The sequence below is a fragment of the Enterobacter sp. Lyrl_3 genome (assembly GCF_051948675.1).
Classification (GTDB): Bacteria; Pseudomonadota; Gammaproteobacteria; order Enterobacterales; family Enterobacteriaceae; genus Enterobacter; species Enterobacter cloacae.
Genome location: NZ_JAYJLI010000017.1, coordinates 1 through 57,671 on the forward strand (window position 1 = coordinate 1; position 57,671 = coordinate 57,671).

54 protein-coding genes, 1 tRNA gene and 1 other RNA gene (1 of these 56 running past the window's edge) are annotated in these 57,671 nt (G+C 54.3%); 24 read left to right on the forward strand and 32 right to left on the reverse strand.

The features are described from left to right. Positions 1-23: 23 nt before the first annotated feature. Positions 24-917, reverse strand: a complete 894-nt coding sequence (gene argP, locus VF709_RS20930) for a DNA-binding transcriptional regulator ArgP (RefSeq protein WP_008499727.1) — start codon at positions 915-917, stop codon at positions 24-26. A gap of 127 nt (positions 918-1,044) precedes the next feature. On the opposite strand from argP, the gene rpiA reads away from it, so the two are divergent. Together rpiA and serA are read left to right on the forward strand one after the other, a co-directional pair. Further along, complete coding sequence (rpiA, locus tag VF709_RS20935; protein WP_013098630.1) at positions 1,045-1,704, forward strand: ribose-5-phosphate isomerase RpiA; 660 nt, start codon at positions 1,045-1,047, stop codon at positions 1,702-1,704. A 268-nt stretch (positions 1,705-1,972) separates the two neighbouring features. Next, positions 1,973-3,205: a phosphoglycerate dehydrogenase gene (gene serA, locus VF709_RS20940; RefSeq protein ID WP_013098629.1), complete on the forward strand. Its 1,233-nt coding sequence runs from the start codon at positions 1,973-1,975 to the stop codon at positions 3,203-3,205. Between the two features lie 66 nt (positions 3,206-3,271). Here serA and VF709_RS20945 read toward each other — a convergent pair whose 3' ends face one another. From VF709_RS20945 to zapA, 3 genes are all read right to left on the reverse strand, one after another. Next, a complete protein-coding gene (locus VF709_RS20945; RefSeq protein WP_045902715.1) occupies positions 3,272-3,868 on the reverse strand; it encodes a 5-formyltetrahydrofolate cyclo-ligase in 597 nt (198 codons plus the stop codon). Positions 3,869-3,891: 23 nt separating this feature from the next. Next, positions 3,892-4,075: non-coding RNA, 6S RNA (gene ssrS / locus VF709_RS20950), on the reverse strand. A gap of 41 nt (positions 4,076-4,116) precedes the next feature. Next, a complete protein-coding gene (gene zapA, locus VF709_RS20955) occupies positions 4,117-4,446 on the reverse strand; it encodes a cell division protein ZapA (RefSeq protein ID WP_006811891.1) in 330 nt (109 codons plus the stop codon). A gap of 168 nt (positions 4,447-4,614) precedes the next feature. Between zapA and VF709_RS20960 the strand changes: the two genes are divergently transcribed. The 8 genes from VF709_RS20960 (at position 4,615) to VF709_RS20995 (ending at position 14,645) form a co-directional block, all read left to right on the forward strand. Then, on the forward strand, positions 4,615-5,193 hold the full coding sequence (locus VF709_RS20960) for a YecA/YgfB family protein (RefSeq protein ID WP_013098627.1): 579 nt from the start codon (positions 4,615-4,617) through the stop codon (positions 5,191-5,193). A gap of 31 nt (positions 5,194-5,224) precedes the next feature. After that, the gene (gene pepP / locus VF709_RS20965; RefSeq protein ID WP_104668930.1) at positions 5,225-6,538 is read left to right on the forward strand and encodes a Xaa-Pro aminopeptidase; all 1,314 of its coding nucleotides are present in this window, start codon (positions 5,225-5,227) and stop codon (positions 6,536-6,538) included. Next, on the forward strand, positions 6,535-7,713 hold the full coding sequence (gene ubiH, locus VF709_RS20970) for a 2-octaprenyl-6-methoxyphenyl hydroxylase (protein ID WP_149896972.1): 1,179 nt from the start codon (positions 6,535-6,537) through the stop codon (positions 7,711-7,713). The genes pepP and ubiH overlap by 4 nt, the downstream gene beginning before the upstream one ends. A gap of 12 nt (positions 7,714-7,725) precedes the next feature. Beyond that, positions 7,726-8,928 carry an FAD-dependent 2-octaprenylphenol hydroxylase gene (ubiI, locus tag VF709_RS20975; RefSeq protein WP_013098624.1) on the forward strand — a complete coding sequence of 401 codons (1,203 nt, stop codon included), beginning with the start codon at positions 7,726-7,728 and terminating at the stop codon, positions 8,926-8,928. 397 nt (positions 8,929-9,325) lie between these two features. Continuing rightward, on the forward strand, positions 9,326-10,420 hold the full coding sequence (gene gcvT, locus VF709_RS20980) for a glycine cleavage system aminomethyltransferase GcvT (protein WP_028028158.1): 1,095 nt from the start codon (positions 9,326-9,328) through the stop codon (positions 10,418-10,420). A gap of 23 nt (positions 10,421-10,443) precedes the next feature. Further along, positions 10,444-10,833, forward strand: a complete 390-nt coding sequence (gene gcvH, locus VF709_RS20985) for a glycine cleavage system protein GcvH (RefSeq protein WP_013098622.1) — start codon at positions 10,444-10,446, stop codon at positions 10,831-10,833. Between the two features lie 122 nt (positions 10,834-10,955). After that, entirely contained in the window at positions 10,956-13,829 is a 2,874-nt protein-coding gene (gene gcvP / locus VF709_RS20990; protein ID WP_029883155.1) for an aminomethyl-transferring glycine dehydrogenase, read from the forward strand. A 72-nt stretch (positions 13,830-13,901) separates the two neighbouring features. Then, positions 13,902-14,645, forward strand: a complete 744-nt coding sequence (locus VF709_RS20995; RefSeq protein ID WP_013098620.1) for an SDR family oxidoreductase — start codon at positions 13,902-13,904, stop codon at positions 14,643-14,645. Positions 14,646-14,714: 69 nt separating this feature from the next. Here VF709_RS20995 and bglA read toward each other — a convergent pair whose 3' ends face one another. Further along, entirely contained in the window at positions 14,715-16,148 is a 1,434-nt protein-coding gene (gene bglA, locus VF709_RS21000) for a 6-phospho-beta-glucosidase BglA (protein ID WP_029883156.1), read from the reverse strand. A 116-nt stretch (positions 16,149-16,264) separates the two neighbouring features. Then, positions 16,265-16,996: a MurR/RpiR family transcriptional regulator gene (locus tag VF709_RS21005; protein ID WP_038420535.1), complete on the reverse strand. Its 732-nt coding sequence runs from the start codon at positions 16,994-16,996 to the stop codon at positions 16,265-16,267. Between the two features lie 265 nt (positions 16,997-17,261). Here VF709_RS21005 and trhA point away from each other — a divergent pair, with 265 nt between their 5' ends. Next, positions 17,262-17,921, forward strand: coding sequence for a PAQR family membrane homeostasis protein TrhA (gene trhA / locus VF709_RS21010; protein WP_003863433.1), 660 nt, complete (start codon positions 17,262-17,264; stop codon positions 17,919-17,921). Between the two features lie 109 nt (positions 17,922-18,030). On the opposite strand, the gene ygfZ is transcribed toward trhA, so the two are convergent. After that, entirely contained in the window at positions 18,031-19,011 is a 981-nt protein-coding gene (gene ygfZ, locus VF709_RS21015) for a tRNA-modifying protein YgfZ (protein WP_023620448.1), read from the reverse strand. Positions 19,012-19,305: 294 nt separating this feature from the next. Here ygfZ and sdhE point away from each other — a divergent pair, with 294 nt between their 5' ends. Both sdhE and VF709_RS21025 read left to right on the forward strand, forming a co-directional pair. Further along, entirely contained in the window at positions 19,306-19,572 is a 267-nt protein-coding gene (gene sdhE, locus VF709_RS21020) for an FAD assembly factor SdhE (protein WP_013098615.1), read from the forward strand. Next, complete coding sequence (locus tag VF709_RS21025; protein WP_023620447.1) at positions 19,553-19,966, forward strand: protein YgfX; 414 nt, start codon at positions 19,553-19,555, stop codon at positions 19,964-19,966. The genes sdhE and VF709_RS21025 overlap by 20 nt, the downstream gene beginning before the upstream one ends. Before the next feature lie 6 nt (positions 19,967-19,972). Here the strand turns inward: VF709_RS21025 and fldB are convergent, their stop codons facing one another. Continuing rightward, entirely contained in the window at positions 19,973-20,494 is a 522-nt protein-coding gene (gene fldB / locus VF709_RS21030; protein WP_013098613.1) for a flavodoxin FldB, read from the reverse strand. 101 nt (positions 20,495-20,595) lie between these two features. Here fldB and xerD point away from each other — a divergent pair, with 101 nt between their 5' ends. The 5 genes from xerD to lysS all read left to right on the forward strand — a co-directional run bounded on the left by xerD (position 20,596) and on the right by lysS (position 26,689). Then, positions 20,596-21,492, forward strand: coding sequence for a site-specific tyrosine recombinase XerD (gene xerD, locus VF709_RS21035; RefSeq protein WP_013098612.1), 897 nt, complete (start codon positions 20,596-20,598; stop codon positions 21,490-21,492). A 28-nt stretch (positions 21,493-21,520) separates the two neighbouring features. Next, a complete protein-coding gene (gene dsbC, locus VF709_RS21040) occupies positions 21,521-22,234 on the forward strand; it encodes a bifunctional protein-disulfide isomerase/oxidoreductase DsbC (RefSeq protein ID WP_013098611.1) in 714 nt (237 codons plus the stop codon). 5 nt (positions 22,235-22,239) lie between these two features. After that, positions 22,240-23,973 carry a single-stranded-DNA-specific exonuclease RecJ gene (gene recJ / locus VF709_RS21045; RefSeq protein ID WP_029883158.1) on the forward strand — a complete coding sequence of 578 codons (1,734 nt, stop codon included), beginning with the start codon at positions 22,240-22,242 and terminating at the stop codon, positions 23,971-23,973. 90 nt (positions 23,974-24,063) lie between these two features. Continuing rightward, a protein-coding gene (gene prfB, locus VF709_RS21050) for a peptide chain release factor 2 (RefSeq protein WP_095908218.1) occupies positions 24,064-25,162 on the forward strand; the annotation gives its coding sequence in 2 pieces (ribosomal slippage) (positions 24,064-24,138 and positions 24,140-25,162; 1,098 coding nt in all). 9 nt (positions 25,163-25,171) lie between these two features. Then, a complete protein-coding gene (gene lysS, locus VF709_RS21055) occupies positions 25,172-26,689 on the forward strand; it encodes a lysine--tRNA ligase (protein WP_187170904.1) in 1,518 nt (505 codons plus the stop codon). Between the two features lie 47 nt (positions 26,690-26,736). On the opposite strand, the gene idi is transcribed toward lysS, so the two are convergent. Continuing rightward, complete coding sequence (gene idi, locus VF709_RS21060; RefSeq protein WP_013098607.1) at positions 26,737-27,279, reverse strand: isopentenyl-diphosphate Delta-isomerase; 543 nt, start codon at positions 27,277-27,279, stop codon at positions 26,737-26,739. A 162-nt stretch (positions 27,280-27,441) separates the two neighbouring features. On the opposite strand from idi, the gene actS reads away from it, so the two are divergent. From actS to VF709_RS21090, 6 genes are all read left to right on the forward strand, one after another. Then, complete coding sequence (actS, locus tag VF709_RS21065) at positions 27,442-28,185, forward strand: amidase activator ActS (RefSeq protein ID WP_013098606.1); 744 nt, start codon at positions 27,442-27,444, stop codon at positions 28,183-28,185. Between the two features lie 80 nt (positions 28,186-28,265). Continuing rightward, positions 28,266-28,339, forward strand: a tRNA-Gly gene (locus VF709_RS21070). Positions 28,340-28,534: 195 nt separating this feature from the next. Next, complete coding sequence (locus VF709_RS21075) at positions 28,535-29,716, forward strand: tyrosine-type recombinase/integrase (RefSeq protein WP_440232252.1); 1,182 nt, start codon at positions 28,535-28,537, stop codon at positions 29,714-29,716. Positions 29,717-30,297: 581 nt separating this feature from the next. After that, the gene (ltrA, locus tag VF709_RS21080; protein ID WP_440232253.1) at positions 30,298-31,530 is read left to right on the forward strand and encodes a group II intron reverse transcriptase/maturase; all 1,233 of its coding nucleotides are present in this window, start codon (positions 30,298-30,300) and stop codon (positions 31,528-31,530) included. 443 nt (positions 31,531-31,973) lie between these two features. Beyond that, positions 31,974-32,930 (forward strand): plasmid segregation protein ParM domain-containing protein, encoded by a 957-nt coding sequence (parM, locus tag VF709_RS21085; RefSeq protein ID WP_440232254.1) that lies wholly within the window; start codon positions 31,974-31,976, stop codon positions 32,928-32,930. A 12-nt stretch (positions 32,931-32,942) separates the two neighbouring features. After that, positions 32,943-33,302, forward strand: a complete 360-nt coding sequence (locus VF709_RS21090; protein ID WP_440232255.1) for a plasmid partitioning/stability family protein — start codon at positions 32,943-32,945, stop codon at positions 33,300-33,302. Between the two features lie 248 nt (positions 33,303-33,550). Here VF709_RS21090 and VF709_RS21095 read toward each other — a convergent pair whose 3' ends face one another. The 23 genes from VF709_RS21095 to VF709_RS21205 all read right to left on the reverse strand — a co-directional run. Then, complete coding sequence (locus VF709_RS21095) at positions 33,551-34,180, reverse strand: hypothetical protein (RefSeq protein ID WP_440232256.1); 630 nt, start codon at positions 34,178-34,180, stop codon at positions 33,551-33,553. Positions 34,181-34,330: 150 nt separating this feature from the next. Then, positions 34,331-34,690, reverse strand: coding sequence for a DUF2913 family protein (locus tag VF709_RS21100; RefSeq protein WP_440232257.1), 360 nt, complete (start codon positions 34,688-34,690; stop codon positions 34,331-34,333). 291 nt (positions 34,691-34,981) lie between these two features. Then, a complete protein-coding gene (locus tag VF709_RS21105) occupies positions 34,982-35,923 on the reverse strand; it encodes a cation diffusion facilitator family transporter (protein ID WP_440232258.1) in 942 nt (313 codons plus the stop codon). A gap of 183 nt (positions 35,924-36,106) precedes the next feature. After that, the gene (locus tag VF709_RS21110) at positions 36,107-36,322 is read right to left on the reverse strand and encodes a hypothetical protein (protein ID WP_440232259.1); all 216 of its coding nucleotides are present in this window, start codon (positions 36,320-36,322) and stop codon (positions 36,107-36,109) included. Between the two features lie 98 nt (positions 36,323-36,420). Continuing rightward, complete coding sequence (locus VF709_RS21115) at positions 36,421-36,705, reverse strand: PerC family transcriptional regulator (RefSeq protein WP_440232260.1); 285 nt, start codon at positions 36,703-36,705, stop codon at positions 36,421-36,423. Further along, positions 36,695-37,390, reverse strand: coding sequence for a Crp/Fnr family transcriptional regulator (locus tag VF709_RS21120; protein ID WP_440232261.1), 696 nt, complete (start codon positions 37,388-37,390; stop codon positions 36,695-36,697). Before VF709_RS21120 ends, VF709_RS21115 begins: the two co-directional genes overlap by 11 nt. A gap of 17 nt (positions 37,391-37,407) precedes the next feature. Next, positions 37,408-37,728 (reverse strand): Dabb family protein, encoded by a 321-nt coding sequence (locus VF709_RS21125; RefSeq protein ID WP_440232262.1) that lies wholly within the window; start codon positions 37,726-37,728, stop codon positions 37,408-37,410. Beyond that, complete coding sequence (locus VF709_RS21130) at positions 37,694-38,500, reverse strand: hypothetical protein (protein WP_440232263.1); 807 nt, start codon at positions 38,498-38,500, stop codon at positions 37,694-37,696. The genes VF709_RS21125 and VF709_RS21130 overlap by 35 nt, the downstream gene beginning before the upstream one ends. Positions 38,501-38,734: 234 nt before the next feature. Beyond that, positions 38,735-39,565, reverse strand: coding sequence for a hypothetical protein (locus tag VF709_RS21135; protein WP_440232264.1), 831 nt, complete (start codon positions 39,563-39,565; stop codon positions 38,735-38,737). Between the two features lie 8 nt (positions 39,566-39,573). Then, on the reverse strand, positions 39,574-40,935 hold the full coding sequence (locus tag VF709_RS21140; protein WP_440232265.1) for a VasL domain-containing protein: 1,362 nt from the start codon (positions 40,933-40,935) through the stop codon (positions 39,574-39,576). Between the two features lie 17 nt (positions 40,936-40,952). Next, the gene (gene tssE, locus VF709_RS21145) at positions 40,953-41,384 is read right to left on the reverse strand and encodes a type VI secretion system baseplate subunit TssE (protein ID WP_440232266.1); all 432 of its coding nucleotides are present in this window, start codon (positions 41,382-41,384) and stop codon (positions 40,953-40,955) included. Between the two features lies 1 nt (position 41,385). Further along, on the reverse strand, positions 41,386-41,922 hold the full coding sequence (tssJ, locus tag VF709_RS21150; RefSeq protein ID WP_440232267.1) for a type VI secretion system lipoprotein TssJ: 537 nt from the start codon (positions 41,920-41,922) through the stop codon (positions 41,386-41,388). Continuing rightward, entirely contained in the window at positions 41,903-43,003 is a 1,101-nt protein-coding gene (gene tssG / locus VF709_RS21155) for a type VI secretion system baseplate subunit TssG (RefSeq protein ID WP_440232268.1), read from the reverse strand. The genes tssJ and tssG overlap by 20 nt, the downstream gene beginning before the upstream one ends. Continuing rightward, complete coding sequence (tssF, locus tag VF709_RS21160; protein WP_440232269.1) at positions 42,958-44,697, reverse strand: type VI secretion system baseplate subunit TssF; 1,740 nt, start codon at positions 44,695-44,697, stop codon at positions 42,958-42,960. Before tssF ends, tssG begins: the two co-directional genes overlap by 46 nt. A gap of 23 nt (positions 44,698-44,720) precedes the next feature. Continuing rightward, a complete protein-coding gene (gene tssA, locus VF709_RS21165) occupies positions 44,721-46,322 on the reverse strand; it encodes a type VI secretion system protein TssA (protein ID WP_440232270.1) in 1,602 nt (533 codons plus the stop codon). Further along, complete coding sequence (locus VF709_RS21170) at positions 46,322-49,693, reverse strand: ImcF-related family protein (protein ID WP_440232271.1); 3,372 nt, start codon at positions 49,691-49,693, stop codon at positions 46,322-46,324. Before VF709_RS21170 ends, tssA begins: the two co-directional genes overlap by 1 nt. Beyond that, positions 49,677-50,831, reverse strand: coding sequence for a type VI secretion protein (locus VF709_RS21175; protein ID WP_440232272.1), 1,155 nt, complete (start codon positions 50,829-50,831; stop codon positions 49,677-49,679). Before VF709_RS21175 ends, VF709_RS21170 begins: the two co-directional genes overlap by 17 nt. 3 nt (positions 50,832-50,834) lie before the next feature. Beyond that, positions 50,835-51,101, reverse strand: coding sequence for a PAAR domain-containing protein (locus VF709_RS21180; protein WP_440232273.1), 267 nt, complete (start codon positions 51,099-51,101; stop codon positions 50,835-50,837). A 270-nt stretch (positions 51,102-51,371) separates the two neighbouring features. Beyond that, on the reverse strand, positions 51,372-51,971 hold the full coding sequence (locus tag VF709_RS21185; RefSeq protein ID WP_440232274.1) for a hypothetical protein: 600 nt from the start codon (positions 51,969-51,971) through the stop codon (positions 51,372-51,374). A 266-nt stretch (positions 51,972-52,237) separates the two neighbouring features. Next, on the reverse strand, positions 52,238-52,906 hold the full coding sequence (locus tag VF709_RS21190; protein ID WP_440232275.1) for a hypothetical protein: 669 nt from the start codon (positions 52,904-52,906) through the stop codon (positions 52,238-52,240). Positions 52,907-53,059: 153 nt separating this feature from the next. Continuing rightward, positions 53,060-53,839, reverse strand: a complete 780-nt coding sequence (locus VF709_RS21195; protein WP_440232276.1) for a hypothetical protein — start codon at positions 53,837-53,839, stop codon at positions 53,060-53,062. Further along, a complete protein-coding gene (locus tag VF709_RS21200) occupies positions 53,839-55,788 on the reverse strand; it encodes a lipase family protein (protein WP_440232277.1) in 1,950 nt (649 codons plus the stop codon). Before VF709_RS21200 ends, VF709_RS21195 begins: the two co-directional genes overlap by 1 nt. Positions 55,789-55,793: 5 nt before the next feature. Beyond that, positions 55,794-57,671: the 3' portion of a type VI secretion system Vgr family protein gene (locus VF709_RS21205; RefSeq protein ID WP_440232278.1), read on the reverse strand. 624 nt of this gene lie beyond the right edge of the window; 1,878 of the gene's 2,502 nt are visible here — the last part of the coding sequence; the start codon falls outside the window, past its right edge — the gene reads right to left on this strand; its stop codon occupies positions 55,794-55,796.

The following is a 57,671-nucleotide window of genomic DNA, read 5'->3' on the forward strand; positions in this document are numbered from 1 at the left end:
TGTGGGAGAGGGAATTCAAGCGATTAATCCTGTCTCAACACCTTGTGCCCGTATGCCAGCAGCGCGTCGGTGACGTTGCGCATCATGCGGCTTTCCGGCGCAAAACGGTGCCAGTAAAGCATCCGGCGCTGATACAGCCCCGGCGTCAAATCAATCAGCTCACCGCTTTTCAACTCCTTTTCAATCTGCAGGTGCGGGATCATGCAGCAGGTGGTTCCCTGACGCGCAAGCTGCACGAAGGCCTCAGACGAGTTCACGATGTGGCAAGGCACGCTGCCCGGTGGCAGGTCAAAGTTTTGTTGCAGGAAAGCCTGATGCATATCGTCCAGATGGTCGAACGCCACGGCAGGTGCCTTAAGCAGCGCGGCGCGGGTGACGCCATTGGGGAAGTAGCGCTCCGCAAAGGCTTTTGAACCGACAAACAGGTAATCCAGCGCGCCCAGTTGATCGACCAGGCAGCTTGGCAGTGCCTGAGGCTGAATACTGACCGCCCCGACCACTTCACCGCGACGCAGGCGTTCCTGGGTGCGGGTTTCATCTTCAACCTGAAGATTCAGACGGATAGGGGAATCGGCCAGAACCGGGGCGAGGGCGGGCAGCAGCCAGGTTGCCAGACTGTCGGCGTTCACCGCCAGCGACAGCAGCAACGGCGTAGAACCCGTTTGTTCATCACCCAGCCATTCGTCTTCCAGCAGTTCAACCTGACGGAGCAGGGCGAGGAGCTTTTGTCCTTGCTCTGTTGGACGCGGTGGCACGGTACGCACCAGCAGTGGCTGCCCGAACATGTTTTCAAGCTGTTTGATACGCTGCGATACGGCGGACTGAGTAATACACAGCTTTTGCGCTGCGCGCTCAAAACCGCGTTCACGAATAACTGCATCAAGTGCCTGTAGTGTTCTGTAGTCCGGACGTTTCATTGCTCTGGCTTACTCCTTAATTTTGCTTAATCTGCACTATGACACAATTTTCCCTTTGTGGCAGACGAATTCCACCTCACGTGTTCTATAATGCGCCCTAAGTTTTCATACCACAGGCAAAACGATCATGACGCAGGATGAACTGAAAAAAGCAGTAGGATGGGCCGCGCTCCAGTACGTGCAACCGGGTACTATCGTCGGTGTGGGTACGGGGTCGACGGCGGCACACTTTATCGATGCGCTGGGCACGATGAAGGGGCAAATCGAGGGCGCGGTTTCGAGCTCCGATGCTTCCACGGAAAAGCTGAAAAGCCTCGGCATTACCGTTTTCGATCTGAACGAAGTGGACCGTCTGGGGATCTACGTTGATGGCGCGGATGAAATCAACGGGCATATGCAGATGATCAAAGGCGGCGGCGCAGCGCTGACGCGTGAAAAGATCATCGCCTCCGTGGCCGATAAATTCATCTGTATCGCGGATGCATCCAAGCAGGTTGATATTCTGGGTAAATTCCCGTTGCCGGTTGAAGTGATCCCAATGGCGCGCAGCGCCGTGGCACGTGAGCTGGTAAAACTCGGCGGACGTCCTGAATACCGTCAGGGTGTGGTCACCGATAACGGCAACGTGATCCTCGACGTTCATGGCCTGGAAATTCTCGACGCGATCGCGCTCGAAAACGCCATCAACGGCATTCCGGGCGTGGTAACAGTAGGGTTATTCGCCAACCGTGGCGCGGATGTTGCGCTGATCGGCACGGCTGATGGCGTGAAAACCATCGTAAAATGATCTGACGGGGGGAGTCCTCCCCCCGCTAAAAAAATTTTGAAAAGCTAAATTCGGTGACTTGTGTCACGTTTTTTGCCCCTCTCTTGCTGAACCTTCCGCATTCACAAATATTTACAGCATTTTACTCTGCTATTTTGCGCTGTATGACTTTTCTTCAGAGTGCCGACGCAAACGTTCATATTGCTGCAATAGTTTTTTTTGATATGTTGGCTAAGCGGATTTCAATCCAGCACAACATCAGTTCAGACAAAAAAACAGGGTCGGGTAAATGGCAAAGGTATCACTGGAGAAAGACAAGATTAAATTCCTGCTAGTAGAAGGCGTGCATCAAAAAGCACTTGATAGCCTTCGCGCGGCAGGTTACACCAACATCGAATTTCACAAAGGCGCGCTGGATACTGAAGAGCTGAAAGCGTCCATCCGTGATGCCCACTTCATCGGCCTGCGATCCCGTACTCACCTGACTGAAGATGTTATTGCTGCGGCGGAAAAGCTGGTCGCTATCGGCTGTTTCTGCATCGGTACCAACCAGGTTGACCTGAATGCTGCCGCAAAACGCGGTATCCCGGTCTTCAACGCCCCGTTCTCCAACACCCGTTCCGTGGCGGAGCTGGTGATTGGCGAACTGCTGCTGCTGCTGCGCGGTATTCCGGAAGCCAACGCCAAAGCCCACCGCGGCGTGTGGAACAAACTGGCCGCGGGCTCTTATGAAGCGCGCGGTAAAAAACTGGGTATCATCGGTTACGGCCACATTGGTACCCAACTGGGTATCCTGGCTGAATCCCTGGGCATGCATGTTTACTTCTACGACATTGAAAGCAAACTGCCGCTGGGGAACGCTACTCAGGTTCAACATCTTTCAGACCTGCTGAACATGAGCGACGTGGTGAGCCTGCATGTGCCGGAAAACGCCTCCACCAAAAATATGATGGGCGCGGAAGAGCTGGCGCTGATGAAGCCAGGTTCCCTGCTGATCAACGCCGCACGCGGTACGGTTGTCGACATTCCCGCGCTGTGCGATGCCCTGAAGCGTAAGCATCTGGCGGGGGCGGCTATCGACGTCTTCCCGACGGAGCCTGCAACCAACAGCGATCCATTTAACTCTCCGCTGTGCGAGTTCGACAACGTGATCCTGACGCCACACATCGGTGGCTCTACTCAGGAAGCGCAGGAGAATATCGGTCTGGAAGTGGCGGGTAAACTGAGCAAATACTCCGATAACGGTTCAACGCTCTCTGCCGTTAACTTCCCGGAAGTGTCGCTGCCGCTGCACGGTGGCCGTCGTCTGCTGCACATTCACGAAAACCGTCCGGGCGTGCTGACCGCCATCAACCAGATCTTTGCCGAGCAGAGCGTCAACATTGCCGCGCAGTATCTGCAAACCAACTCGCAGATGGGCTATGTGGTTATTGATATCGAAGCAGATGAAGATGTGGCCGAGAAAGCGCTGCAGAGCATGAAGGCCATTCCGGGGACGATTCGCGCGCGTCTGCTGTACTAAGGGTGAGGTTTGTAGTGTCGGGTGGCGGCTACGCCTTACCCGACCTACGTCGACTGCACGCCTGTTTCACCATTCCCACAACTTCGATGGCGTCACCACCGCCGGCAACGGCACATCCCACTTCTCGACCGGCAAGGCTTCTACCGCCTGACAATCATGCGCATAACCCACCGGCTGCAACCCGTACTGCTGCCAGTTTTGCAACGTTCTGTCATAGAACCCCCCGCCCATTCCTAAACGCTGGCCCTGTTCATCAAACGCCACCAGCGGCGTAATCAGCACGTCCAGCTGTGACAGCGGCAGCACGTCGCGCACATCCAGCTTCGGCTCGGTGATTTTCAGACGATTCACAACCAGTTCGCTGTGTGGGTGGTAGTGCAGAAACAGCAGGTTCCCTGCGCTAAACGGATGCAGCACCGGCAAATAGACCCGCTTTCCGGCTCGCCAGAGTTGTTCGATGAGTGGCTGCGTATCCAGCTCACCATCAAAAGAGAGAAACAGCGCGACGGTATGCGCCATTACTACAGGCGGATACGCCATCATGCGTGCCGCGGCCTGCTGGGCAAAATGCGCTTGCTGTTCAGGGGTTAACGCCCGGCGACGTTGTCGAATGAGTTGACGAATATCCTGGCGTGAGGCACAAACTTCAGGGAATTGAGTCATGGTAGTGGTAGAAGAAGAGTGAGGGAATCTCCGAGATGCCGCCGCAGGCTGTAACCCTTGAACCCTTGGTTCAAGGTGAATGTGTCGTCATAGTTTTAAGGCTTCTCGGGCGAACCGAGCATGCTCACCAACCATGGAGCGCCACATTCTTGTGGTATGAAATATCGGCTCAGGGGACTGGCCCGCTTGCGAACATCTCAGAGAAATTTTGTCTTCACAGTTACTCTACCATAGTCAACTGAGAAGTGTTATTCAAACTTTGGTCCCGGTCTTTCGGGATTGCGACCTTGATCAAGCAACGCCTGTTCTATGGTCTGCTGGAGCATTTTAATGCGCTGCTCCATGCTTGCCGCGTAGTCGCGGGTCTTCGCTTTTTCCTGAGTCAGTTCATAGCTGATGTTCAACGCGGCGATAAAAACCAGCTGCTCAGTATTTGTGACTCTAGTGCGTTCTTTGAGATCTTGCAACCGCTGATTCAAATCGTCCGCAGCCTGATTCAAAGCATCCCTTTGTTCAGGAGGACAATTCACTCGCAGTGAACGGCCAAAAATCTGGAGATCGACGGGTTGTGCAGACATGCCACCTTCCTGCTGATTGACTGCGCTGCCTTCGCTTACTGCCCCGGGGGCTGCGAAGGGGCGACACTATAGCTACCCTGATGTGAAGATACAAGCCCTTTTCTGGTATCACCAGGGTCCAAAGTGGTAGCATATCATGAATATTCCTCCCTTTGATGACGAAAGCTCATGTCTATACAGAACGAAATGCCTGGTTACAACGATTTAAACCAGTTACTGAACCAGCAGGGTGTGGGTTTAACCCCTGCCGAAATGCACGGTCTGATCAGTGGCATGCTATGCGGCGGAAACAGCGACAGCTCATGGCAGCCGCTGATCCACGACCTGACGAACGAAGGGCTGGCGTTTGGTCATGAACTGGCGGAAGCGCTGCGAAAAATGCACTCGGCAATCAGCGATTCGCTGGAGGACGATGGCTTCCTTTTTCAGCTTTATCTGCCTGAAGGCGACGATGTCAGCGTGTTCGATCGCGCCGATGCGCTGGCCGGTTGGGTAAACCACTATCTGTTGGGGCTGGGCGTAACGCAGCCTAAGCTTGATAAAGTGACCGGCGAAGCGGGTGAAGCGATCGACGATCTGCGTAACATCGCGCAATTGGGTTACGACGAAGAAGAAGATCAGGAAGAGCTGGAGATGTCTCTCGAAGAGATTATCGAGTACGTTCGCGTGGCGGCACTGCTGTGCCACGATAACTTCACCCGCTCGCAGCCAACCGCACCGGAAGTTCGTAAGCCAACCTTACATTAAGAAAAATAACGCACAGGAGGGTGTCATGGTTATCTCGAATCAAGAGTATTCCCGTCGTCGTCAGGCGCTGCTGGCAAAAATGCAGCCCGGAAGCGCTGCGCTGATTTTTGCCGCGCCCGAAGTGACGCGCAGTGCCGACAGTGAATACCCCTATCGCCAGAACAGCGATTTCTGGTACTTCACCGGGTTCAATGAACCGGAGGCGGTACTGGTGCTGATCAAGAGCAATGACACCCACAACCACAGCGTGATTTTCAACCGCGTACGGGATCTCACCGCGGAGATCTGGTTTGGTCGCCGCCTGGGGCAAGAGGCCGCGCCCGCGAAACTGGGTGTGGACCGTGCGCTGGCGTTCAGCGAAATCAACCAGCAGCTCTATCAGTTGCTGAACGGGCTGGATGTGCTTTACCACGCGCAGGGTGAGTATGCGTACGCCGATGAGATAGTCTTCACCGCGCTGGATAAGCTGCGTAAAGGCTCCCGGCAGAATCTCTCCGCCCCGGCCACGCTGACGGACTGGCGCCCGGTGGTCCACGAGATGCGCCTGTTTAAATCGCAGGAAGAGCTGGACGTGATGCGTCGTGCAGGCGAAATCAGCGCGCTGGCTCACACAAGGGCGATGGAAAAGTGCCATCCCGGCCTGTTTGAATATCAGCTGGAAGGCGAGATTCACCACGAGTTCAACCGCCACGGCGCGCGTTATCCCTCTTACAACACCATTGTCGGCGGCGGTGAAAACGGCTGCATTCTGCACTACACCGAAAATGAAAGTGAACTGCGTGACGGCGATCTGGTGCTGATTGATGCAGGCTGTGAATATCAGGGCTATGCGGGCGACATCACCCGTACGTTCCCGGTGAACGGTAAGTTCACTCCCGCGCAGCGCGAAATTTATGACATCGTTCTTGAATCTCTTGAAACCGCGCTGAAGCTCTATCGCCCCGGCACCTCCATCCAGGAAGTGACCGGCGAAGTGGTGCGCATCATGATTACCGGCCTCGTAAGGCTCGGGATTCTGAATGGTGATGTGGATACCCTGATTGCTGAAAATGCGCATCGCCCCTACTTTATGCACGGCCTGAGCCACTGGCTGGGGCTGGATGTGCATGATGTGGGTGCGTATGGTTCAGAACGTTCTCGCGTGCTGGAGCCGGGTATGGTGCTGACCGTTGAACCGGGGCTCTACATTGCGCCGGATGCCGACGTGCCGGAAGCGTACCGTGGAATTGGTATTCGCATCGAAGATGACATTGTCATCACCGAAACCGGTAACGAAAACCTGACCGCGGGCGTGGTGAAAAACGCCGATGACATTGAGGCGCTGATGGCAGCGGCACGCCCATGAGCGTGATTATCGTTGGTGGGGGGATGACGGGAGCTACGCTGGCGCTGGCCATCTCGCATTTGACGAAAGGGCAACTTCCGGTCCATCTGGTGGAGGCCGTGGCGCCAGAGGCGTCCGACCATCCCGGTTTTGATGCCCGCGCCATTGCCCTGGCTCAGGGGACCTGCCAGCAGCTCGCTCGAATTGGCATCTGGCAGGCGATTGCGGATTGTGCGACGGCAATCAACACCGTGCACGTCAGCGATCGTGGCCATGCCGGGTTTGTGACGCTGGACGCGCAGGATTACCGCATTGATGCCTTAGGTCGGGTGGTTGAACTTCACGACGTCGGGCTGCGTCTGTTCCGTTTATTGCAGGATGCCCCGGGTGTGACGCTCCATTGCCCGGCACGCGTCGCCAGCTTCAGCCGCAGCGAAGCGGCGGTCAGCGTGACGCTGGAAAACGGCACGGTTCTGGATGGCCGGCTTCTGGTCGCCGCCGATGGTTCACGTTCTGCGCTTGGCACCCAGTGCGGCGTGGAATGGCGCGCCCAGTCTTACGGACAGGTCGCCGTTATTGCTAACGTTTCTACGGCGGGAGAACACAACGGCAGGGCGTTTGAACGTTTCACTCAGCACGGCCCGCTGGCCATGCTGCCGATGTCAAACGGACGCTGCTCGCTGGTGTGGTGCCATCCTCAGGATAAAGCGGCTGACGTTGAGGCCTGGTCCGACGACCGTTTTTGTACCGAGCTGCAAAAAGCCTTTGGCTGGCGGCTGGGGCGTATTACCCATGCGGGAAAACGCGCTGTTTACCCGCTGTCGCTGACCACGGCATCTCAGTCCATCTCCCATCGCGTGGCGCTGGTCGGCAATGCCGCGCAGACGTTGCACCCAATCGCCGGGCAAGGCTTCAACCTTGGGCTACGCGACGTGATGAGCCTGGCAGAGACTCTGTCCCAGGCGTGGCATGAGCAAAAAGATTGCGGCGCGTATCCGGTGCTCAGCCATTATCAGAAGCGACGCCGGGCCGATAAAGAAGCGACTATCGGCGTCACCGATGGCCTGGTGCATCTGTTTGCCAATCGCTGGGCACCGCTGGTTGCAGGCCGCAACCTTGGGCTGATGGCGATGGAATTATTCATTCCGGCACGTGACGTGCTGGCGCAGCGGACCCTTGGTTGGGTCGCGCGTTAAGGAGTTATCATCGTGCAAAATGTTGATGTCGCCATTGTAGGCGGCGGAATGGTAGGGCTGGCGCTGGCCTGTGGTTTACAGGGCAGTGGTCTGCGCGTGGCCGTGCTGGAGCAAAATCTGCCTCAGCCCGTTGCGCACGATGCGCCGCCGGAACTGCGCGTCTCGGCAATCAATGCCGCCAGCGAAAAACTACTGACGCGCCTTGGCGTCTGGTCAGATATCGTGGCGCAGCGTGCCAGCTGCTATCACGGAATGGAAGTGTGGGACAAAGACAGCTTTGGCCATATCGCGTTTGATGATGAAAGTATGGGCTATAGCCATCTGGGTCATATCATCGAAAATGCCGTCATTCACCATGCGTTATGGCAAAAAGCGCAATCCTGCAGCGACATCAACCTGATGGCGCCCGCGCAAATCCAGCAGGTGGCATGGGGCGAAAACGAAGCGTTTCTCACCCTGCAGAGCGGCGACATGCTCACCGCGCGGCTGGTGGTGGGCGCGGATGGCGCAAACTCGTGGCTGCGTAACAAGGCGGATATTCCCCTGACCTTCTGGGATTATCGTCATCATGCGCTGGTAGCAACCATCCGTACTGAAGAGCCGCACGGCGGCGTTGCGCGCCAGATTTTCCATAACGACGGTATTCTGGCATTTCTGCCGCTGAGCGATCCGCACCTGTGCTCGATCGTCTGGTCTCTGGTGCCAGAAAAAGCACAGCTGATGCGCGAGGCGACGCCAGAGGCGTTTAATCAGGCGCTGTGCATGGCGTTTGATAACCGTCTTGGTCTGTGCACTCTTGAGAGCGAACGCCTGGTATTCCCGTTGACCGGCCGCTACGCGCGCCAGTTTGCGGCGCACCGTCTCGCGCTGGTGGGTGACGCGGCGCATACCATTCATCCGCTGGCCGGACAGGGGGTTAACCTTGGCTTTATGGATGCGGCAGAGCTGGTGAATGAGCTGCGCCGTCTGCACCGCGAAGGTAAAGACATCGGCCAGCATCTCTACCTGCGTCGCTACGAACGCAGCCGCAAGCACAGCGCGGCGGTGATGCTGGCAGGTATGCAGGGCTTCCGCGAGCTGTTTGCCGGGGCAAATCCGGCGAAAAAACTGCTGCGCGACATCGGCCTGAAACTGGCCGACACCCTTCCGGGCGTAAAACCTCAACTCCTTCGTCAGGCGATGGGTCTTAACGATCTTCCCGACTGGTTACGTTAATCTCGATCCCCGTCACACTTTATTTACCCGGCCTCTGCGCCGGGTAAATATCCTCGTTTGAAATAATCTAATTTCACGCCATTTTTCGCATTAGATAATCTAATCTGGCTATTTTTACGTTACGGAAATTTGGCCCGTTTTTCCGCATGAAATATCACCATGTGCTAAATATTGTTAGATCGTTGTTAATTTTGTGCGGGTTGAATCGCATTTTACCAGTGAATAACTCTGTAGGCTTTTCAGCGTTTTTTGGTCATAAGCTAATGTGATGACCTGTTTTACCTTATGGTTAACCGTCGGTTTCGGTGGTAAGTTCAGGTAAAAGAGAACGTTTGCGTCGGTGCCGAATGACGGGGCCGATACCGGGATTCACGGTGAATTTTTCAACGAGGAAAAGATGGCTCAACAGACTCCTTTGTACGAACAACACGTGTTATGCGGTGCACGTATGGTGGACTTTCATGGCTGGATGATGCCGCTGCATTACGGCTCCCAGATTGATGAACACCACGCAGTGCGTACCGATGCCGGTATGTTCGACGTCTCCCACATGACAATTGTCGACCTGCGCGGTAGCCGCACCCGGGAGTTTTTGCGTTATCTGCTGGCAAACGACGTCGCAAAACTGAAGACGCCAGGTAAAGCGCTCTATACCGGCATGCTAAATGCCTCTGGCGGCGTGATTGACGACCTTATCGTCTACTACTTCACTGAAGATTTCTTCCGCCTCGTTGTAAACTCCGCCACCCGCGAAAAAGACCTCTCCTGGATTACCCAACACGCTGAACCATATGCCATCGACATCACCGTCCGTGATGATCTGTCGCTGATCGCCGTGCAGGGGCCGAACGCGCAGGCGAAAGCCGCCACGCTGTTCAACAACGAGCAGCGTGAAGCCACCGCTGGCATGAAGCCGTTCTTCGGCGTGCAGGCGGGCGATCTGTTTATCGCCACCACCGGCTATACCGGTGAAGCGGGCTATGAAATTGCCATGCCGAATGAAAAAGCCGCCGACTTCTGGCGTGCGCTGGTGGAAGCGGGCGTCAAGCCAGCAGGACTGGGCGCGCGCGATACGCTGCGTCTGGAAGCGGGCATGAACCTTTATGGCCAGGAGATGGACGAAAGCGTCTCTCCACTGGCCGCTAACATGGGCTGGACCATCGCGTGGGAACCGGCTGACCGCGAATTTATTGGCCGTGAAGCGCTGGAGATGCAGCGCGAAAAGGGCACTGAACAGCTGGTTGGCCTGGTGATGAAGGAAAAAGGCGTGCTGCGCGGCGAACTGCCGGTACGTTTTACCGATGCAGACGGCAATCCGCGTGAAGGCGTGATCACCAGCGGTACCTTCTCCCCGACGCTGGGCTACAGTATTGCACTGGCACGCGTGCCGGCCGGCATTGGCGAAACGGCGGTGGTACAGATCCGCAACCGCGAAATGCCGGTCCACGTGACCAAACCGATTTTTGTTCGCGCCGGTAAGCCGGTCGCCTAATCATTTTTATCAGGAGAACTTCAATGAGCAATGTGCCAGCAGAACTGAAATACAGCAAAGAACACGAGTGGCTACGCAAAGAGGCGGACGGCTCTTATACCGTTGGGATCACCGAGCACGCGCAAGAGCTGCTGGGCGACATGGTGTTTGTTGACCTGCCGGAAGTGGGCGCGACCGTTAGCGCGGGCGATGACTGCGCTGTCGCGGAATCTGTTAAGGCGGCATCCGATATCTATGCACCGGTGAGCGGCGAAATCATTGCCGTCAACGACGCGCTGAGCGACTCCCCGGAACTGGTCAACAGCGAACCGTATGAAGGCGGCTGGATCTTCAAGATCAAAGCCAGCGACGAATCACAGGTTGCTGCGCTGCTGGATGCCACCGCATACGAAGCCCTGTTAGAAGACGAGTAAGCCATTATCCCTCTCCCTTCGGGAGAGGACAGGGGTGAGGGTGCCCATCTTCCCCTTACCCTAACCCTCTCCCACAGGGAGAGGGAACTTATATTCACTGCACGTTTCAGGAACCATCGCTCATGACACAGACTTTAAGCCAGCTTGAAAACCGTGGCGCCTTCATTGAACGTCACATAGGGCCGGATGCTCAGCAACAGCAGGAGATGCTGAAGACAGTTGGCGCGGATTCATTAGACGCACTGATCGGCCAGATCGTGCCAAAAGACATCCAGCTTGCCACGCCACCACAGGTGGGCGAGGCGACGACTGAATTTGCTGCGCTGGCAGAATTAAAGGCCATTGCAGCCCTTAACAAGCGCTATAAGTCTTACATTGGCATGGGTTATACCAACGTGCAGTTACCGCCGGTGATCCTGCGCAACATGCTGGAAAACCCGGGCTGGTATACCGCGTATACCCCCTATCAGCCGGAAGTGTCCCAGGGCCGTCTGGAAGCGCTGTTGAACTTCCAGCAGGTGACCCTGGATCTGACCGGTCTCGACATCGCCTCTGCGTCTCTGCTGGATGAAGCGACCGCCGCGGCAGAAGCCATGGCAATGGCGAAACGCGTGAGCAAGCTGAAAAACGCCAACCGCTTCTTCGTGGCGGCGGATGTTCATCCGCAGACGCTGGACGTGGTACGCACTCGTGCGGAAACCTTTGGCTTCGACGTGATTGTCGATGATGCCGACAAAGTACTGGATCACCAGGATGTCTTTGGCGTGCTGCTACAGCAGGTGGGCACCACCGGCGAAGTGCATGACTACAGCGCGCTGATGACCGAACTCAAATCCCGCAAAGTCGTTGTCAGCGTCGCCGCTGATTTTATGGCACTGGTACTGTTGACGGCGCCTGGCAAACAGGGTGCGGATATCGTCTTCGGCTCTGCGCAGCGCTTCGGCGTGCCGATGGGTTACGGCGGCCCGCACGCGGCATTCTTTGCGGCAAAAGATGAATTCAAACGCTCCATGCCTGGCCGTATTATCGGTGTGTCAAAAGACGCTGCCGGTAACACTGCGCTGCGCATGGCGATGCAGACGCGTGAGCAGCATATCCGCCGCGAGAAAGCGAACTCCAACATTTGTACCTCGCAGGTTCTGCTGGCTAACATTGCCAGCCTGTATGCGGTGTTCCATGGTCCGGTTGGCCTGAAACGCATCGCCAGCCGCATTCACCGTCTGGCCGATATTCTGGCCTGCGGTCTGCAGCAGAAAGGCCTCAAACTGCGTCACGCTCACTACTTCGACACCCTGTGCGTTGAAGTGGCGGACAAAGCGGCGGTGCTGGCGCGTGCTGATGCGGCGCAAATCAACCTGCGCAGCGACATCCATAACGCGGTCGGCATCACCCTCGATGAATCCACCACCCGTGTAGATATCGTCAACCTGTTTAACGTGTTGCTGGGCGACGCGCACGGTCTGGATATTGATACGCTGGACAAAGAGGTCGCGCTCGACAGCCGCTCAATTCAGGAAAGCATGCTGCGTAACGATGCGATCCTGACGCACCCGGTCTTTAACCGCTACCACAGCGAAACCGAGATGATGCGTTACATGCATTCTCTGGAGCGCAAGGATCTGGCGCTGAACCAGGCGATGATCCCGCTGGGTTCCTGCACCATGAAGCTGAACGCGGCGGCGGAGATGATCCCTATCACCTGGCCTGAGTTTGCCGAGCTGCACCCGTTCTGCCCTGCCGAACAGGCGGAAGGGTATCACCTGATGATCAACCAGCTCTCCGACTGGCTGGTGAAACTGACGGGTTACGATGCGCTCTGCATGCAGCCAAACTCTGGCGCGCAGGGTGAGTACGCCGGTCTGCTGGCGATCCGCCACTATCACGAGAGCCGTAACGAAGGCCACCGTGATATCTGCCTGATCCCAAGCTCTGCCCACGGCACCAACCCGGCCTCCGCCCAGATGGCGGGGATGGAAGTGGTCGTGGTGGCGTGCGATAAGAACGGCAACATTGACCTCGCTGACCTGCGTGCGAAAGCCGAACAGGCGGGCGATAAGCTCTCCTGCATCATGGTGACCTATCCGTCGACTCACGGCGTGTACGAAGAGACCATACGTGAAGTGTGTGAAGTGGTGCATCAGTTTGGCGGCCAGGTCTATCTCGACGGTGCGAACATGAATGCGCAGGTGGGCATCACCTCGCCGGGCTTCATCGGCGCGGACGTTTCGCACCTGAACCTGCATAAAACCTTCTGCATTCCGCACGGCGGTGGCGGCCCGGGTATGGGGCCAATCGGCGTGAAAGCACACCTGGCACCGTTTGTTCCAGGCCATAGCGTGGTGCAGATCGAAGGGATGCTGACCCGTCAGGGCGCGGTGTCAGCGGCACCGTTTGGTAGCGCCTCTATCCTGCCAATCAGCTGGATGTACATCCGCATGATGGGCGCGGAAGGGCTGAAAAAGGCAAGCCAGGTGGCGATCCTGAACGCTAACTACATCGCGACCCGCCTCAAGTCAGCCTATCCGGTGCTCTACACCGGTCGTGATGGCCGCGTGGCGCACGAGTGCATTCTGGATATTCGTCCGCTGAAAGAGCAGACCGGCATTAGCGAGCTGGATATTGCCAAACGTCTTATCGACTATGGATTCCATGCGCCAACCATGTCGTTCCCGGTTGCGGGTACGCTGATGGTGGAGCCAACGGAGTCCGAGAGCAAAGCCGAGCTGGACCGCTTTATTGATGCGATGCTGGCCATCCGCATGGAGATCGACCGCGTGCAGGACGGCGAATGGACGCTGGAAGACAACCCGCTGGTCAATGCGCCGCACACGCAGCATGAAATGGTGGCGGAGTGGAATCACGGTTACAGCCGTGAACTGGCGGTCTTCCCGGCCGGTGTGGCAAACAAATACTGGCCAACCGTGAAACGTCTTGATGACGTCTACGGTGACCGTAATCTGTTCTGCTCCTGCGTACCAATGAGCGAATACCAGTAATCGTGTTGATGTAGTAACGTAGGCCGGGTATGGCGAAGCCGCCATACCCGGCTTTTTTATTGGGAGAAAAGAATGGGTATTGCACTTGTAACAGGCGCAAGCCGCGGTATCGGTAAAGCCACCGCGCTGCAGCTGGCAAACGAAGGCTACACCGTGGCGGTGAATTATCACCACAATATCAAGGCTGCGACGGACGTTATCAACCAGATCGTCGGGGCGGGCGGTAAAGCCTTTGCCCTGCGCGCAGATATTAGCGATGAAGCGCAGGTACTGGCGATGTTCGACAGTCTTGACCGAGAAGCTGAGCCGCTAACCGCGCTGGTGAATAACGCCGGGATCCTGTTTGAGCAATCCACCATCGAAAATCTTTCGGCTGAACGCATTAATCGCGTGCTGGCAACTAACGTCACGGGGTATTTCCTTTGCTGCCGTGAAGCGGTAAAGCGTATGTCGCACAAACATGGCGGCAAGGGTGGGGCGATTGTGAATGTCTCCTCCGCGGCGTCACGACTGGGCGCACCGGGTGAGTATGTGGATTACGCGGCGTCCAAAGGGGCGGTGGATTCACTGACAACCGGGTTAGCGCTGGAAGTGGCGGCGCAAGGTATCCGCGTTAACTGCGTGCGTCCTGGGCTTATCTATACCGACATCCATGCCGACGGTGGAGAGCCGGGACGTGTGGATCGCGTTAAGTCGTTGCTGCCGATGCAGCGCGGCGGCCAGCCTGAAGAGGTAGCCCAGGCGATTGTCTGGCTGCTGAGCGAGAAAGCGTCGTACGTGACGGGCAGTTTTATTGAGTTAGCGGGCGGGAAGTAAACCCCTTACCCTAACCCTCTCCCCAAAAGGGAGAGGGGATCAAGCGTAGCGCCGCCCGGCGTTACAGAGTTAAAGCGTCTCACCGTTACTGGCAATCACACCTTTATACCACTCGAAGCTTTTCTTACGGGAGCGCGACATGTCGCCCGTGCCGTCGTCGTGCTTGTTCACGTAGATAAAACCATAGCGCTTGCTGTACTGGCCGGTGGTGAACGACACGCAGTCGATACAGCCCCACGGCGTATAACCCATCAGGTCCACGCCATCGTGCGTCACGGCTTTGATCATCTCTTCCACGTGAGCGCGCAGATAGTCGATGCGGTAGTCGTCGTTAATGCTGCCATCTTCTTCCACTTTATCGTAGGCGCCAAAACCGTTCTCGACGATAAACAGCGGTTTCTGATAACGCTCGTATAGCTCACACAGAGAGTAGCGCAGACCCACAGGGTCAATCTGCCAGCCCCAGTCAGAGGCTTTCACATGCGGGTTGGGCACGCTGCCTTCAAAGCCTGAAATTGCATCGCCGGTACCGCCTTCTGCTTTGACGGCGTTAGTCATGTAATAGCTGAAACCTAAGTAGTCGCAGGTACCTTCACGCAGGATCTGCTCATCACCCGGCTCCATGTTAATGTTGAAACCACGGCGCTCCCACTCATTCAGTACATAAGACGGGTAATAACCGCGCAGCTGAACGTCGGTAAAGACATAGCGTTCACGCATGGATTCCTGGGCAAACATCACGTCCTCCGGTTTACAGGAGAACGGATAGAGCGCCACCATCGCCAACATACAGCCGACCTTCATTTCCGGGTTAATACGACGCGCAGCTTTCACTGCCAGGGCGCTTGCCACAAACTGATGATGCAGCACCTGGTACATGGTCTCTTCCGGGTTGTCGTGCTCGGTATAGACCACACCGGAGCAGCAGTAACCGAACAGCGGGGCACGCCAGTTACGCTGGTTGTTGATTTCGTTGAAGGTCATCCAGTATTTGACCTTGTTTTTGTAACGCTCGAAGACCACTTCCGCGAAACGGACAAAGAAATCGACCACTTTACGGTTGGTCCAGGCGCCATATTCCTGCACCAGGTGCAGCGGCATTTCGAAGTGGGAGAGGGTGATCACCGGCTCGATGTTGTACTTTAGCAACTCATCGAACAGATCGTCGTAAAACTTCAGCCCTTCTTCATTGGGCTGCGTTTCGTCACCTTTCGGGAAGATGCGCGTCCAGGCGATAGAGGTGCGGAAACATTTGAAGCCCATCTCGGCAAACAACTTGATGTCTTCTTTGTAGTGGCCGTGAAAGTCGATGGCCTCGTGGTTTGGGTAGTATTTACCCGGTACCACTTCCTGGGTGATTTCACGGGGAACGCCATGCGCGCCACCGGTCAGCACGTCACAGATGCTCGGCCCTTTGCCGCCTTTGTTCCAGCCGCCTTCCACCTGGTGAGCAGCAACCGCGCCGCCCCATAAAAAATCTTTTGGTAAGGTTAATTTTTTCATCGTTGCTATTCTCAATTCATGACTTATTGGAATCGAGTCTAGCAAAGCGACATTAAATGTCACGATATAACAATTTGCCTGAATTGTAATTTGTTACATGCAAAAAACAGGATGTTTTATTCTGTTAATTTCTTCGCCAGTTTACGCCCGAGCGACTCCAGAATATAAATAACGGGGATTTGGGTGGTGATATCATACACGCCTGCAATACGCGTCTGGGGAACATGCCAGGAGAGATTAAAATCGGCTAGTTTTGCCAGCCGCGAGTGCTCATGGCTGGTAATGGAGAGTACCTTGCAGTGATGCAGGCTGAACTGGCTGGCGAAGCGCAGGATCTCTTCCGTTTCACCGGATACCGACAGTACAATCGCCAGCGCATTTTTGGCCATATCATTGGTCACCGGGAAATAAGGATCGTCGATATGGTTGCTGAATTTACCGATATTAGAAAAGAAGCGTGCACCATATTTTGCCAGCGAGCCTGAGGTCCCTGCGCCGACAAAGATAATTCGCTCGGACGATAATATTACCTCCACCGCTTCATCTAATAATGTATCGAACTCTTCATTATTAACGCTTTTAAAGAAGCTGATAATTTCACTGGCACCAAAATTTATCTGCTGAGGCTCATTTTGCTCCAGATAGAGCCTAAAGCGTACGCGAAATTCAGAGTAGCCTTCGCAGTTGAGTTTGCGGCAAAAGCGCAGGATAGTGGTGGTGGAGACACCTGCCGCGTCCGCCAGTTCGCGGATAGTCATGTACATCACTTTGTCACGATTTTTGATGACATAGTTGTAGACCATCATCTCCAGATTATTGAGACTGGCAATGGCGGCGTGGGTGAACATACTCACAGTGGCATAACTCTCATTCAGACCTCATTGACCCATCATAACATGCAGCCAGAGGGCAGGATCCATTTTTATACCTTTGATTCATAATGATTAAATTTTAATGTGAACAAATGTAAGGTGAAACTGTTTTTTATATATATGATTTTTATATATAAATTATGGATTGAAATTATTTTAGCTAACAGGTGTTCACTGGAATCATTCTCAGTTAGCATAGTCATGCGATGAATAATCATCTTTCGTTTTCCCGGAGTTTTGTATGGTGAGCAGACCATTAATCGCACAGGGATATTCACTGGCTGAGGAAGTAGCCAACAGCATCAGCCACGGCATTGGCCTGGTGTTTGGGATTGTCGGTTTAGTGTTATTACTGGTGCAGGCGGTGGACACCAACGCCAGTGCCATGGCCATTACCAGCTACAGCCTGTATGGCGGGAGTATGATCCTGCTGTTTCTGGCGTCGACGCTGTATCACGCCATTCCGCATCAGCGGGCAAAGATATGGCTCAAAAAATTTGACCACTGCGCTATCTATCTTCTTATTGCAGGCACCTACACGCCATTCCTGCTGGTGGGGTTGAACTCACCGCTGTCGCGTGGCCTGATGATTGTGATCTGGAGCCTGGCGCTGCTGGGGATCCTCTTTAAGCTGACCATTGCGCACCGGTTTAAGGTGCTGTCGCTGGTGACCTACCTGACGATGGGCTGGCTGTCGCTGATAGTGGTTTATCAGCTGGCGATTAAGCTGGCGGTAGGGGGCGTGACCTTGCTTGCCGTAGGCGGCGTGGTCTACTCGTTGGGCGTCATTTTCTATGTCTGCAAGCGCATCCCTTATAACCATGCCATCTGGCACGGCTTTGTACTTGGGGGCAGCGTGTGTCACTTCCTGGCCATTTATTTGTATGTGGGGCAGGTGTAGTTTTTACATCTTGCGGCCTGTTGCCCTCACCCTAACCCTCTTCCACAGGGAGAGGGAGAACACCAAAACCGTAGGCCCGGTAAGCGTAGCGCTACCGGGCGATACAGCATCACTCTTCCAGTGAATACGGCAGCGGCTCAATACTCAAGGTATTGGCATCATCACGCACGCGGAACACGCTGTCGGCTTCCATGTCGTTGTTCATCACCGCCTGCACCAGCAGACGGCCATCATCCAGTTGAACGGCGGCTAGCACGGTGCCGGTACGGCGCCAGTTTTCACCCATCTTCAGTTCTAAATCTTCACCTGCTTCCGGTACACGGCTGGCGTGACCCGCCAGTGTCCACAGCGCGCGCTTATTCGCGCCGCGGAATTTTGCCCGCGCGACCATCTCCTGGCCGGTGTAACAGCCTTTTTTAAAGCTGATGCCGCCCAGCGCCTGCAGGTTGGTCGCCTGCGGAATAAACTGCGCGCTGTTGGCCGCGTCAATCACCGGCAGACCCGCTTCAATGTTCAGTGCCAGCCACTGTTGGCTGTTATTGAACTGGGCTTCACCGCGCAGGGCCTCAGTTACGCGCTCGGCGGTCGCGGCGTCGGTCACCAGCAGGAAACGCTCTGCAGGATGTTCAAACCACAGGATGGAGGTCTCACCTTCGCTAACCAGCTGTTTTTCTGCATCCGGCAGTTCGTTGAACAGGTTTTTCAGCGCGGCACGCGCCTGAAAACCGGCCACGCCCAGCAGCACGTGCTCGTCATCTGGCGCAATGGTGACTTTAGAAAAGACCGCGTATTTCTTCAGCTCTTTGAGCTGGTCATCACGCAGGCTGCGGCGCTCAATAAAGGCAAAGCCATCCTGACGGCGGAACAGACGCAGGTTGCTCCACATTTTGCCTTTTGGATCGCAATGCGCAGCCAGCAGGTGCTGATGTTCGGTCATCTGGCTCACGTCTGCCGTGACCTGGCCCTGAAGGTATTTTTCGGCGTCGGCACCAACGAGTGTGGCAAGTGCCCAGTCATCAAGAGAAATAAGCGTCAGCGGCAGACGCGCAGAGGCGGCGGGCTGGCGAGGAGAAAATGGTGTAAATGCCATAACGGTATCCTGAATTGCTTAACGCTTTGATAATGCCTAATGGTAAAAGAGACTACAGCCATTGCAAGCGCTTTCAGCAGGCCATTCGTGCCATAACGCAGCAATGCGTAGCGCCACGCAAAATAGTGTAATCCGCTGTCTTTATAGGGGTTATTCTGGAAGCCCACTTCAGCTTCGCAATATTCCAGTAAAGAAACGGTCAAAAACACGTTACACTAGCGAGTGTCCCCGCAGAGAAATAAAGAAGACTGAACGGGGTACCGACTGTGCCAAACGTAATGCAGGAAACAGAACATGGATATTAACAACAAGGCCCGTATTCACTGGGCATGCCGACGCGGCATGCGTGAACTTGATATCTCCATCATGCCTTTCTTCGAATATGAGTATGACAGCTTAAGCGATGAGGATAAGCGTCTGTTTGTTCGCCTGCTTGAGTCTGACGATCCCGATTTATTCAACTGGCTGATGAACCACGGCAAGCCCGCCGACACCGAGTTGCAACGGATGGTGCAATTAATTCAAACACGGAATCGGGAACGTGGTCCTGTGGCAATCTGATCTTCGCGTCTCGTGGCGCTCGCAGTGGATGTCGTTATTGCTCCACGGCCTGGTCGCGGCATTTGTTTTACTGATGCCGTGGCCGCTTAGCTATACGCCGCTGTGGCTGTTGTTGCTGTCGTTCGTCGTTTTTGACAGCGTGCGCAGCCAGCGCCGGATCAATGCCCGCCAGGGTGAGATCAAATTACTGATGGACTCCCGCCTGCGCTGGCAGGGTAAAGAGTGGGATATCCTCGGTATGCCCTGGATGCTCAGTTCCGGCATGATGCTACGGTTACGCCAGGTGGGCGGCGGTAAGTGCCAGCATCTGTGGCTGGCCGCCGACAGTATGGATATTGCGGAGTGGCGGGAACTGCGCCGGATGCTACTGCAGCAGCAACCGACGCAGGAATAATACGCGTTAACTGAACTTCTCGGCCATTTCGCCCAGAATCTGCTCGCACCAGGTTTGCAGACGCTCGTCGCTCAGATCGTACTGGTTGGTTTCATCCAGCGCGAGCCCGACAAACAGTTGGCCGTCTGCGATAATCGGTTTTTTACTGGTAAATTCGTAACCTTCCGTTGGCCAGTAGCCGATAAACGTGACGCCCTTCGGTGCCAGCTTATCGTGCAGCATGCCGAGTGCATCCAGGAACCATTCCCCGTAACCGAACTGGTCGCCCATACCGTACATGGCAATGATTTTGCCGTCGAGGTTGAGCGTATCGAGCTGATCCCAGATGGCTTCCCAGTCTTCCTGTATCTCACCGAAATCCCAGGTCGGGATGCCGAGGATCAATACGTCGTACTGCTCCATCAGCGTGAGCGCATCGTCCTTCAGGTTATGCAACGTCACCAGTTCCGGGCCAATGATGTCGCGAATTTTCTCTGCCGCCATTTCGGTGTAGCAGGTGCTGGAACCATAAAACAGACCAATATTCATCGCGTATCTATCTCAATTCTTGCTATGACTTTGCGCGTAGTGTACCAGAAACCGCTCGCAATCAGGCATAATGCCCGGATTGCAGAATCAAAGGGGCTGATGTGGAAAAGGATCTCGCACTCATCGAACAGTTTCTCGACGCGCTGTGGCTGGAGAAAAACCTGGCCCAAAATACGCTGAGCGCCTATCGGCGGGACCTCACCATGCTGGTGGAGTGGCTGGCACACCGGGGACTGTCGCTGGAGAGCGCACAAAGCGACGACCTGCAGGCGCTGCTGGGCGAGCGTATGGAGGGGGGCTACAAAGCCACCAGTTCCGCGCGTCTGCTCAGTGCAATGCGTCGACTGTTCCAGCATCTCTACCGTGAGAAAATTCGCGCGGACGATCCCAGCGCCCTCCTGGCATCGCCTAAACTCCCGCAGCGGCTACCGAAAGATCTCAGCGAAGCACAAGTTGAGAGATTATTACAATCACCGGCTGTTGACCTGCCGCTGGAGTTACGCGATAAAGCCATGCTTGAGCTATTGTATGCTACCGGCTTGCGCGTTTCGGAACTGGTTGGCCTGACGATGAGCGACATCAGCTTGCGTCAGGGCGTGGTTCGTGTGATCGGTAAAGGGAACAAGGAACGGCTGGTCCCGCTGGGAGAAGAGGCGGTGTACTGGCTGGAAACGTATCTGGAGCACGGTCGTCCGTGGTTGCTGAACGGCGTTTCTATCGATGTCTTGTTCCCCAGCCAGCGTGCGCAGCAGATGACGCGGCAAACGTTCTGGCATCGCATCAAGCATTACGCCACACTGGCGGGCATTGACAGTGAAAAGCTGTCGCCGCACGTGTTGCGGCATGCCTTTGCGACACATCTGCTGAACCACGGCGCCGATCTGCGCGTGGTGCAGATGCTGCTGGGACACAGCGATCTTTCCACGACGCAAATTTACACCCATGTCGCGACGGAACGCCTGCGGCAGCTACACCAACAGCACCACCCTCGCGCGTGAGTGCCGACGAATTGTTACAGGATCTTATATGAAAAAGTCTTTTGCGCTGTTCACCCTGCTGGCAGCCTCTTTTACCGGTTTTGCCCATGCGGATGACGCCGCTATCAAACAGTCGCTGACGAAACTCGGCGTAACCAGCAGCGATATTCAGCCTGCGCCGGTGGCGGGGATGAAAACCGTTTTAACCAACAGCGGCGTGCTGTACGTGACCGAAGACGGCAAACACATTATTCAGGGGCCGATGTACGACGTAAGCGGCGCGCAGCCGGTGAACGTGACCAACCAGCTGCTGATGAAAAACCTGAATGCGCTTGAAAAAGAGATGATCGTTTATAAGGCGGCGCAGGAAAAACACGTTATAACCGTCTTTACCGACATCACCTGTGGCTACTGCCACAAGCTGCATGAAGAGATGAAAGATTACAACGCGCTGGGCATTACCGTGCGTTATCTGGCTTTCCCTCGCGCGGGTGTGCAGAGCCAGCCTGAGCAGGACATGAAGGCCATCTGGTGTGCAAAAGATCGTAACAAAGCGTTTGATGACGCGATGAACGGTAAGGGTGTGCAGCCGGCTTCCTGTGATATTGATATTGCCAACCACTACGCGCTGGGCGTGCAGTTTGGCGTGACCGGTACGCCAGCCATTGTCTTAAGCAACGGCTACGTTGTCCCGGGCTATCAGGGGCCAAAAGAGATGAAAGAGTTCCTCGACGCGCACCAGAAACAGTTTGGTGGTAAATAATCCGCGTGAAAGCCCCAATAAAATTGCGCCGCCGCGACGCGGTTGAACAGGTTGATTTGCCAGCCGATCTTCCGCCGCTGTTAAAGCGGCTCTACGCCAGCCGCGGCGTGCGGAGTGCAGGCGATCTTGAGCGCAGCGTCAAAGGGATGCTGCCCTGGCAGCAGCTGAACGGCATCGAAAAAGCCACTGAAATGCTCTACAACGCGCTTCGTGAAGGCACGCGCATTGTGGTGGTGGGGGATTTCGATGCCGACGGCGCCACCAGCACCGCGCTGAGCGTGCTCAGCCTGCGCGCGCTGGGCTGCGAAAACGTCACCTATCTGGTGCCTAACCGCTTTGAAGATGGTTATGGCCTTAGCCCGGAAGTGGTCGATCAGGCACATGCCCGTGGCGCGCAGATGATCCTGACCGTAGATAACGGGATCTCCTCCCATGCGGGGGTCGATCACGCGCATCAGTTGGGGATCCCGGTGCTGGTTACCGATCACCACCTGCCGGGTGAAACGCTGCCGGCCGCTGAAGCCATTATTAACCCGAACCTGCGCGACTGCGATTTCCCGTCGAAATCACTGGCGGGCGTGGGCGTGGCGTTTTATCTGATGCTGGCGCTGCGCACCCTGCTGCGGGATAAAGGCTGGTTCGAGTCCCGCGGGATCGCCGTGCCCAATCTGGCCGAGTATCTCGATCTTGTTGCGCTCGGCACCGTGGCGGACGTGGTACCGCTCGATACCAATAACCGTATCCTCACCTGGCAAGGGTTAAGCCGCATTCGTGCGGGCAAGTGTCGTCCGGGTATTAAGGCGCTGCTGGAGATTGCGAACCGCGATCCGCTCAAGCTCGCCGCCAGCGATTTGGGCTTTGCCCTCGGCCCGCGCCTGAATGCGGCTGGCAGGCTGGACGATATGTCCGTCGGCGTCGCGCTGCTGCTGTGCGACAACATTGGTGAAGCACGCGTGCTGGCGAATGAACTGGATGCGCTGAACCAGACCCGCAAAGAGATCGAACAGGGAATGCAGGCTGAAGCACTAACCCTGTGTGAAAAGCTTGAACGCAGCGGTGAAACATTGCCGGGCGGGCTGGCGATGTACCACCCTGAATGGCATCAGGGGGTGGTGGGCATTCTGGCGTCGCGCATTAAAGAACGTTTCCACCGTCCGGTGATTGCATTTGCGCCCGCAGGCGATGGCACGCTGAAGGGCTCCGGTCGTTCGATTCAGGGGCTGCACATGCGCGATGCGCTGGAGCGTCTGGATACGCTCTACCCGGGCCTGATGCTCAAATTCGGTGGTCACGCGATGGCGGCAGGCTTGTCGCTGGAAGAGGCGAAATTCGACGAGTTCCAGCGTCTGTTTGGCGAACTGGTGACTGACTGGATCGACCCTGCTCTGCTGCAGGGTGAAGTGATTTCCGACGGTGAGCTCGCACCGATGGAGATGACCATGGAAGTGGCGCAAATGCTACGCGATGCAGGCCCGTGGGGACAGATGTTCCCGGAGCCACTGTTCGATGGCCGCTTCCGTCTGCTGCAACAGCGCATCGTGGGCGAACGTCACTTGAAAGTGATGGTGGAACCGGTGGGCGGCGGCCCGCTGTTGGATGGTATTGCCTTTAACGTCGATACCGCTGTCTGGCCGGACAATGGCGTACGCGAGGTCGAACTGGCCTACAAACTGGATATCAACGAGTTTCGCGGTAACCGCTCCCTTCAAATCATCATCGACAATATCTGGCCAATTTAGCGGCAGTAATCTCTATAAAAAAGGGCGTGGATTCGGTACAATCCCGCTCTTATCACCGCATTTTGACAAGTCCATAAAAGAAAACAGACCATGTTTGAAATTAATCCGGTAAAAAACCGTATTCAGGACCTCACGGAGCGCTCTGACGTTCTTAGGGGGTATCTTTGACTACGATGCCAAGAAAGAGCGTCTTGAAGAAGTAAACGCCGAGCTGGAACAGCCGGACGTCTGGAACGAGCCTGAACGCGCGCAGGCGCTGGGTAAAGAGCGTTCCTCTCTCGAAGCTATCGTAGATACGCTGGATCAAATGGCTCAGGGGCTGGAAGACGTTTCCGGTTTGCTGGAGCTGGCTGTAGAAGCCGACGACGAAGAAACCTTTAACGAAGCCGTGGCAGAGCTCGACGTGCTGGAAGAGAAGCTGGCGCAGCTTGAGTTCCGTCGTATGTTCTCCGGCGAATACGATAGCGCTGACTGCTATCTCGATATCCAGGCAGGTTCTGGCGGTACTGAAGCGCAGGACTGGGCCAGCATGCTGATGCGCATGTATCTGCGCTGGGCTGAAGCGCGTGGCTTCAAAACCGAGATTATCGAAGAGTCTGAAGGCGAAGTGGCTGGCATTAAGTCCGTCACCATCAAGATCATTGGTGACTACGCCTACGGCTGGCTGCGTACCGAAACCGGCGTTCACCGCCTGGTACGTAAGAGCCCGTTCGACTCCGGTGGTCGTCGTCATACCTCATTCAGCTCCGCGTTTGTTTACCCCGAAGTTGACGAAGATATCGATATCGAAATCAACCCGGCAGATCTGCGTATCGACGTTTACCGCGCATCTGGCGCGGGTGGACAGCACGTTAACCGTACGGAATCAGCGGTACGTATTACCCACATTCCAACCGGGCTGGTAACACAGTGCCAGAACGACCGTTCCCAGCATAAGAACAAAGACCAGGCCATGAAGCAGATGAAAGCGAAGCTTTATGAGCTGGAGATGCAGAAGAAAAATGCTGAGAAACAGGCGATGGAAGACAACAAGTCTGATATCGGCTGGGGCAGCCAGATCCGTTCTTACGTCCTTGATGACTCCCGCATCAAAGACCTGCGTACCGGGGTTGAAACCCGTAACACGCAGGCGGTGCTGGACGGCAGCCTGGACCAATTTATCGAAGCAAGTTTGAAAGCAGGGTTATGAGGAACCAACATGTCTGAACAACAAGCACAGGGCGCTGACGCGGTAGTCGATCTTAACAACGAACTGAAAACCCGCCGCGAGAAGCTGGCAGCGCTGCGCGAGCAGGGCGTGCCGTTCCCGAACGATTTTCGTCGTGACCACACCTCAGACCAACTGCACTCTGACTTCGACGCTAAAGAAAACGAAGAGCTGGAAGCGCTGAACATCGAAGTGGCCGTTGCGGGCCGTATGATGACCCGTCGTATCATGGGTAAAGCCTCTTTCGTTACCCTGCAGGACGTGGGCGGCCGCATTCAGCTGTACGTTTCCCGTGACGATCTGCCAGAAGGCATCTACAACGAGCAGTTCAAGAAGTGGGACCTGGGCGATATCCTGGGCGCGAAAGGTAAACTGTTCAAAACCAAGACCGGTGAACTGTCTATCCACTGCACCGAACTGCGTCTGTTGACCAAAGCCCTGCGCCCGCTGCCGGACAAATTCCACGGCCTGCAGGATCAGGAAGCGCGCTACCGCCAGCGTTATCTGGACCTCATCTCTAACGATGAGTCCCGCAAGACTTTCAAAATTCGCTCCCAGATCATGGCCGGTATCCGCCAGTTCATGGTTAACCGCGACTTTATGGAAGTGGAAACCCCAATGATGCAGGTGATCCCAGGCGGTGCTTCCGCACGTCCGTTCATCACCCATCACAACGCCCTGGACCTGGACATGTACCTGCGTATTGCGCCGGAACTGTACCTGAAGCGTCTGGTGGTGGGTGGGTTCGATCGCGTGTTCGAAATCAACCGTAACTTCCGTAACGAAGGCATCTCCGTGCGTCATAATCCAGAGTTCACCATGATGGAACTCTATATGGCGTATGCAGATTACAAAGATCTGATCGAGCTGACCGAATCCCTGTTCCGCACCCTGGCGCAGGACATTCTGGGCACCACGCAGGTACCTTACGGTGAAGAAGTGTTCGACTTCGGCAAGCCGTTCGAAAAACTGACCATGCGCGAAGCCATCAAGAAATACCGCCCGGAAACCAACATGGCGGATCTGGATAACTTCGATTCTGCAAAAGCGATCGCTGAAAGCATCGGTATTAAAGTGGAGAAGAGCTGGGGTCTGGGCCGTATCGTGACCGAGATCTTCGAAGAAGTGGCAGAAGCGCACCTGATTCAGCCGACCTTCATCACTGAATACCCGGCTGAAGTGTCCCCGCTGGCGCGTCGTAATGACGAGAACCCGGAGATCACTGACCGCTTTGAATTCTTCATCGGTGGCCGTGAAATCGGCAACGGCTTTAGCGAGCTGAACGATGCAGAAGATCAGGCGCAGCGCTTCCAGGATCAGGTTGACGCAAAAGCGGCAGGCGACGACGAAGCGATGTTCTTCGACGAAGACTACGTGACGGCGCTGGAGCACGGCCTGCCACCAACGGCGGGTCTGGGTATTGGTATCGACCGTATGGTAATGCTGTTCACCAACAGCCACACCATCCGCGACGTGATCCTGTTCCCGGCGATGCGTCCGGTTAAATAACGTCTGCAGATCGTAAAAAGCCCCGTGCGATAGTCGCCGGGGCTTTTTTATTTGGCGGCGAAGGCCCGCAGTTTTTCGCGTGCCGCCGTCGCCTCCATCACCATCCAGGGGCTAAAGGCCCACGGTGTGGCATCCAGAGCCTGGAACAACGCGTCCAGATCAACCCATTCGTATGCCATCACTTCATCACTGTTGATCGTCAGCGCATTCGTGATCCTGGCGGCAAAGACCGGGCAAATCTCATTTTCGACGATCCCGGAAGGATCGGTTTCACAGTAGCGAAACTCAGCGGCGACAGGGGTGATCCCGGTAATTTCGGCTCCCACTTCATAGCGGCAGCGGCGCACAATGGCCTGATCAATCGCTTCACCAGATTGCGGATGGCCGCAGACTGAGTTCGTCCAGACGCCCGGCCAGGCTTTTTTGCTTAATGCGCGACGGGTGATAAGACACTCCCCTTTGGCATTAAAGAGCCAGGAAGAGAACGCCAGATGGAGTGGGGTATGGGAGGTATGTGCAGCGTATTTTTCCTGAGTGCCAATCACCATTCCCTGGTCATTTACCAAAATAACGTGTTCTTGAATACTCATTGATGCTCCAGTGCTAACCATGCGGATGGTTCAGCACCACCAGCGATGTCATTATACTGCATTCCGGTACGAACGGTTTGTTCCACAGAGCGGAAAAGGGCTGACCCATATCTGTTTGGGCTGGTATTATAGGGCGCCATTCACGCTGACCGAGGATCTGTTTTGTTTGCAGGAAGCCTGACGAGAAACCCCATCACTGCCGTGTTCTGCCTGATGCTGACGCTATTGCTGGCAGGCTGTTCAGGGAGTAAATCTTCGGATATGGGCAGCTATTCCGGTGCGGTCTATACCGTGAAGCGCGGGGATACGCTGTACCGGATTTCGCGCGCGACGGGGACCAGCGTAAAGGAGCTGGCGCGTCTGAATAATATCTCTCCGCCATATACCATCGAAGTGGGGCAGAAGCTTAAGGTTAATGGCGGTTCATCCTCGGGCAAAAAATCGTCGTCGAAAGGCAAAACCGCCAAAGTGACGCCATCCTATGCGGTGCCGCAATCCTCCTGGCCGCCTGTCGGACAGCGCTGCTGGATTTGGCCGGCCAGCGGCAAAGTTGTGTTGCCGTACTCCTTATCTGAAGGCGGCAATAAGGGAATCGATATTGCAGCCGCGCGCGGTACGCCGGTTTATGCCTCCGGGGCAGGGAAGGTCGTGTACGTGGGCAATCAGCTGCGCGGTTACGGTAATCTGATCATGATTAAGCATGGTGAAGACTACATCACGGCTTATGCGCATAACGACACAATGCTGGTTAATAACGGCCAGAACGTGAAGGCGGGGCAGAAGATCGCCACCATGGGCAGCACGGGCACGGATACGGTGAAGCTGCACTTCCAGATCCGTTATAAGGCCACCGCCATCGACCCGCAGCGTTATCTTCCGGCACAGGGCAGCAAGCCGAAGTGCTAAGTGATTATTTTATCGCCATTTAGTTGCGAAGAGGCTTGTATGAAGAGGCGTAAGGTCTATAATGCTTTACGCACCTCAAAGCGGGCGTAGTTCAATGGTAGAACGAGAGCTTCCCAAGCTCTATACGAGGGTTCGATTCCCTTCGCCCGCTCCATTTTCAACTCTCCTGAACTCCACTCAATTCAACTACTCGCTGATTTTACTGGCTTTTTCATCATTTTTCCGTCAACCCAATTCAACCAGAGTTACCCCAAATCAAGAACCGATGTTGTATAGAAATGTGTATAGCTTCTCCTATACACTCTGAAACTATACACACAGGATGATTTCTGAGGAGAAAACTATACATATGCCTCTCACAGACCTTGAGATACGCCGCGCCAAGCCCGCAGAGAAAACGTATACCAAAGCAGATGGCAACGGATTATCGTTACAGATTGAACCTAATGGCTCGAAGGGCTGGCGGTTTCGTTACCGATATGAAGGTAAGGCTAAGATGTTGTCCCTAGGAACTTACCCAAAAGTTTCTTTATCCGAAGCTCGTAGCAAACGCGACGAGGCGCAGGAGCTATTAGCTGCGGGTATCAACCCGAGTGATACCCGTAAAGAGAAGAAACTGTCCCAGCAGGATAAGCTCGGCAACACTTTTGAATCTATTACTAGGGAATGGTATCAACGGCGTTATGATCTTTGGGCCGAGTCTTACCGGACAGAAATGATCGCAACTTTTGAGAAAGACGTTTTCCCTTATATAGGTCATCGCCCCATTGACTCTATTACACCGATGGAATTGATGGGGGTGTTATCCCGTCTTGAAAAAAGGGGGGCTACAGAGAAGATGCGAAAGGTTCGTCAGCGCTGTGGTGAAGTCTGGAAGTATGCAATAGCGACAGGACGTGCTTTATCTAATCCAGCTCCAGATCTCGCAAGTGTGATGATGCCGCATAAAAAGGCGAATTACCCGCATTTGCAAGCAACAGAGTTGCCTGACTTTCTTACTCTTCTTCAGGCGTATACCGGAAATATTCTTGTTAAGCTTGCTATGAAGCTACTGATCTTAACTGGTACTCGCCCCGGAGAACTGCGTAAGGCTGAGTGGTCAGAGTTCGATTTTGAAAATAATATCTGGAGTGTTCCAAAAGAACGAATGAAAATGCGTCGCCCCCATGTTGTACCTTTGTCCCGACAAGCTTTGGCTATTCTGACGGAACTCAAAACAATGACTACTGGTTATCAGTATGTTTTCCCCGGGAGGCTTGAGAAAGTTAAACCAATCAGCGATATGTCGTTGAATGTATTGATTCGGCGTATTGGTTATGGTGGTAGGGCTACTGGTCATGGATTCCGCCACACAATGAGTACAATCCTGCATGAGCAGGGGTTTAATTCTGCTTGGATAGAGCTACAACTCGCGCATGTGGACAAAAACAGCATTCGCGGCACCTACAACCATGCGCAGTATTTGGATGGTCGGCGCGAGATGATGCAGTGGTATGCTGACCATATCGATTGTCTGAGTCGTGGCAAATAAAACGGCATAATCCCTGGACGCTCAACCTTCATGGTTGGGCGTTTTTCTTTGTGCGCCCAGCATGGGCGCACTCCTGTGGGTGAAAGTCCCGCCTTAAGCTGGTCACAGCGAAAGAAGTGAAGCGCAACTGCATGAGGGCGACCGAATGTGGGGAGGAAGCGTGGAGCATAAATCATGAGCCGATGAACAAAAATCGCATAGGAGGCGCTGTCGAGCAGGGCGAGCGGGCAAGGAACCGCGAAACTCTTGTGACCAAAGCAAAACGGCGTAGATGCGGCGGTTGTGTGATGAAGGAGTGCGTTCTTACCTGGGGAGATCTCGCCTTATGCCTGAAAGGGCAACGGTCATTAACCGGAGCGAGAAGTCAGCAGAGGTCGTAGTAGTCTGAATGAAGAAAAAAAATCTTCAGAAGGCAAAGGACCAAACGAGAAGGAGTACCCAGCGATATGTCGATACAAAAGTCCATGCGTCAGATGTCCACAAGAGTGGAGCGGAGAGAGGGACAATATGGTGAAGCCAGACGAGAATCCTCCCGTGACGAAGCCCAATGTCCGCGATATACATCCGGGGGTACAGGGTTGATGCTGCTAGAGGCTGCATTGACGAAGGAGAACCTGAGACATGCTTTCAGGCGAGTACGAGCTAACAAGGGTAGCGCTGGCGTCGATGGTTTAGATGTCGATCAAACAGCGCTTCATCTGGTGACTGTGTGGCCAGCGATCCGCGAGCAACTACTGTCAGGAACATACAAACCCAGCCCGGTCAGGAGAGTAACAATACCTAAACCGGACGGGGGAGAGCGTGAGCTTGGTATACCGACAGTAACAGACCGACTGATCCAGCAGGCACTTCTGCAAGTGCTACAGCCACTTCTTGACCCTACTTTCAGCGAATTCAGCTATGGTTTCCGCCCCGGAAGGTGTGCGCATGATGCAGTGCGTACCGCACGGAAATTCGTGCAGTCCGGGCGCAGGTTTGTAGTCGATGTTGATCTGGACAAATTCTTTGACCGGGTAAACCACGATATCCTGATCTCACGCCTGAAGAAACGAATTGGTGATGACCGTATCATAAGGCTGATCCGTGCGTATCTTAATAGTGGCATCATGGATACTGGCATGATCCATCAACGGGTTCAGGGCACACCGCAAGGTGGACCACTATCCCCTTTGTTGGCTAATGTGCTGTTAGATGAAGTAGATAAAGAGCTCGAAAAGCGTGGTCATTGTTTTGCTCGCTACGCTGATGACGCAAATGTATATGTATGCTCACGGCGGGCAGGTGAGCGAGTGATGGCGCTGCTGAAACAGCTGTATGGGAAATTGCGATTAAAACTCAATGAAAGTAAGAGTGCTGTTTCAAGTGTGTTTGGCCGTAAATTCCTGGGATACAGCCTATGGGCAGCAAAAGGCTCTGAGATCAAACTCAAAGTTGCAGACAAACCCCTGCGTACATTCAGACAGCGTATTCGCCGTCTGACCAGACGTAGTGGTGGTCGCAGTATGAAGGAAGTAGTGGAACGGTTGACTGTGTATATAAATGGATGGAAATCGTACTACCGTCTGGCACAAACACCCAAAATCTGGCAACGGCTGGATAAATGGGTTCGCCACCGGCTACGGGCTATCCAGCTAAAACACTGGAGACACGGAACCACTATCTATCGTGAACTGCGAGCTCTTGGTGCATCTGAGAATGTTGCATGCCGGGTGGCGGCTAATAGTCGTTCATGGTGGCGTAACAGTGATCGCCTGCTTAAGAGCGTAATGACCATCGCATATTTTGACCGACTGGGTGTTCCTCGACTTTCCTGACCTCAACTTCTCGAACCGCCCGGTGCGGAGCCGCATGCCGGGTGGTGTGGCAGGGGTACGATCTTGAGTCGTCCCCTATGCCGATCATAGCCGTTACTTCAAGTCTCCACTAAAAAGCGCACTGTTTCATTTTAAATAAACTATTATTTTATTTAATCTGATGTGAGCAGTTCTCAATGTAAAACCCCGCTGTAAATCCTTTAGGTCTGTCTCCTGAATCTTATATGACAATTCGCATTTTACTCCCCCATACAGGAAACTGACCCAATGAAAAGATTTCTCATGTTTATCTTACTGGCAGCACTGCCTTTTCTCATTGAGCGCTTGCTGGCGCTGATTCATCTCGCTTTGCCCTCAATTTTAACGCAATAACCGCTCTTCACGCCTCCGGTGACGCCGGGCGGCTCAATCCCAATACATATTTAACTCAACTCAGGTGCAATATGCGCATTTATATCGACGATGGTTCGACTCACATCAAAATGCTGTGGGAGCAGCACGGCAAAACGTTTACCCACCTCAGCCCCAACAGCTTTAAACGCGGATGGTCAGCCACGTTTGGCAGCGGTAAGCCGTTTAACTACACCGCAGGCAAGGAGAAATACTCCTTTGACCTCATTTCTCCCGATACCCTCACCACCAGCAATATCGAATGGCAGTACAGCCCGCTCAACGCCGTAGCTGTGCAGCATGCGCTACAGACCAGCGGCCTTACGCCACAGTGCGTGGATGTTGTGGTGACGCTGCCGCTGGCGGAGTTCTACGACGAAGACGCTCAGTACCGGCTTGATAACATCGAGCGCAAGAAACAGAGCCTGCTGCAACCTGTGGTACTGAATAACGGTCACGTCTTTACTATCACCCGCGTTACTGTACGCCCGGAGTCCATACCCGCCGGGATTGCACTGTGCGACCAACTCTCGGCTTCCAACTCGGTGCTGATTGTTGATCTTGGCGGAACAACGCTGGACATCTCACAGGTGGCGGGCCAGATGTCTTCAGTATCGTGTATCTATGGCGATCCGGCGTTGGGTGTATCGCTGGTGACCGATGAGGTGCGGCAGGCACTACGCAAAGCCAATATGGCGCTATCCCGCTACAACGTGGATCGGCTGATTATCAAACGGTTTGACGATACCTACCTGGCGAACAATATCAACGACCTGCGTGCTGTCGATTCCATAAAGCAGGCAATCCACAGCGGCATTGCGCGTTACCGTGCGCGTGTGCTGGAAGCGATTGATCGCTTCAAAGGCTATACCCATGTTGCAGTTGTTGGCGGTGGAGCCTGCCTGCTGGCTGATGATATTCGTACTCATGTTAACCTGCGTGACGATCGTTTCTTTGTGGCTCAGGATCCTCAATTTGCGTTGGTATATGGTCTGAAAGCACTGGGTTAATAAGGATGTATAATGAACCGCAGAAAAGTACTGATTTACCTTCGCCCTGCCACACATGCAAGCGAACGTTTTGCGGATGCGCGAATTGAGGCGCATCACCGGGGCGATCGCGGTGAGTTATCACGAACGGCATTACTGGCCGGTATCGCGCTGGGAGAAATTGACCGCAGGTTGCCGTCGGTACTGGCCGCGCTGCTGGCTGACAACACCAGCCCGGAAACACTGCGTACCATGCTGTCATCGTTTCTGAATATTCATCCGGGTTCAGCTCCATCTGTAACTGTGGCGGCTACTGAATCGCCACCTACAGTAGCAGAGCAACCCACCAGCAGTGTTTCGGCAAAGAATCTGGCGGGTTCTCTGCCGGAATAACTTTATTATTGATGTTATATCGTTACATCACCAAAGATAAAAAACAGGACGCTCAGCCTTCATGGCCGGGCGTCCTTTTCTCGTCATGTTCTTTTTTATTTTCTGCTCACTCTGTAAGACCTGCCGTCTTCCTTAAACATCTGATTGCATAAGGGGAGAGCAAATCACTCTATGTGCTCACCAAGAATCGACAGTGCCATATCAAGCATATTACTACTCCCAGTTGATGTGTCCTGGGAAACAAATATTTAGCCAATATTTATCGACGCTGAATTTATCTCCTGGAAACGAATAGCACCTCGAGCCCATTTATCCCCTGTTCTCGCAGCATTATTCAGAGCAGTTGGATTAGATAGTAGCCAGGTACCAAGTCGCTTATTCGCCACATTTGAATAGTATCTTTTTTTACATAAATCAATAAAATCCTGCATCCGAATTGCAATTTCATCTGGGAAACGAAATTTTACATCCTCCGAATATCTGATTTTTTCTACATAGTGTAGACAGTTCGGTAGTGGAATATTTTTTGACCATGCGACCATTGGCATGGCTACTCCTTGTAGTCGTGACCTTTTAGGCAAATAAGACACATTTATGTCAAAGATTATTCCATTTGCTTCAACCCAATAGTGGCTCGGATGAGTTTCATCTCCTCCACCAAACCCCTCTATTAATGCTTTATTCCCGGTAATGGAAAGGGTTAATGCTCCTAAATCTCCACCAATAATTGAGGATTTGATTCCCTGGTTTACAAAGATTGAGTGAATTGCACATGCACTGTATAAGCATCTGGCATCATAATCATCAGGAAAAGATTTTTTCATACACCAATCTATAATGGCAAATACTTCCTCAATTTTTAAGCTACCAATTCGCATAAGCAAGTATCCTCTTCATGTTGTCACCAATACTCTCTTCAGGTCTGTACGTTTACAGAAGATTACAGCAATTGGCCTGCTGATACTTATAGTACCCACCTCATGCACATGACAGACTGTCGAAAAATGTTAAATTGAACCTGAGCCTCTTCAAATACCACTGTCTGAAAGTAAACGTAACACCGAAAAACCATCATCATCAGGCAACCGTTCAGCGTGCAGATTACATTGTGCAAGAAGCGCAGGAATGCCGCTGATATCGCCGGTAAGTCGTAGCTCCATCGGCCTGATGAGTTCGCCCCTGTCGGTGAACACCTGATGCAGTTCGTCTTTTGGCGTGTAGATCGCGCAGACGTTACCCGCTAATTTAGCTTTGTCTTCCCACTCTTTTGCCGACACCAGCCAGTCTACCCAGCCCATTGTCCGAAGCGTGTCTATCATGTACGTGAAGCGAAACAGCGTGCTCTGCTGCGTAAGTTCGCCAGAACTGGCGAGCCAGATGTATTCCACTTTGCTGTAAAGCCGCGCTGATGCCCGTAACGCTTACCCTGCTCCTGCAGCCAGATGATGATGTCCGATGCTAATGTTCGGGGAAACAGTTTACGCTTCTGCGCCGTCAGCAGCCATTGCATGATGAAAATATGCGTCTGCAGGGCAGAAAGCGCTCTGCCTTCCTGTCTGGCAAGGCCAACTGCCACCATGATACACCAGGCCTAGTGGGCGAGATCTTCGGTCGGGCGTTTTGGAAGGGTTACTGTCAAACGGCACTCCAGATTATGGCATTAATGAACGTCAGGCAGATTATCGCATCGGTTTGTTATAAGCAGCTACCTGGCTTACACCTGGTTCATGTGGATCGATATGAATCATTACGTTGAGAACATTTTGGTCTGCCATCACCCGGTTATGCGCATCGACGGCAATATCGTGCCCGGCGATAACCGACAGTTCGCCAGGCACCTCAATATGGACATCAACCAATATGAGATCGCCAGACTTTCGGGTTTTCAGGTCATGGAGACCAGCAACACCCGGTGTGGAGAGAAGGGTCTCTCTGATTGCCTGCTCTGCAACGGGATCTATAGAGCGATCCATCAAATCATGCAGGGCATTAAACGCGAACGAATACCCCATCCGGGCCACCAGCACGCCAACAATCAGCGCCGCAATCGTATCGCAGTACGGATGCCCCATGAGATTCCCGACAATACCCACCGCCACCACCAGTGATGACACCGCGTCTGAACGGGCATGCCAGGCATTCGCAATCAACAACGAAGACTTGATCCGCGTTGCGACGGCCAGCATATACCGGAACAACAGCTCTTTTGCCGTCAGTGCACCCAGGGCCACCCAGAGGGCGACGATATGAACAACCGGAATAGTCTCAGGGTGCAGTATTTTCCCGACAGCCGACCAGAGCATGCCAACACCCACACAAAACAATATCGCGCCCAGTATCATCGAAGCACCATTCTCATAGCGCCAGTGCCCGTAGTGGTGATCGCTGTCTGACGGCTGACGACTTTTGAGGTTAGCAATCAGCACGACAAAATCGGCCACTAAATCCGAAAGCGAATGAATGCCATCGGCAATCAGCCCCTGTGAGCCTGAAAATATTCCCACCACTACCTGCATAAGCGACAGCAAAATGTTCACGATAACACTGACCAGCGTACTTTTTCTGGCCGCCCGTGAGCGTGTATTAAATTCATCAGCATTAAGGGGTTCAGGATTCTGCATGATAATTACGTTCCAAAATAAAGATGGTAATACTAAATTATTCAGAATGGATGATGACTTATTTTTAAAAGTGGAGTATTACAAGTAATGCTGAATATCAACAATCTCTGGTAACATATTTTACAACGATACTCCTTATTAAAGGGCGGTTCTCTGTAAAAGAAAACCGCCCTGATTCATGACTTATTTAACCAGCATGCTGACCGCTTTTTTCTTCGCCTTTCGCACTGCTTTCTTTTTAGCATGTTTTTTGGTGGCCTTTTTGACTTCAGACTTCACCGTGGTACTCTGCGCATGCTGAATGGTCTGACTCAATGGTGATACTGGCTCTGAAGCAAAAGAACCCGCAGCGAAAAGGGACAGCGTAGCCCCCAGCAAAACAACCGATAACTTTGACATGGCAACCTCTCCGGTATTTTCAGGAAATATCACCGCTGAAAATGTGACCGGGAGACCCACAGAGTCAATACAGGTAACTGTCACCGGTTCGCCAGGAATTATTTAGCCCTGTTTTTCTGTGGCTTGATTCTGAATGCTGCACCACCGGGCTGACTGATACCCATTTTTGCCTGCGCAGCCGTGGCGGCCTTGCTAAGGGCGCTGATATTCAGTTGCTCTGAAACCGGTAGCGCAATGTTTGAATAACACGCCCGCCGCTTCTGGCTGACCCATTGCCGCTGCGCATCGGTATCGCACAGGTCCATCACCGCCAGCCATCGGGCTGCTGCGCGTCGCCATAACCCGGCTTTCTCCAGTTTCTCAGCGACTACATCACTGACCATATCCTGCTCTCCGTATTTCTGTTAATGATTGTTCGTCGTTCTGGTTGGGCAGCGAGCCCCCCGCCAGTTGTTGCAGCACTGAGGGGCGCAGTTCTGAGATAGTCCGGCCGCTGAACCAGAATGCGCCAGCATCGACCAGCTTTATTATTTCCCTGGTCACTGTTTCCGGCGTGACGCCGATGTAGTTTGCGATATCGCAGCGTAGCATCGGCAGACGAAAATCACGCACGATGCATCCCTGAAAACCATAACGAACAGCAAGGTCATAAATAAAACCCGCCAGTCGCTCGCCTGCACTCAGCCTGGTCAGTTGACGGAAGCGGACTTTGTTCAGGCGTAAGTGCTCACTCATCATCTGGTATACATGTCGTCGTTCATCGCAGGTATCCATAAACTCGCTTAACTGTGTCGATGGCAGGTGGTGCACTGCACAGTCGTCAGTCACCTGCGCATACCCACGGTGGCATTCGCCGGAAAGCTCATCCACGCCGATATACTCACCGGGCAGATAAAAACCGGTGATGTGTATCTCCCCACTCGCGTTAAGATAAAATGTTTTGACCACGCCGAATTTAATCAGCCAGAGTCCACTGCACTTATCACCGGCACACCACAGATACTTCTTTTTACCGTATTGCCGGGATGGTCTCTGCCTGATAATGTCCCTCAACGGGCTTCTGAACATAGCCAGTTCTCCATCATTTACGCACCAGCTATGTTTTCAGGTGCAAGTGTAAAATCCAGCACGACAATATCCTGTAGCACTGGTCGAAAAATCACCTTCAGCGCATCATGGGCCGGATGAGGCAGATAGCGCTGACGGGCAGCTTCATCGTCGAACGTCATCAGCACACAGTGCGTATAACTCGCATTTTTGGCTTCGGGGCTGTCGTTGATGCCCCATTCCACACTGCTCACCCCTTCCACCTGCTGCGGGATGTGCAAAAAGGCCAGTCTTACCGCGTTGATTTGATCAGGCGAAGCATCGTCAGTGAGCGTGATAAACAGAATGTGTCGGATCATGTTTAACTCCAGTATTAACGGGGGGCAGCGTAAAGGCCGCGTGTTCAAGGTCGTCCGGTATGACGCGAATGATGCCCTCGCCGGGCGTATCGATTTCAGCGATGAGAAACAGTGACAGCGAAATCATCACGGGCAGGACCAGCAGAGAATGTCCCTGCCGTTGCAGTCTTCCGGTCAGACAGCAGGCCGCCATGGCGAAGGCAATGATCACCAGCCATGCCGTATCGGGGAGCTTGCGCTGAGAGACAGCAGTCGTCTGCTGCTGCGATACTCTCAGCTCACTGTATGCCGTCAGGAGCGTGTCCATCACCGGCAGGGTACTGTGCGTGGCCTCAGAAACCGCCAGTAGCCAGAGCTTTTGCTGGCTGTCCTCTGACAGCTGGTTCCAGCTTCGTCCCCCCTGTAGAGACGAATCCCTGAAAAAATGGATCCGCTGGTCGAGGTATTGACGCAGCAGTTCCTGCGCTTTCGGCTGTACCGATGCGGGTAATAACAGACTGTACTGCCACGCTTTTTCGATGGTCTGCGCTTCCCTGACCTGGGCCTGCTTCAGCGTGGTAAATCCATTAATCGATACCGAAAAGGCGAATCCGATAAGCAGCACGCTTAATGAAAGTGTTCCTGCGGTGATAATAATAACGCCACCTGCACGGGATTTATTCCTGTAATAATGCAGATAACGACCAATATACGCAGACATTATCAGTAACAATAACATCACTGCCAGCAGGAGAATATCATCTGCTGCCGGTAGCATGAAATAATATGCCATCACATTTCCACCTCATAAAAACCGGCCATGATATAAATATAAAAATGAGCCTTTCCAGAAATAAAAAAATAAATCGCAAGTCATTCCGATAAATAAAGATAATCACCTCCACCAGCTCGAATTAAATAAAGAGTGAAGGGCGGGGTACGATCTTCTGATGATGCTTATCAACACTATAAAATACCGGGAGCCACGGGCAAAAACGTTCGGTTACCGCTTACTCTCATAAGAGCGTTATCTGCTACCGTCCGGTGCGGGCTGATCGCTATGCTTTTTAGCGTATCGACGTAATCCCAGTCTCTCAGCCTGATGGTGAATCGCACTGGCCTTCCTGTCAGGTAACATCGCGGCAACCTTTTTCCCCAGTTTCGGGTAAAACTGCTGAAGAATACTGATTTCCTCAGGCGTCCACATCACTGCCCGCCTTAACCCTAATTTGGTCGCCTGAGCCGAAATGGCTTGTCTGGAACGATGAGGCAACAGAGCATGAATGGCTTCAAGGTTACCTGATTGACTATAATGACTGGTCAGTATCGCGTTTTCCTCCCTGGTCCATCGGATCTGTTTCACTTTCCCCAGTTTCAGAACATTTGCCCTGTTCCTGACCGCGCTGACACTTTTGTTAATGGCAGCTGCGACCTCATCAACGGGCATCTGCCCGTAGTGCTCTCTCAGGAAAGCAATGGCAACAGGATGCCATTCCCGCACATCAGTAAGACCAGCTTTTGCCGCCTGTTTCCTGATCGACTCCCTGTCACGATGCGGCAGCAACTTTCTCACCATTTTGATACCATCACCATGCCCGTAATGTTTTTCCACGATGCTGATTTCCCACTGCTCCCATCGAGTCCCTCCGGAACGACCGACGCCAACTTTTAGTGCCATCGACCTGACCCCGGAGACGCCTCTTCCCAGGGTGGACGCTATCTCATGTGCCGGGATCTTGCCGTAGTGTTTCTCAAGATAAGCGATTTCTGTCAGCGTCCAGTGCGCATAGTGATTACGGCGCATGGCTGTTTTTTCTGCAGCTCCCTCTGATGATGGATTCGGTTTCTTTTTCATCATTCAGTCACTCAATCCGCATGGGTTATCAGTGCGTAGCGGCTCTGCAATTGCTGAAGATGCTGCGCGGCCTGCTTCATCGTCGCAGTCTGACTGCCGTCGTTATTTTTTTGCTGTGACAGCTGGCGCAACTGCTCTTCCAGCGGCACGTTCTGGCTCAGGGTCTGCGTGATGGCAAACACCGACGATTTCAGCTCAGAGACCGTGATATATTTCCCCCGCTGCATATCGGTGCTGTTGAGCCGGTTCGTCAGCGACTGCAGCTGTACCATCGCCTGATGCCAGCCCTGCAGACGGGTTTCTGGCAGGGCATTCGCCTCCACATGCTGTTGCCACTGTTTCGCCAGCGCGGCGGTTTCCGGCTGATGCGGCCACAGGCGCTGCGTCTGTGCCACCAGCGCAAATCCGTAGTCCTGCGCCCATGTCGGGGAAAGCTGCGCCAGTTCGTCCAGCTGGTCGCGGGTATGTTCGGTCGCCACCCATCCCTGCGCCTGCAGCGCGGCGGCGTTTCCTTCAATCATCGCTTCCTGCTCAGAAGCGCTGAGCACCACAGGCAGCGGAGAAAGTGATGTGTCAATCAGCGTCTCCGGCAGGTTGTCGTGCCAGTGCTGCCAGCCCCAGGTGCTCAGTGCCGTCAGCAACAGCGTGGCGGCAACGCCCCCGGCAAATCCCGACCACACGCCGCGACGATGACGCTTCAGAATGGAAGTCTGCGTGATGCGCTGCGTGCCATCATCCCGGACCACCAGCACCACCGGGTCACTGTCGCCATACGGCTGCGTAATGTGGTCAGGAACCGGGCTGGCGGTATGGTGGTATGAAGATTCAACGGGAGCAGGGAGCGGTGCATCCTTCGCGTTCTCCAGCCGGACCACTGCCGCGTGCATCCAGTGCAGCAGTGCGTCCATTTTACTGACCTGGCGCAATTCGAGCCGCTGCAGCAGGTCGCACAGGTGGCGAAACTGCTGCTCCAGACGATAGACCACCGGCAGGTCCTGGTGACCGAGCGTAAAGCGGCGCAGACTCAGCATCAGATGGTCGCTTAGCCACACCAGAACTTCCTTACGAAACGGCATCTGCGGCGGCCACATCACGCTCCACTGGTGAGAAATCAGCGAATCGATGAGTTCCAGCCCTTCAGACAGCCCGGCGAGACCGGAACGCTGCAGGCGGGCACCGCAGAACCAGGCTGCAGTCTGCAGGTCGGTGCCGTTGTGGCGAAACAGGGTTACACACAGCTGTTCCACCTTCCGCCAGTCCACATCGGGACGAGCGGGGTGGGTCAGTTTACTCAGTTCGTCGCGCACCTGGGTGTATTCAGACCATGCACGGGGATCCTGGCCCGCATGTACGGGCAGGTTTCGGGAAAACATAATAAAGCGTCCTTAATTCAGGAGGGGAGGATGCGTTGTTGTTTCAGATGGCGGAGCAACACTTTGCCTTCCGGCATAAACTCTGTGCCAAAACGCACCAGCCCGCCGTCGTGAAGTTCCGCTTCGATAGCGTAGCGCAGCTCACCGGGCTGGGTCTGCTCCAGTATCACCACGCTAATGTCCTGAATACGCGGCTCGTATTTCAGCAGCACTTTTGCCAGCGTGGTTTTGAGTTCATGGACGGTGCCGGGCATGCCCTGCAAAATCAGTGTCATATCCGGCAGACCATAGTCCGGCAGATGCGCCACGGAACCGGCCCGGGTACTGAGCACCCGCTGCAGGTTATCCAGCACCGACATAATGTACTGATTTTCTTCGCTCACCTGCTCAAGGGGAAGACCACCGACAAAATGGCCGAGAAGTCTTTCGTACAGTGACGGATGGCGCATGTTATTTCTCCTTCACGGGCAGAAGCCGCAGACGGTTATCACCCGCTTCAATCAGACGCGCCTTATCAGGATCCAGGTCCTTACGGGGAATGACCACCCGCCAGGTATTACTGGTCTGGTCCGGGGCAAGGAACATGGCGGCAACCGCCACGTACTGCGCCGTTTCCTCCATCGGCATATCAATCTGTACAGCCTCGCCGGGTTTCAGGCGAATATCCTTTTCGGCCAGCAGGTCGGCTTTCACCACCGGGCTGTCAGCCGTGAACAGCGCCGGATAATCCGCACCGTCAAACGCCTTACGGTCTTTCAGCTGGTAGAGGCGCAGCACCGTGGGCAGGGGGATGCCGTCGTCATTGACATTCAGCGCCGCGCGGGCCCGGATATCCAGATGTAACGTTCTGACCTGTTTGTAAAATATGGCGGTGGTCATGGCCTTCGAGCCCTCTGATACTTTCTGCGTCAGGCCGCAGCCGCTGAGTAATACGGTGGCCGCCAGCGCAGCACATACGGTAATGACCTTACCAGTGGTAATCGCCATCTTCATCGGTCTCCTTGCGGTTAACGTTTTCCCTGACGCACTGCCAGCGCCCCAGAGGGATAGTGAGTATCCGGTCATTGCCGGATGTCTGAGAACACAGAGAGCGCAACACGGCGGTTCGCCCCAGTTGCACACCACCCTGTTCAGGATGGCAATGCGCCTGCGCATCTGGCAGCAGGGTACGGTTCACGCGCAGCTGCAGACGCACGTCCAGCGCACTGCCCAGGTAAACATGCAGCAGGGCCAGCAGGTCGGTATGCAGCTGCCCGCCGGGTAACCAGCCCTGTACCTCCTCCGGGTTACCGGTGGTGAGCTGCAGCAGCACCTGGCTGTTCACATCAGTCCCGTGGTCACCCATTACCGGGCGCGATGTCAGGCTGACGGGATGGCGGGTGCTCATGCTTACCGGGGCACTCAGCGGGACGCGACAACGGTCGTGATGCCAGACGGTGGCGCGGGTGTCCGGTGCCAGCAGCGTGACCAGCGAGGCCAGGCCTTCGGCGGTACGCCCCGGCAGCAGCATCACCGGCAACAGCGCCAGAAAACGCGAGACCGGGGTGGCGATATTCTGCGCACAGCCCGGTATTCCCAGCCCGGCCAGCCCCAGCAGATACTGTGAGGTCCGGTCCCGCCCGCCCGGTTCAAAAGTGGCCGGGTACGAATACTTGCGCCAGATGCGGTAATACTGGGTAATCAGCCGGTGGTTAAAGATATCGAGAAAGTCACAGACGGTTTCATAGCCTTCCTGACGCTGCGTGATATCGTCGGTATAAATCGTGGGCAGCGGCGACTCCACGCCATACAGCCCCATAAACGTCACCCGCACCGTGGGTGGCAGATGTGGCTGCTCCGGGATGTCAGCCCCTTTAATTTCGCCAACCGGAAAGCCCATCCCCGGATGCGGGCGAAAACGCACCGGCTCCTGACGTACCTGCCAGCTGCTGCCCGCCACCGGCGCATCCGGGTGACGTTTCTCCACAATCTGGCACAGCCGGTAAAAGTTGGTGCGGGGAAGCGTCTCCTGAAGCTGCGTTATCAGCCGGGCAGTCGCGGACTGTGATTCTCTTTCCACCGGATGCATTTTCCTTCTGGCTGAACGATAAGGGAGAGCTGGTTAAACTGGTTCATGTCGGCGTAGAGGGACAGGAAGCGGTTAAGCATTTCGCCAAACAGGTGAATATCCCCTTCACCGGTAAAGCCATTGCTGTCGAGGGTGACCTCGATATCCAGCCCGCGCAGCAAAAAACCGTCCTCAAAGCGCTGAATACGGTGATGCTGCACGTCCTGAATGGCCGACAGTCGTCGGTTATTGAGGTCATCACCGGTCCAGTTGTACAGCTTCAGCGTGCCGCTCAGCACCTCCGGGCTGCTCATCATGTTCAGAAAGCGGGTCCCGAGATGGCTCATGATGCGCCAGTGGAAGCTGTCCTCATCCGGCGGGTACACCGGCAGCGTTGGTTTGCACAGATTACGCAGGGTCACCGGGGTCTTGATTCGCTGCTCGCAGCGCTCCAGCAGGGTGCTCTGCAGCGCCTGACGCGGGAGCTGACCGTTGGTGCCGGTGATACCGAGCGACAGGGTGTCCTGCACCGGCGCATTCTGCTCACCGCCCAGGATTATCCAGGTGTCATACATGCCGGTGACGCTTCGTTTCACGCGTGTATGGAAATAGCGCTCCGGGGCATGGCGACGCAGCATACCGCCCTGATGGCGGAAGCTGCTGAACGGCACATATGTGGTTCCGGTACCGGTCACTTCATCGACCGAATAGATTTCGGTATGACCGTCCTGAACCAGCTTCGGACGCAGCAGGTACTCGCTTTCCAGTCCGTTCACCCTCAGCGGATCTGCGTCCATCGTGAAGAGGTTTATCACCGGCACGCAGTGCAGTCGCAGGGCATCGGCGGCCACCGGCAGGTCGGACGGCCACACCCGGCTGAACACCGCCTCAATATCGAAATGCGTGATACCCGGCGGGAGCGTGATGCTCTCCAGCCCGTTGAGGTGCACAAACATAAACTTTTCGCGGAAGGTGAAATACTCCAGCAGCAGCTGATAGCCGCTGAAGGCGCTGTCGCCCTTCGGCCACAGGCGGTCCTCATCGGTAAAACCACCAGGTGAGAACCAGGCATCCAGCCGGATACGCTCCCCGGATCCGGGCAGGCGCAGATACAGCGCCTCCAGCCGTTTGGTGAGCCACAGGTGCAGCGAACTGCTGACCGGCGCATCGTCGGCCAGATACAGACAGAGCCGTTTGAGGTCAGTCTGCGCCTGGTCGGCCTGGGGGGCGCAGGCAAAACGGGTAATGAGTTTAGAGCGTCCGTCCGGCTCAGCGGTCAGGGTGACGTTCTGTACCGTCAGCGGGTTAAGCATCATGGACCGGGTGGTACGATAGCGACAGACGGTATTTTTTGCGCCAACGGGACGGGAGTAGACCTCAAGCCCTGCGGGAACATCCTCGGCTATCTTCATCTCCTGCAGTTCCGGCGTGAAGCCCACCACCGACAGGGAGGGAATGGTACGCATGTAGTGCGGCCAGAGCATGCTGACCAGACTTTCCGTCAGCTCCGGCAGGTCGTCATCGATTTTTTGTCGCAGGCGTCCCATGGAAAAGGCAAAGCCTTCAAACAAACGCTCGACGTACGGATCCGGCATTCCGGCCTTATCAAGATCCAGCATCATCGCCCGGTCCGGGTGGGTCCGGGCAAACTCTTTGGCGGCCTCGCGCAGATAGCGCATTTCGGCGTCAAAATAGCGCAGGGTTAAATCTTCCATTTATTTTTCATATCTCTTCAGTATTAACCGCACAGCACCGCTGCCCTGGCAGGATCCAGTGCAACCAGCCCGGCCAGTAACAAATCCATCTCCGGCTGCAGTCGCGTTTTATCAGCTTCACTGCGCCCGGCATGCAGACGTAACAATTTGAGTTTTCGTGCTTTCACCTCAAACAGCAGCTCCGGCTCCCACTGCTGTAACGTCAGGTTGCCCGCCAGCGTATTCAGCTCACCCAGCAGATGCAGGGCCAGCGTGTTTTTACCGTACTGCTCAGCGAGTCGGGCCATCAGCAGCTGCATCAGCCAGCGTTCGCGGGGTGTGACCACGCCGGGACGCTGCTGTAACCAGGTCAGCGCTCCTTCCACACCGTCGCTGTCGGCTTTTTCCTGGGCTTCAGCTTCCAGCGCCAGAATATCGTTGTCGGTGGAGCAGGCCGTGTTGAGGGAGGGCTCCTGCCAGTCTGTCGCATCATTCATCACCTGCTGGCGTATCCAGTTCAGCGTCACGTCGTCGGCAAAGGGAGAGCCGTCATTAAAGGCCTGCGCTTCCAGGCCGGGCAGACGATGGAGCAGCCCCTTCAGGTCATCCTGGATAATGGCGGCTTCCGTTTCGCGCCCCTGCTTCTGCAGCGCCTGGTGGATATACCACTGGAGGTCCAGCCACAGGTGCCCGGCACCGCGTGAAAACAGGCTGTCCGCCTGCTCGCGGAGTTCGTTCCAGCGCTGCTGCTGGTACAGGCGTTTCAGCAGCACACGGGCATCCGCTTTGGGGGACTCAATGCGTGTGCGGCCATCCCCCTCAGACGGCGGCAACTGCTGCAGCGTGTCATGACGCAGCGTCTTCATCAGCCTGTGTGCAGCAAGCCAGCCTTCCGGCTGCTCATTCAGCCAGGCCGTCATTTGTCGGGCCAGGTCCAGCAGGTCACGACCTGAGGCAACGGTCCTACCGGAGGTATACGGTGCGGTACGCACAGAGGGAGCGGGTCTGACCGGCTCGCTGTCGGCTGAGTTCTGTGGCACCACGGCGTCTGGGCCCCCGGCCTTCATCAGCCTGGACTCCAGCGCCGCATACAGCGTTCCGGCCTGTATCAGGGGTTCTCCGTCTTCCGTCGTGGTCGCCTGCTCCAGCAGCATCAGGGCACCGGCAATACGCCGTGAATCTTCCACCGAGGCCTCCGGGTACATCGCCAGACTGTCCAGCATTCGCGTACCGGCCAGCCAGTCCAGCGCCGCCGTACGGGGGCGCTCACGCTGCGGGTGAAGCTCAGGGCCAAAGCGCTGCAAAAGTGCCGCCAGCAGCTCCAGTCCGTCAGCCAGCCCGGCTTCCCCGTCCATGGTCAGTCTCGCCCAGGTGTACCAGGCGGCCACACGAATATCTTTAGCGACGGTGGTCAGCAGTCTTTCGCACAGATGACAAATCTGCTCCGGGTCGATACCGGACAGTCTGTCCATCTCCTCGCGCAGTTGCTGAAAATCATCGTCGTAGCCGGGGTCTTCGCCACAGGGGGCCTCCTCAGACACCGGCCGCAGCCAGCTATCCCACAGTGCCAGGCGCTGTTGCGTCTGTTTCAGCAGTGGCCCCTGTTCCGCCTGACAGGCCGTCAGCAGGGCGTTCAGTGTCGTCATCAGTCCATGTCCTCCGTCGGCTCATCTGCCAACGTATTGTCAGCATGAGCGCCTTTCACCTGGAATATCGTCTCCGGCAGGGTAAAGTGCCGGAGCTTCAGCAGTACCAGCGGGCCTTCCGCGTCCTGGGTGCGCAGGGTGTAGTTCAGCGCACGGCCATCCGGGGCATTCCAGCGCAGACGGTAGCTGCTGTTAAGACCGGGATAACCCTGCACCTGCGCTTTATCCAGCAGACGAATCAGCCCCCATTCTCCCGGCAGTTCCGCATACGCACGGGTCCCGGCCGCCACGCTCATCCAGCTCAGCGAGGCTCCCGGTGAGGTTGTATCGCCCGGCCAGGTAAAATGCTGCCAGACCGGCATCTGATTGGCATAACTGAGCGTCTGACCGTCGGTACGGAAAGTTGTCTCCATCACCCCGGCAGCAGTGCCAGGACGCAGGTCAAACTGCAGACGGGCTGCATCGGTGGTGAACGCCACGTCAGAGACATGGCTCAGGGTGTTAATGGCGTTCAGAAACGCGGGGTTAAAGGTCAGCCCCTGGCTGTTGAGCGAGTCCGGCACCCAGCGGCTGCCCTCCTGTCGAAGCACGCCATTCAGGCTGGTTTTCAGAAACTCAGTGAGTCGTCCGTTTGTGTTCAGGTATTTTGCCAGCAGCGTCAGCGATGCCTCGCTGTCGGTGTCCTCGAACGGGTAACGACCACCAAACGAGCGGTTCCAGTCACTGACCACATCGGTCTGCCACTGTGCGTTAAGGCTTTCGGCGGCAGGGGTCAGTACCTGCTGCCAGGCCCCGGCAAGCGGGCGGACAAACACAGTCTGCCCGAAGCTGCGCCACTCCTGCCCCAGCTCAGCGGCCACCAGATTGCCGTAATTCTTTGTGTCGGTTAAATCCACCCCTTTCCCCTGAAACACCGTCTGTGCCAGCGCCTGGGTCATGGCCTGCGGGTCCGTGGCGTCAGTGACCTGCTGCAGATGCAGGCGCACCTGGGTCACCCGGGTGAGGAAGGTCTGCAGACTCAGTGGTGAATCGCTGTTGCCATCAGGCTGCTTCCCCGTTAAAGCCAGCACCGGGCCAAACGTGTCATCCAGCGGGCCGTGGGTGGTTGCAGTCTGGTCGATGGCCGGGGCGTTATCACGGGAGAGCAGATGCTTCGCGGATTTCACCAGCGAATCGGTGATAGCCTCTCCCGTCTCACCGGTATGCCCCTGCACGTTCAGGGTGTTCATCAGCGCAATCAGCGGCGACTGACGTACATCCGCCATCAGAGTCAACTGGTCAATAACATCAGAGAGCGTCGGCGTCGGCTGCAGGCGGATACTGTTGAGAAACGACAGCCAGGCTCCGCTGAAATCGGCAAAGTAGCGGTCGGTCAGCTGTTTTTTCAGGTCCTCCGGGGAGACCTGTTGTGACACGGGCTTCTGGCTGTCGCTCAGCACCCAGTCCATCTCATCCCGGCGGGCTTTTACCACCTTATCAATGGCAGGCTGTACGGCATTCTCCCAGGCCTGACGGGTGAACATCCCCGGCACCACTTCTTTTGTGGTGTAGAGCCGGGCAATATCCGTCTCACCGGCCATGTCTTCTAGGCGCATATCTGCATAGAGGTGAGACACCTGCGCCAGCACCTTCTGGTACAGGCCTGATTCGCTGTTGCGCATCCCCATCAGCCGAACCAGCAGCCCACGGGTGGCGCTGACCAGGTCATCATCATTATTCAGTTTCCACTGCGGGTGCGACGGCAGGGCGGCGGCATAAAACGCCAGCAGCGCTGGCCCGTCTCCCTGCCACTCTCCCGGTTTAACGCCCTGGCGTGTCGGCCAGTCCTGCATCAGCGTGTCGCGAAACCAGGCCGGGTCCATTTTGTCGGGGCGGTTCAGCATCAGCCAGAGTTTGAGCTGGTTGTAGCTGGCTTTTGCCAGGTGAGCCCGCTGCGGGCTGTCCGGCGGCAGTTGTACGAACGCCTGAAGCTGCGAACGCAGGTGTTCAGCTGCCGCATCCCGAATCAGCGGCAGTGCGCTCTGCGCGTAGCGGGGAAACGCCGCGTCAAGCAACGCGTTATTCTGGTTAAGACCGGCATGCAGATACCAGGGGGCACCGTGCACCTCGCGGTACTCCAGTTGGGCTAACCTTTTCTGCAGGGCCATCAGTGCCTGCAGCCGGTTCGTCAGGGTGCGGTGCGTGTCCAGCGCCGCCTGCACCTGCTGCTGTGTCCCGGAGACCAGCGTGCGGTTAACCATAAAGGAGACCGCCATCGAAGTGCCGCACAATGCCATCAGTACGGCGGCAGACACGGCCAACAGCGGCATCCTGTTGCCGCCGGGACTGACAGGTCGCAGTCCTGTCGGTAACTCGCGTACACGCTCCGGCAGCGCATCCCAGCGATTATCCCTGGCCCAGTGGTGCTTCACGCTGCGCTCAGCGCCGAAGGACGGTGGACTGAAGACCACCCCCGCCAGCGGCAGGGGACGGTGCGGATTCAGCCACGGTGCCAGAGGTTTAGAAACAGATTCAGGGCGGGCCGACAGTCGGTCCGCCAGCGTCAGCAGAAAATGATGTTCCGTATTGCTGCATATTTGCTGAACGCCCGGGCGGATAAGGTCCGGCACCAGTGCCTGCAGATGCGTGGTCAGCGCCTCCTGGCGACAACCGGCAGGCAGCAGACATCCCACCGGCTGGGTGACCCGGCCGGGCTGTGCACCGCCTTCAGTATCCAGACTCCAGACGTACAGCGGCAGACGACGCGCGAGCTGGCTGTAAATCTCGCGGAATGCTCGTCCCAGCAGGTCCATCGCGTCTTCGTCAGCGGATCCCAGCGAGGCCGTCACCCACACCAGCCCGTCAGCCGGAGTACGTCGCAACTGACGCAGCGCCCGCAGCCAGACCGTATCCAGTGGCTGAGCGGGGTTACCGCCCCACAGCAGTAACGTGCCACGGTCTTCCTGCCAGTATTGCGCCGTCAGCCCGGGAGTCAGCAACTCCACGTCTGCAGTCGTACCGGTGACCAAAAGAATACGGATCTTACGGGACCAGAAGCGTCCGTAATGGTTACGCATGGTTTCGCGGATTTCGCTGACGGTAATGTTGCGGGGAGGCATTTGAGCAACTCTGGCACCAGAACCCGGCAACCAGTTTCCTGCTTCACCCTGGCTGTGGTGGTACTTCTCCCTGAGGCTGCGGACAACGAGAGGAGAAAAGCGCAGGAGCACCAGCGCACAACAGACGACGATCAGCGCCAGCATTTGTGCTCCAGATCCTTCAAGACCAATCATCGGGCCATAATGGACGATCAGCCACCAGAGTACTGTAATCCCGATCAGGATAAGCGCCACCCGAAGAAAATTAACGAAACGATTACCCGATATTTGCATTTTCACTTCCAGGTGCGATGGTACTGACAAACTGCTCCGTACCGGATGACAATAACGTCAGCAGGGAAAGGTTACCGGACATCACTATCTCCGCCCCAAGGGCGGTCAGGATCCACGGTGCTGATGCGCCAGGTATTCCGCAGAGTTTTTCCAGCATCATCGTGTCGGCAGATTTCCAGTCAGCGCCATGTATTCCACCGACAGATGCCAGCGAGGCGGATACGGTATGCCAGCAAAGCGCATCTTCCAGAATGCGGGCGGTACGACAGGCCACCGTCTGGGTTTCCAGGAACAGGGTGAGGTCTTTTTCAACGGCAGTTAAATCCAGCGACATAGGGCGTAATAAACGGGCCGGATAAGACAGCCGGTATTTTTGTGCCACATCATCACTGGTCAACAACAATGTCGCCATGGCGTCGGAATACGCATCGCCGCCGTTCAGCTGTACGACGATGATCAAATCCACCGTCAGAACCGGCTGTTCGAGACGGGCTTCAACCCATGAGAAGGAATGCGCTTGTGTCATCGTGAGATCGGTGGGTAAAGCACGTTCAGGAAACAAGGTTTCCCATGCCGGGATGAAGGCAGCGGAGAGCGAGTCCTGGGCGACATCGCTCACCAGGGTTACCCTGAGCGGCAGGTCACGGGGTAAAGCCTGAAGTGACTCCTGAATGCCCCCCAGACATGACAGCACGGCATCCGATAACGACGTCGTGGGCAGACGACAGACGCACATACTTTGTGAGGAGAAACTCCCCTCACTGCTCTTCCATAGGGTGTCCGCCGTGACATCGTTGGGTAGCAGAACGCTACTTCCGAGGATCGCCAGGTGTCGTTCAGCCCATGCTTCCCACTGCGCCTGTGCATACCGTGCTTCTTTTTCCAGAAACTGATGCTCATCGATCTCCTGACCACGAAACCATCCCCATATACAGAGCAACAAAAACCAGACGGCTGGCGGGGCCAGTGATACCGTCCAGACATTCATCGCGGACAATACCTTCACGGCCCCGGAGGAATGGAGCACAAAGAGTATGACGCCCGCAATGATCGCCAGCGTCCCTGTGAGCAGCAACAGGAAAAGGGAAGGCGGTGCAGATAAGGTCGTCGTCGGGGATTTATTTCGAAGCCAGGCCATTCATTACCCTACCGTGTTGTTTGTCGTGCTGGCGATGACGTGACAGCCACACTGGCAGAGGCAACGATCAACCACAACGGCCCGATCGCCTACCGTCCGGTTTGGGTGACCTTCCACAATCGGATTAACACCGTGGCCGTCGAGCGGACAATTCACTAAGTCGTCAACCAGTGCGACCTGCTTGCCGTTTACCGAATAATGCGCAGAGGCAGAAATAACCTCACCGCCACTGTTAGTTTTATCGCCAAGAACAACAACGTTTTTAGACATTAATCATTACCTTTTAAATATAAATAAAAATGATGAGTTCGCTTACCTGTCAACTCAGGAAGTGTACAAAACACTATTGGATAAAAATATTTCCACTTTTAAATATTTACCCCCCCTAACTTATTGACATCTGGATGCGTTGAACCATCAGATACCACTGTTCCATCGGGGTAAATAATCTTATAATACTCACCAATCTTGTATTCTTTGGGAGCCACCATTCTTACCACTTTGGATTCATCAAGGGTTGGAGTGTAAAAAACACTTACATTATTGCCCTGCGAGTTTATTTTTTTGTAGGTAATCTTTCTCTCCGAACAAATTCAATGTATCCATCAAACTTATTCTTTTATTGGTTTTAATTAATGGATAATATTTCGGGGATAAATTAACGCTACTGGAAACTGTGTCAAACTGTCCATTCTGCGATGCGAGATCATCAAACGCAAATTTAACCCCGACGCCGGTACCCGGCACCAGATTTTTACCCAAGTGGGTTGCGTCTGTGTACGCAATACTCAACTTAAACGCACTCAGCTTCCAGTTGCAAAAACTACCCCCATCCATTGCGACCCTGCCACGCCAGATATCGCTTTTTCCCTGCTGCTGTAGAGGTATGCTGATCTCACTAGCACCAGGTTCCTCACGATGCGAACCATCGCTCATGTCTATGTAACGGTATTTACAGGAAGTTGAAATATACCGGACATCTAGCGGTGAAGGCCGGGTCCAGGGCGAGGGGTTCTTAACTTCCACTTCCACCCATTTAGTGTCTGAAGGCGGGGATATTGTCCTGACTATCAGCTCATTACGGCAGCCATCCAGGAGACTCGTCAGGATAAAAACCAGCGTAGCCAGTAACTCTTTCATTATTCAATGATCTCCTCTGCTTTGATGCAAAAACGTTCCAGTGCAGCGGGGCCATTCTCCATCGTCTTCGTTGCGGTGAGTGATAAGTAAAGCATCGATTCCAGTGTCAAAAATATCTCATTTCGCTGGAGTTCATCTTCAGGTATTTCATATTCACTCCCCGTTAACTAAAGACTTCATTTTATCCACTTTATCAAAGTCAGGGAAAAGAGCATCATCAGGAGCAATACTCCCATCTGGGTATATGATTTTTGGAGATGCACCATCTATTTTTTTTTTTCTACCCCAATCCATCTTGTTATTTTATGCTCATCGAGTATCGGTTCGAAAGTAATATTTTGAGGTGTGAATGCTCTGATTGATATAAAGCTTTTCCTTCCTAATAATGTGAGTTCTTTTCTCTTCTTATCCATATTCCACTCACGTATGTAAGGATAATATTTCGGTGTTAGATTGACATCACCTATTACAGGTTTGAATTGCCCATTCTGGGATGCAAGATCGTCAAAAGCAATGGTTGCGCCAACAGCCGTACCAGGCACCAGATCTTTACCCAGATGAGTCGCGTCTATATATTCGATACCCATATCAAACTCACTCAGTTTCCAGTCACAGGAACCACCACCGTTCATCGCCACTCTGGCTTTCCAGATATTACTGCTTCCCTGTTGTTGCAGCGGAATGGTCACTGGGCTATGCCCCACAGTTTCTCTCCGTGTACCATCCCCCATGTCCAGATAATGGTGCTTACAGGTATTCGAAATATAAGTCACTTCCAGTGGAAAAGGTCGTGTCCAGGGAGACGGGTTTTTGACCTCCACATTCACCCATTGAGTGTCAGAAGGTGGTGACAGGGTTCGGTCTATTGATTCAGCACAACCGGTGTTCAGAATACCGACCAGGAAACACAAGAGTATTTTTAATGTATGCTTCATTATTCAATGATCTCCTCTGCTTTGATGCAAAAACGTTCCAGTGCAGCGGGGCCATTCTCCATCGTCTTCGTTGCGGTGAGTGATAAGTAAAGCATTGACTCCAGGGTCAAAAATATTTCATTTCGTTGAAACTCATTTTCCGTTATATCATATTCACTTCCTGTTATCTGAAGACTTCATTTTATCCACCTTACTAAAATCAGGAAGCAGCGTTTCGTAAGGTGCTATGCTTCCATCTGGGTATATGATTTTTGAATGCACGCCCTCAATTTTTTTTTCAGGCTCGACAAACCTTGTTACTTTTTTTTCATCTAATGTTGGTGTGAAGGATATTTTTTGTGGAGTATAGGCTCGAATAGATAAAACATCTTCCTCTCCTAGTAAAGAGAGGGTTTTATTTTTTTGAACTATATTCCACTCAGTTATTAATGGGTAGTATTTTGGTGTTAAATTAACATCCCCTAAAATGGATTTAAACTTCCCATTTTGGGAAGCAAGATCATCAAATGCTATTCTTGCCACACCTCCAGGACCCGGCACTAGATCTTTACCCAGATGAGTCGCGTCTATATATTCGATACCCATATCAAACTCACTCAGTTTCCAGTCACAGGAACCACCACCGTTCATCGCCACTCTGGCTTTCCAGATATTACTGCTTCCCTGTTGTTGCAGCGGAATGGTCACTGGGCTATGCCCCACAGTTTCTCTCCGTGTACCATCCCCCATGTCCAGATAATGGTGCTTACAGGTATTCGAAATATAAGTCACTTCCAGTGGAAAAGGTCGTGTCCAGGGAGACGGGTTTTTGACCTCCACATTCACCCATTGAGTGTCAGAAGGTGGTGACAGGGTTCGGTCTATTGATTCAGCACAACCGGTGTTCAGAATACCGACCAGGAAACACAAGAGTATTTTTAATGTATGCTTCATTATTCAATGATCTCCTCTGCTTTGATGCAAAAACGTTCCAGTGCAGCGGGGCCATTCTCCATCGTCTTCGTTGCGGTGAGTGATAAGTAAAGCATTGACTCCAGGGTCAAAAATATTTCATTTCGCTGGAGTTCATCCTCTGGTATTTCATCCTTCTCTCTGTCCATCTGAGTTTTAAATTTTTCAATATTTTCCTGATGTTCAGTAAAATGCTTGTCGCCACTTAAATTAGCAGCATCGATTAACTCAAGTAATTTGTTATTGATATACGGCATATAGGATGTCATAAAGTGATTTACTGGATTAACGGCCATCCCCCTGTCAGGATTACCACCGGGAGGAATTAATTTATCAACATCCTCTCTTGTTAGCTTTTCAATGAAAGTCTTTTGTTTTACTCCTGCCTCCTGTACATCAGATAACATCAGTTCAGGCACAAGGTAAAGTTTGGCTTTTATAGGCAGTGCATTTTTTATCGTTATGCAACCCGACGGTTCAGGCAGTATTCTTTTACACTCACGGTACATTCGACTCTGGGTTGCGGTAAGAAATATAACCGGATTACCGTGGTGCCAGTAACAATCGCCCCATTTAATAGCCTGGTAGGCTGATAATTCTACTGTTGACCATAATCCCCCCAGCGTGGTACCAACAGGCCCCCATAAATCATAAAAAGCATTATCAACATTAGCTTCTGGCGGAACGCCAGGTACAGGGTCGGTATCATTAACATGCCGAAAATGGGTAATACTCGCCAGTTGAAGCACCGCATCCCGCGTAAAGGTTCGCGGCATCCCATAAGTGTAAAGCAAAGGACGCGCACTTTTTAGTTCTGTCGCATGTATTAAAGCCAGTGCCCCACCAAGACTATGGCCTGCAATAAATAGTTTTAAACCTCCAATCAATTTATTAAAGGCATCCATTTCCTTTGGGAATTTCTTTTTCAGAAGATTATAAGCCTCCCAGAACCCTTCATGCACCTTTCCCGCAGGCAGTAAATTTGTGCATTGTATTTTCTTATCACAGCTTTCACTTTCAACCGGGCGGAAGGTTCCGTCAGTCAGGGCATCCGTACCACTTGATGTTCCTCTCCAGGAGACAATAACAGACTGCTGATTGTAAACATAAAAAAGCCGAGTATCTCCTTCAGGCTCAGAAGCGCTACTGGTATCCATGAATACGGGGACATGATATCGCTGACTAAAGGGCACATCGTGAACAAGCGAATTGTTCTTATAATTCCCCTTGTAAAAAACAGGTGATGCAGATAAATCCTGGCACTGGTTAATAAAAAACTGAGGAATTGATTTTATATCTTTCGCATTATTATCAGCATACGCTAAGCATGCTGAGCCACCCAGATTTATCGCATTGGCAATCGAATAATCTTTCTGGTGATGTAAGACCAGTTCCCATGCCCTGAACGGACAAATCTCAATCACATGACGCTTTTCAAGATCGTGCGTCTGGATATCAATCCCTTTCAGCGCGGTCTCTGCCGGAAAATGGAACGGTGGAGGAAAAGGTTCGCCATCCCGCTTCTCAATATTCGGATAATCATCACAGAGTTCGCCAATCACGGCATAGTGCCACATATAGCCTGCGTCTTCGGCGGGTTGACGCACGATGGAATCTGCTTTTGCATCACGTCCCGGGCGCAAGGCGCGTTTCTCCATCTCATCTGCCAGCGGCTGAGCCGCTAATTTCAGTCGGAGAGGCAGTCCATGCGGCATGTCTACCCGGATAAGCCCGGTACTGTCACTGATACCGGTATGCGTAAACTCTTCAATATGCCCGTCATGCGGATGGTGACTTTCCAGCGTCCAGGGGATCCCGGCCACAGCAACGTTGGCCTCATCAACCAGTTGCACTTCAACCCAGAAGGGACGTTGCTTACCCGCAGGGGCGTTTGGCGATCGGCGCTTAACGGCGGTAAAAGATGTTGTCATGATAGTTACTTATCCTCATCAGGGGTATCAGTCCGGGGGTATTCGATGCTCACCGACGACGGCATGGCGGTATATACGGGAGCAGTTTTTCCGTCCCGTCCGGATATGCCCTCATACACATCGCCTTCACGCGTGGAAATCCGATAAGATGTGAAGGGTTTTATTTCTCCCGTCTGCGTGTCGGTCGTTACAAAATTTTCGCTGTAGGCTTTCGGAAGGGTGACTGGCGGCGCTTTCAGGGCTGCAGGTGAGGGCTGATCTACGTTGGTGGCTTTCAGCGTGATATTACCGGGGCAGCCTATCTCAATATTTTGCCCGTCAAGTTTAATGTACGCGCCGCCTCTGTTTCTCAGCGTGACCACATTCCCGGCGTTCACCGTCACATTGCCTTCGGCACTGGTTACGGTGACATCCTGTTGTGCAGATGCATTAAGCTCGTTGCTGAGCGCCTGAATATTCACCTTTCCCTGTGCAGCCAGCAGGCTCATACCGCCCCGATCGGCGAATACGCTGACCGCATTACTTGCGGCGACCGTAAATGACTGCCCTGTGCTGATATCGGTATTTTTCCCCGCCATCAGACCAATACTTTCTCCACCAGATGCCAGACGTACCGCTTCCGGGCTAAGGATCCCCACGCCAGCCGGGGCATGTACCAGAATCCCCTCTCTTTTCAGATGATCCAGCGACTCATTAAGGATCTTCTGGCTGTCAATATCCCCCGAAGATGCGCCGACATTTTTGACGGCAACCTGCAGACTCCGGGCAAGCGTGAGAGCCTGCTCAAGCTGAGCAATGATCGGATCCATCTCCAGCATCTGACCATCAGCCGCAGGTTGTCTGTCAGCAGAAATTAGTATCCCCGCGCCCCCCCGAATACTCACCCAGTCATCAGTCCGTAGTTCAGCGCCTTCACCACGAAGTTTGCGGGTTGCGTCGACGTTGTGTCCGAGGTTCAGTTGCGTCCTGCCGCCGTACACGGTGCTGAGTTTGATATGCTCTTCACCGCGTTTGTCCTCCATCCGCAGCTTGTTCAGTCCGGCGGTACGGATGATGTTACGGGTACCATTCTTGTCGGTCACGTGGTCGCGCGAACGGGAGTTATGCATCACATGGGCGATGTAGGGGCGGTCCGGGTCGCCTTCATGAAACCCAATCGCCACTTCCGTACCCTGAATCAGCGGGAAGTGGAAGCCGTACATATCCCCGCCGTAGGGTTTCGCCAGACGCACCGGCATACTCTCAAGCCCCGCGTCCTTATCGTCCATGTCGGCATCAAATTTTACGCGGTACAGGCCAGACGCATCCTGCCAGGCGTAAATGTCATGAGGTTTCGCACTGGTCACCCAGGCGGTCATCGTGCCGGTGACCTGTGGGCGGGCCAGCAGTGCCGGACGCCAGCAGACCGTATCGCTGTACGGCACCGCGTGCAGACTCACCTGCAGCGCATTTTTCCGGCTGGCGCGGTATTCCAGTCCCGTGAGCAGAATTTCGCCCTGCAGTATTTCAGGGAGCGTGTTGTGGCTGTCGCCGGTAAGGGTGACCACCTGCCCCGGTGAAAGGGCTGCATCGGTGCTGGTTCCGGTGATGTGCGTCTGGTTTGCCAGAAAACGCTCATGGTCGAGCCGGGCGTAGAAATTGGCGCTTTCGGTTTCGGCGTTAATACGCTCCCCCAGCACCAGATGACGCGGTTTATAGTGGTAGACCTCACCGTACGTCACGCCCTCGCCATCGCCGCGCGTCATGTCCGCCGGGGTGGATTCCAGGCGGAACTGCGCTTCACGGTGGTTATAATCTTTGGTGGAGACTGAGGCTTCCACCACGTTGTGGGTAATACCCAGCCCCCATACCGACTCACTGGCGTTATCATTCATGCCGGACGG

Excerpts from the sequence above, each read along its gene's own strand:
- argP (WP_008499727.1), bottom strand. The coding sequence starts at position 917 with ATGAAACGTCCGGACTACAGAACACTACAGGCACTTGATGCAGTTATT.
- rpiA (WP_013098630.1), top strand. The coding sequence starts at position 1,045 with ATGACGCAGGATGAACTGAAAAAAGCAGTAGGATGGGCCGCGCTCCAG.
- serA (WP_013098629.1), top strand. The coding sequence starts at position 1,973 with ATGGCAAAGGTATCACTGGAGAAAGACAAGATTAAATTCCTGCTAGTA.
- VF709_RS20945 (WP_045902715.1), bottom strand. The coding sequence starts at position 3,868 with ATGACTCAATTCCCTGAAGTTTGTGCCTCACGCCAGGATATTCGTCAA.
- zapA (WP_006811891.1), bottom strand. The coding sequence starts at position 4,446 with ATGTCTGCACAACCCGTCGATCTCCAGATTTTTGGCCGTTCACTGCGA.
- VF709_RS20960 (WP_013098627.1), top strand. The coding sequence starts at position 4,615 with ATGTCTATACAGAACGAAATGCCTGGTTACAACGATTTAAACCAGTTA.
- ubiH (WP_149896972.1), top strand. The coding sequence starts at position 6,535 with ATGAGCGTGATTATCGTTGGTGGGGGGATGACGGGAGCTACGCTGGCG.
- gcvT (WP_028028158.1), top strand. The coding sequence starts at position 9,326 with ATGGCTCAACAGACTCCTTTGTACGAACAACACGTGTTATGCGGTGCA.
- gcvH (WP_013098622.1), top strand. The coding sequence starts at position 10,444 with ATGAGCAATGTGCCAGCAGAACTGAAATACAGCAAAGAACACGAGTGG.
- gcvP (WP_029883155.1), top strand. The coding sequence starts at position 10,956 with ATGACACAGACTTTAAGCCAGCTTGAAAACCGTGGCGCCTTCATTGAA.
- VF709_RS20995 (WP_013098620.1), top strand. The coding sequence starts at position 13,902 with ATGGGTATTGCACTTGTAACAGGCGCAAGCCGCGGTATCGGTAAAGCC.
- bglA (WP_029883156.1), bottom strand. The coding sequence starts at position 16,148 with ATGAAAAAATTAACCTTACCAAAAGATTTTTTATGGGGCGGCGCGGTT.
- VF709_RS21005 (WP_038420535.1), bottom strand. The coding sequence starts at position 16,996 with ATGTTCACCCACGCCGCCATTGCCAGTCTCAATAATCTGGAGATGATG.
- trhA (WP_003863433.1), top strand. The coding sequence starts at position 17,262 with ATGGTGAGCAGACCATTAATCGCACAGGGATATTCACTGGCTGAGGAA.
- ygfZ (WP_023620448.1), bottom strand. The coding sequence starts at position 19,011 with ATGGCATTTACACCATTTTCTCCTCGCCAGCCCGCCGCCTCTGCGCGT.
- sdhE (WP_013098615.1), top strand. The coding sequence starts at position 19,306 with ATGGATATTAACAACAAGGCCCGTATTCACTGGGCATGCCGACGCGGC.
- fldB (WP_013098613.1), bottom strand. The coding sequence starts at position 20,494 with ATGAATATTGGTCTGTTTTATGGTTCCAGCACCTGCTACACCGAAATG.
- dsbC (WP_013098611.1), top strand. The coding sequence starts at position 21,521 with ATGAAAAAGTCTTTTGCGCTGTTCACCCTGCTGGCAGCCTCTTTTACC.
- lysS (WP_187170904.1), top strand. The coding sequence starts at position 25,172 with ATGTCTGAACAACAAGCACAGGGCGCTGACGCGGTAGTCGATCTTAAC.
- idi (WP_013098607.1), bottom strand. The coding sequence starts at position 27,279 with ATGAGTATTCAAGAACACGTTATTTTGGTAAATGACCAGGGAATGGTG.
- VF709_RS21075 (WP_440232252.1), top strand. The coding sequence starts at position 28,535 with ATGCCTCTCACAGACCTTGAGATACGCCGCGCCAAGCCCGCAGAGAAA.
- ltrA (WP_440232253.1), top strand. The coding sequence starts at position 30,298 with ATGCTGCTAGAGGCTGCATTGACGAAGGAGAACCTGAGACATGCTTTC.
- parM (WP_440232254.1), top strand. The coding sequence starts at position 31,974 with ATGCGCATTTATATCGACGATGGTTCGACTCACATCAAAATGCTGTGG.
- VF709_RS21090 (WP_440232255.1), top strand. The coding sequence starts at position 32,943 with ATGAACCGCAGAAAAGTACTGATTTACCTTCGCCCTGCCACACATGCA.
- VF709_RS21095 (WP_440232256.1), bottom strand. The coding sequence starts at position 34,180 with ATGCGAATTGGTAGCTTAAAAATTGAGGAAGTATTTGCCATTATAGAT.
- VF709_RS21105 (WP_440232258.1), bottom strand. The coding sequence starts at position 35,923 with ATGCAGAATCCTGAACCCCTTAATGCTGATGAATTTAATACACGCTCA.
- VF709_RS21110 (WP_440232259.1), bottom strand. The coding sequence starts at position 36,322 with ATGTCAAAGTTATCGGTTGTTTTGCTGGGGGCTACGCTGTCCCTTTTC.
- VF709_RS21115 (WP_440232260.1), bottom strand. The coding sequence starts at position 36,705 with ATGGTCAGTGATGTAGTCGCTGAGAAACTGGAGAAAGCCGGGTTATGG.
- VF709_RS21120 (WP_440232261.1), bottom strand. The coding sequence starts at position 37,390 with ATGTTCAGAAGCCCGTTGAGGGACATTATCAGGCAGAGACCATCCCGG.
- VF709_RS21125 (WP_440232262.1), bottom strand. The coding sequence starts at position 37,728 with ATGATCCGACACATTCTGTTTATCACGCTCACTGACGATGCTTCGCCT.
- VF709_RS21130 (WP_440232263.1), bottom strand. The coding sequence starts at position 38,500 with ATGGCATATTATTTCATGCTACCGGCAGCAGATGATATTCTCCTGCTG.
- VF709_RS21135 (WP_440232264.1), bottom strand. The coding sequence starts at position 39,565 with ATGATGAAAAAGAAACCGAATCCATCATCAGAGGGAGCTGCAGAAAAA.
- VF709_RS21140 (WP_440232265.1), bottom strand. The coding sequence starts at position 40,935 with ATGTTTTCCCGAAACCTGCCCGTACATGCGGGCCAGGATCCCCGTGCA.
- tssE (WP_440232266.1), bottom strand. The coding sequence starts at position 41,384 with ATGCGCCATCCGTCACTGTACGAAAGACTTCTCGGCCATTTTGTCGGT.
- tssJ (WP_440232267.1), bottom strand. The coding sequence starts at position 41,922 with ATGGCGATTACCACTGGTAAGGTCATTACCGTATGTGCTGCGCTGGCG.
- tssG (WP_440232268.1), bottom strand. The coding sequence starts at position 43,003 with ATGCATCCGGTGGAAAGAGAATCACAGTCCGCGACTGCCCGGCTGATA.
- tssF (WP_440232269.1), bottom strand. The coding sequence starts at position 44,697 with ATGGAAGATTTAACCCTGCGCTATTTTGACGCCGAAATGCGCTATCTG.
- tssA (WP_440232270.1), bottom strand. The coding sequence starts at position 46,322 with ATGACGACACTGAACGCCCTGCTGACGGCCTGTCAGGCGGAACAGGGG.
- VF709_RS21170 (WP_440232271.1), bottom strand. The coding sequence starts at position 49,693 with ATGCAAATATCGGGTAATCGTTTCGTTAATTTTCTTCGGGTGGCGCTT.
- VF709_RS21175 (WP_440232272.1), bottom strand. The coding sequence starts at position 50,831 with ATGGCCTGGCTTCGAAATAAATCCCCGACGACGACCTTATCTGCACCG.
- VF709_RS21180 (WP_440232273.1), bottom strand. The coding sequence starts at position 51,101 with ATGTCTAAAAACGTTGTTGTTCTTGGCGATAAAACTAACAGTGGCGGT.
- VF709_RS21185 (WP_440232274.1), bottom strand. The coding sequence starts at position 51,971 with ATGAAAGAGTTACTGGCTACGCTGGTTTTTATCCTGACGAGTCTCCTG.
- VF709_RS21190 (WP_440232275.1), bottom strand. The coding sequence starts at position 52,906 with ATGAAGCATACATTAAAAATACTCTTGTGTTTCCTGGTCGGTATTCTG.
- VF709_RS21195 (WP_440232276.1), bottom strand. The coding sequence starts at position 53,839 with ATGAAGCATACATTAAAAATACTCTTGTGTTTCCTGGTCGGTATTCTG.
- VF709_RS21200 (WP_440232277.1), bottom strand. The coding sequence starts at position 55,788 with ATGACAACATCTTTTACCGCCGTTAAGCGCCGATCGCCAAACGCCCCT.